Here is a 55,623-nt window from a genome sequence, read left to right on the forward strand (position 1 = left end):
ACGGCTCGCTGATGCCGGGCATGGCGACGAAGACGGAGCTGGCGGCCCTCGGGGCCGCCAAGGGCGAGAAGGCGGAGATCCTCTACCTCCAGCTGATGACCGACCACCACAAGGGCGGCGTCACGATGGCCCGTGGCTGCGCCGAGTTGTGCGAGGTCGACACCGAACGGGCCCTGGCCGAGGGCATGGTGACGGCGCAGCAGTCCGAACTGGGCCTGATGGCCGACCTCTTGAAGGCACGGGGCGCGAAGCCGCGCGCCTGACCACCGGGCGGGCCACACCTGCCCCCGCGAGCGCCGGGCGGGTCGCGTACGCGACCTGTCCGGCGCTTCCGTTTCCGCGCACGGTCCATGCGGCCGACGACATCGCTCACGCATCCGCGTTTCATGCACCCCTACCGCCTATTTCACCCGTACGGGTGACAGCGGTCGCGTACACCGGACGGCCCCATGACGATGGGGGCGCTCGGGGCGTACGGATTGAAGGAGGCAGGAACGCCATGACCACCGCCAAAGACATCATGCATCCCGGCGCCGACTGGATCCCCTCGCACGAGACCCTGGACCGGGCCGCGCAGCTCATGCGTGACCTGGACGTGGGCGCGCTCCCCATCGCCGACACCGGGGAACGGCTGGCCGGCATCCTGACGGACCGCGACATCGTCGTCGGCTGTGTGGCACAGGGCCACGACCCGGCGAAGGTCACCGCGGCCGAGATGGCCCACGGCACACCGCGGTGGATCGACGCGGCCGCGGACGTGGACGACGTGCTCATGGAGATGCAGGACCACCAGATCCGCCGGCTGCCGGTGATCGAGAACAAACGCCTGGTCGGCATGATCAGCGAGGCGGACCTGGCACAGCACCTGTCCGACGCGCAGATCGCGACGTGGATGGAACGGGTGTACGCCACCGGCTGACGGCCCTACGGACGCCCGTGGGCCCGGTACGGGTGTGCGGGCCGCGCCGCGGGGCGGCCCGCACACGCTTCCCCACGGCCCCGCCACCCATCGCGTCAGAAAGACGATTAGACTGTGCCCGTGCCTCAACTACGTCTCGCTCTGAATCAGATCGACTCGACCGTCGGCGATCTCGCCGCGAACGCCGAGGCGATCGTGCACTGGACCCGGCACTCCGCCGAACAGGGCGCGCATCTCGTCGCGTTCCCGGAGATGGTGCTGACCGGCTACCCCGTCGAGGACCTGGCCCTGCGGTCGTCCTTCGTCGAGGCGTCCCGCGACGCCCTGCGCGCGCTCGCCGGGCGGCTCGCCGACGAGGGCCTCGGGGAGCTGCCCGTCGTCGTGGGCTATCTCGACCGGTCCGAGCGGGACCGGCAGCGGATCGGACGGCCGGCCGGATCGCCACAGAACGCCGCGGCGGTGCTGCACCGGGGCGGCGTGGCGCTGACGTTCGCCAAGCACCACCTGCCCAACTACGGCGTCTTCGACGAGTTCCGCCACTTCGTGCCGGGCGACACCATGCCCGTCGTCCGGGTGCGCGGCGTCGATGTCGCGCTCGCGATCTGCGAGGACCTCTGGCAGGACGGCGGCCGGGTCCCGGCCACCCGTTCCGTGGGCGCCGGGCTGCTGCTGTCGATCAACGCCTCGCCGTACGAGCAGGCCAAGGACGACACCCGGCTGGAGCTCGTACGCAAGCGCGCTCAGGAGGCCGGCTGTGTCACCGCCTATCTGGCGATGATCGGCGGCCAGGACGAGCTGGTCTTCGACGGCGACTCGATCGTCGTCGACAGGGACGGCGAAGTGATCGCGCGCGCACCGCAGTTCGCCGAGGGCTGTGTGGTGCTGGACCTCGATCTGCCGGCCGCCGCCACCGAACCGCCGGGCGGCACCGTGGACGACGGTCTGCGGGTCGACCACGTCGTCCTGTCCGAGGAGCCCGTCCCCGCCTACGAGGCGGAGCTGGGCGGCGGCCACGCCGACCGGCTGGACGACGACGAGGAGGTCTACTCCGCCCTGGTGGTGGGCCTGCGCGCGTACGCCGCCAAGAACGGCTTCAGGTCCGTCCTGATCGGCCTCTCCGGCGGCATCGACTCGGCGCTCGTCGCCGCGATCGCCTGCGACGCGCTCGGCGCCGGGAACGTCCACGGCGTCTCGATGCCGTCCAAGTACTCGTCGGACCACTCACGGGGCGACGCGGCGGAACTCGCCCGCCGTACGGGGCTGAACTTCCGCACCGTCCCCATCGAGCCGATGTTCGACGCGTACATGGACTCGCTCTCCCTGACCGGGCTCGCGGAGGAGAACCTCCAGTCGCGGCTGCGCGGCACGATGCTGATGGCGCTCTCCAACCAGGAGGGCCAGATCGTGCTCGCGCCGGGCAACAAGTCCGAGCTGGCGGTGGGGTATTCGACGCTGTACGGCGACTCCGTCGGCGCGTACGGCCCGATCAAGGACGTCTACAAGACGACGGTCTTCCGGCTCGCCCGCTGGCGCAACCGCGCCGCCGAGGAACGCGGTCAGGCCCCGCCCATCCCGGAGAACTCGATCTCCAAGCCGCCGAGCGCCGAACTGCGCCCCGGCCAGGTCGACACGGACTCGCTGCCGGACTACGACGTGCTGGACCGGATACTGGCGATGTACGTCGACCGCGACCAGGGCAAGGACGCGATCGTCGCGGCGGGCTTCGATCCGGCGGTGGTGGCGAAGACGCTGCGCATGGTGGACACGGCGGAGTACAAGCGGCGGCAGTACCCGCCGGGCACCAAGATCTCCGCGAAGGGCTTCGGCAAGGACCGGCGGCTGCCGATCACCAACCGCTGGCGGGAATCGCCGACCGCCTGAGCCCCGGCCCGCTGGAACACCGGCCGCCGAACACCCCTCCCGCCGAACGGGGTCGCCTACTGCGAGAGTTCGATACGGGCGGCGATCGGCAGATGGTCGCTGCCCGTGCGGGGCAGCGTCCACGACGACTTCGGCTCGACGCCCTTGACCATGATCTGGTCGATCCGTGCCATCGGGAAGGCGGCGGGCCAGCTGAAGCCGTAGCCGTCGCCGGCGGCGCCCTGGGTGGAACGCATCTGCGACGTCACGGCGTTCAGGGAACGGTCGTTCATCGTGCCGTTGAGGTCGCCGAGCAGGACGATCCGGTCCATGCGCTCGTCGGCGATCGCCTCACCGAGGGCGTCGGCGCTGTCGTCCCGCTGGTTGGCGGTGAAGCCGGCGTGCAGTTTGACGCGTACGGACGGCAGGTGCGCCACGTAGACGGCGATCGCGCCCTGGGGTGTCATCACCGTGGACCGCATCGCGCGCGTCCAGCCCATCCGGATGTCGACGGGGCGGCTGCCGCTCAGCGGGTACTTGCTCCAGAGCCCCACCGTGCCCTGCACCGAGCGGTACTTGTACGTCGCGCCCAGCGCCTTCTCGTACGTGGGAACCGCCGACGCCTTCAGCTCCTCCAGCGCCACGACGTCCGCGCCGGACTCCACGATCTCCCGCGCGGTTCCCTCGGGGTCGGGGTTCTCGGCGTTGACGTTGTGCGTGGCGACCGTCAGATCGCCGCCGGTGCCCGACTTTCCGATGAGCAGTCCGCCGAAGAGGTTGACCCAGACGACGGTCGGCAGCAGCAGCGCGATCAGCGCGGTGGCGGAGCGCCGTACCAGCGCGGCCACGAGAAGCACGGGTACGAGAAGTCCCAGCCACGGCAGGAAGGTCTCCATGAGACTGCCCAAGTTGCCGATGCGGTTGGGGACCTGGGCGTGCAGGATCATCAGCAGCGCCGTCAGGACGGCGAGCACCGCGACGACGACGCCCCGCCGCCAGATGCCCCGGTCGCCGCGCCAGCGGTCGGCGAGGGTCCGGATCCGGCTCTTGGGAGGGTCGTTGTCGTCGGCGCCGTCCACCCGGGACTCAGCCGTGTACTCCTGCGTCATTCCGCCGCCCTCACTGCCTTGCCGTTCACGCCCGCCACCGACCCTAGGCGATGACGCGCGCATTCCCCGCCGTCCCCGACGGCCGTACGGGCAGAAGGACGACCGTCGTGGGGCGTCGGGTTCCGGACACGGGCGGTTACCGGGCGGCTGTGACACATGACGCACGACGGGCGAGGCCGCGCGGCGGGCGGTCAGCTCCCCGTGTCACCGGCCGTCCCACCGGCGCTCTCCCCGGCCCCGGCCCCGGCTCCGGCCCCGTGCTTGCCCTGGGCCTTGTTCCCGGCTCCGTCCCTGGGGCGGAGCCCTTCGAGCAGCGCCCGGAGGATGCGTTCGGCGAGGTCGTCGTCCAGCGGGGCGTCCTTGCGGTGAATGGTGCGCACCAGCATGGGGCCGACGATGAGTTCGTCGATCAGCTCCACGTCGATGTCGTCCCGGAGTTCACCCGCGGCGACGGCGCGGCGCACCGCCGCCGTCATGGCGGCGCGCCGCGGCGCGATCACGGTGTGGTGATACGCGTCCCACAGCTTCGGATGGCTCTTCATCTGTGCGAAGACGTTGTACAGCAGGGCGGAGCTGCGCTGCGCGAGACCGCGTCTGCGCAGGGATTCCAGACCGACGAGGATGTCCGCGAGGCCGGAGGTCCCCGACAGGGCGGGCTCGGGCGGCTCGATGGCGCGCAGGACGTCGACGAAGAGCTCTTCCTTGTCGCTCCAGCGCCGGTAGATGGTGGCCTTGCCGACGCCCGCCGTCCGCGCGATGCGCTCGATGGAGAGCCCCGCCAGCGGCTCCCCCTCTTCGAGAAGCTTCACCACGGCCTGCAGGATGGCGCGTTCGGCCGCCTCACTGCGCGGCCGGCCTCGCCGGGGCTCCTGCCCCTGGTCCCGCTCCTGCCCTCGCAACGGCCCACCTTTCGCCCTGCCCCGCCACCCGCACGCCGCGCACGGTCCGCCCGATTCTCGCCGACGCCGGCGTGCCCGGTCGAACGCCCGACACCGGCCGATGCCCCGGCCGGAAAGGTCGACCCTCTCGCGCGGCACTTGAGCGGCGCTTGATTCCGACCACCGGACGGTGCCCCGACCGGGGCCCTGGGGCGTATCCGCAGAGTCCCGCCCGGCCCGCGGGCGGACGGCGCCGCTTTCCGGACAGAACCTAGTCGTGGACGGCCGGCGCCGCCTCGACCGGGCGCTCCGACCGCTCCTGCGGTGTGGACCGCTCCGGGGCCGTACGGCCCGGCATGAAGAGCGCGACCACGACGGTGCCGATCAGCGCGACAGCGGCCGAGCCGAGGGCCGTGACGTGCATGGCGCTCAGGAAGGCGTCGTTCGCGGAGGAGACCAACGGGGCGCCGGCGGGGCCGAGTTTCTCGGCGACGGCCAGGGTCGCCTCGATCGACTCCCCCGCCGTGTCACGCGCCGCGGCCGGGACGGCGCCGAGGTGCCCCTCGATCTCGCCGCGGTAGGTGGTGGAGAGCAGCGAGCCGAGTACGGCGATGCCGAGCGCGCCGCCGACCTGCCGGAAGGTGTTGTTGACGGCCGATCCCGAGCCGGCCTTCTCGCGCGGCAGGGCCTGCATGACGGCGACCGTCACCGGCGGCATGATGTGGGCCATTCCGGTGCCCTGGACGAAGAAGACCAGGCACAGCACCCAGACGGGCGTGGTGGCGTCGAAGAGGGAGAACGCCGCGAGACCGGCCGCGACGAGCAGCATGCCGCCGGTGCAGACCGCGCGGGCGCCGAACCGGTCCACGACGAGCCGGGCGCGCGGCGCGAAGACCATCTGCGCCACGGCGAGCGGCACGATCAGCAGGCCCGAGTCGAGCGCGCTGTATCCGCGCACGCTCTGGAGGTAGAAGGCCGAGAAGAAGGTCACACCCATCAGCGCGAAGAAGACCAGCGCGATCGCGGCGACGGCGGCGGAGAAGGCCGGCTTCTTGAAGTAGGACATATCCATCGACGGGTGGTCGCTGCGCTTCTCGTGCACGACGAACGCGGCCAGGACGGCCAGACCGCCGGTGATCGAGGCCAGCACCGTGGCGTCGGTGAAGTCGGCGAGTTCGCCCGCGCGGATGATCCCGTACACGAGCAGGACGAGGCCGACGATCGACAGCAGTACGCCGACCGGGTCGACACGGCCGGGGTCGGGGTCCTTGGAGTCCGGCACCAGCAGCGCCATCGCGATCAGCGCGATGATCACCACCGGGACGTTGACCAGGAAGATCGAGCCCCACCAGAAGTGTTCGAGCAGTACGCCGCCGGTGATCGGCCCTATGGCGATGGCCAGTCCGACGCTGCCCGCCCAGATGCCGATGGCCTTGGGCTGCTCCTCGCGCTCGAAGACGTTCATCAGGACGGCGAGGGTGGCCGGCATCACGAACGCGGCACCGAAGCCCATCACGGCGCGGTACGTGATGAGTTCACCGGGCGATCCGGACATCGCGGCGAGCGCGGAGCCGATGCCGAAGACGACGATGCCGAAGAGCAGCACCCTCTTGCGGCCGAAGCGGTCGCCGAGCAGACCGGAGGTGAAGAGCAGACCCGCGAAGACGAGGGTGTAGGAGTTTATGGCCCACTCCAGCTCGCTCTGGGTGGCGCCGATCCCGACCGGCTCGGGGCTCGCGATCGTCTTGACCGCGACGTTCAGGATCGAGTTGTCGAGCACCACGATGAGCAGGCTGAACATGAGGACGCCGAGGATGGCCCAGCGTCGCCGGTGGACGGCTTCGGGGACCCGGCGCTCCGTGACGCGGACGCCGGGCGGCGCGGAGGACGGTGGCGGTGGTGCGGACGAGGGTGAGGGTGTGGGCATGACGACGAGCGTAAGCCCATTTCAATACGATACCGTCTCGTATTGTAAATTCTTTACCCGGGGACCGGTGAGAACGGAGTAGCCCCACTTCCCGTCGGTGGCACCCGGATGCCACCATGGACACGGTCCGGGGACACCGTCAGGGTGCCTCGAGATGACGAAGGAGTCGTAAGCCATGACGTCCGAGGCTGCGCAGAACCCCTCACGTGATCCCAAGTCGCTGTACGGCGGCACGGGCACCCGCCGCGTCACCGTCCATGACGTCGCCGCCGCCAAGCGGCGCGGCGAGAAGTGGCCCATGCTCACCGCGTACGACGCGATGACCGCGTCCGTGTTCGACGAGGCCGGTATCCCGGTCATGCTCGTCGGCGACTCGATGGGCAATGTCCACCTCGGCTACGAGACGACCGTACCCGTCACCCTCGACGAGATGACGATGCTCTCCGCGGCCGTCGTGCGGGGCACCAGGCGCGCCCTCGTCGTCGGCGACCTCCCCTTCGGCTCGTACCAGGAAGGGCCCGTACAGGCCCTGCGCAGCGCCACACGCCTGGTCAAGGACGCCGGGGTGGGCGCGGTCAAGCTGGAGGGCGGCGAGCGCTCGCTGCCGCAGACGGAGCTGCTCGTCCAGGCCGGCATACCGGTGATGTCGCACCTCGGTCTGACGCCGCAGTCCGTGAACACGCTGGGCTACCGGGTCCAGGGCCGCGGCGACGAGGCCGCGCACCGCCTCCTGCACGACGCCAAGGCGGCGCAGGCGGCCGGCGCGTTCGCGGTGGTGCTGGAGCTGGTGCCCGCCGAGGTCGCCGCCGAGGTCACCCGGTCGCTGGAGATCCCGACCATCGGCATCGGCGCCGGTCCCGACACCGACGCGCAGGTGCTCGTGTACACGGACATGGTGGGTCTGACGGGCGGCAAGGTGCCGCGCTTCACCAAGCAGTACGCGAACCTCCGCCGGACGCTCGGCGACGCCGCCAAGGCGTTCGCGGACGAGGTCGTCGGAGGAACGTTCCCGCAGGAAGAGCACACCTTCCACTAGCACCACCACAGCAGCCACTGCCGCAAGAGAAGACAGCCCGCCGACATCCCCCATCGGCGGGCTGTCGGCGTTCCAGGCATCCGGCGGACGGCTGTCGGCTGGCTGTCGGGCGGATGTCGGTCGCCTGTCGGTGGCGGCTGGCACGATCGACGGCATGACGCGAATCGACACAATCCCTGCCGACGGCAACTCGGCCGTCACGGTGCGGGGCCTGTCAAGCACTACGGTGCGACCAAGCGCTGGACGGGGTCGACCTGGACGTGCGCGAAGGCACGGTCCTCGGAGTCCTCGGGCCCAACGGCGCCGGCAAGACCACCCTCGTACGCTGCCTGTCCACCCTGATCCTGCCCGACGCCGGCACGGCCGTCGTGGCCGGTTACGACGTGGTGAGGCAGCCGCGGCAGCTCCGCCGCACCATCGGCCCCACCGGGCAGTACGCCTCGGTGGACGAGAAGCTCTCCGGCCGGGAGAACCTGTACATGATCGGGCGGCTGCTCGATCTGTCCCGTACGACGGCCCGCGGGCGGGCGGACGAGCTGCTGGAGCGGTTCTCGCTCACCGAGGCGGCGCGAAAGCCGGTGCTCCAGTACTCCGGCGGCATGCGCAGGCGGCTGGATTTCGCCGCCTCGATGATCGGGCAGCCCGCGGTGCTCTATCCGGACGAGCCGACGACGGGCCTCGACCCCCGCACCCGTAACGAGGTGTGGGCGGAGGTCCAGCGGATGGTCTCCGAGGGAGTGACCGTCCTGCTCACCACGCAGTACATGGAGGAGGCCGAGCAGCTCGCGAGCGAGCTGACGGTCATCGACCGCGGCCGGGTCGTCGCGGGCGGCAAGGTCGACGAGCTGAAGGCGCGGGTCGGCGGCCGGACCCTGGAGATCCGCCCCACCGACCCCGCCCGGCTGCCGGAGATGGCACGGGCGCTGAGTGAGACCGGCCTGGACGGTGTCGCGGGGTCGCAGATCAACGACGGCATGCTGTTCGTGCCCATCCTCGCCGATGTGCAACTGACCGCCGTGATCGGCCTGCTGGCCGGGCGCGGGTTCGACATCGCGCACATCGGCACCCATCTGCCCAGTCTGGACGAGGTGTTCCTGGCGATCACGGGCGAGAAGACGAGCGAACAGGCCGACGACGTGCGCGACGCCGCCCGCGACGACGCGCGGACGAAGGAGGTCGCGGCATGAGTACGGTGACGACGACGGAAGTGACGGACACCGCGCCGTCCCCCCGCCCCGAACCGCCCCTCCGGGCGGTCTCCGACGAGGGCCGGATCGGCCTGCGGGCCAATCTGCGGCCCATCGGCGCCCTCGCGCGCCGCAATGTCCTCCAGATCAAGCAGGACCCGGAGTCGATGTTCGACGTCCTGCTGATGCCGATCGTCTTCACGCTGCTGTTCGTGTTCGTCTTCGGCGGGGCCGTCGCGGGCAAGGGCAACCAGTCCGAGTACGTCAGCTATCTGGTGCCCGGTCTGATGGCGATGATGGGGCTCAACGTCTCGATGGCGGTGGGCAGCGGGATCAACGAGGACTTCCAGAAGGGGGTCATGGACCGGTTCCGGACGATGCCGATCGCCCGGTCGTCCGTCCTCATCGCGAAGATCGTGGTCGAGGTCGGCCGGATGATGGTCGCCTTCGCGATCCTGCTGATCGTGGGCTTCGTGCTCGGTATGGAGATCGAGAAGACGGACAGGGTGGCCAGCGCGGTCCGCTCGACGGGGTCGAGCAGGTCCCACGACCAGTCCACGACGGCGCGCAGCGTCTGCTGTCTGGGCAGTACGGTGCGGCTGCCGCCGGTCAGCAGCCGGAAGCGGTCGTCCAGGCGGTCGGCGATCTGCCGGGGGGTGAGCATCCGCAGCCGGGCGGCGGCCAGTTCGATGGCGAGCGGCAGCCCGTCGAGCCGGCGGCAGATCTCGTCGGCCGCGACGGGGTCCTCGTCCGTACGGAAGCCGGGCCGGGCGGCGGCGCCGCGGTCGGCGAGCAGCCGCAGCGCCAGTACGGTCAGCAGCGCGCGCAGCCTGGAGCCGCCGACGGCGTACGGGGTGCCGTCGGCGCGCAGGGCCCGCGTGGGGCCGAGAAGCCGGTAGCGCACCCCACCATTGTCCGGCACGGCCATCCGGTCGGCCGCCCGCTCCCCCGAGTCCGCCGTCCTCATGCGCCGCCCCGGCCCTCCCGCCGTCTGCCCGTACGCCGCCCCGCGCCGCCGGAACCGACCCCCGCGGGCGAGACGTACTCGCCGTGTCGCCTGTACGGTCGGGCACGCCCCGCGCCGCCGACCGCATCCCGCCCGCACCCTCAGGAGCCGCGAATGACCACCGCCCCCTCCCGTCGCGACCGGCGGATCAGTCCCGTCTTCCTCGGGATCGCCGCCGTCATGGCGGCCACGGGGTGGGCGGTGTGGACCGACTTCGCGGCGGACGCCCGTATCGCCGTCTTCCTCTTCGTCACCTCGGCGTGGGTGGTCTCCCTGTGTCTGCACGAGTACGCGCACGCGCGCACCGCCCTGCACAGCGGCGACATCTCCATCGGAGCCAAGGGCTATCTGACGCTCAACCCCCTCAAGTACACCCACGCGTTGCTGAGCATCGTGCTCCCCGTGATCTTCGTCATCATGGGCGGCATCGGTCTGCCGGGCGGCGCCGTCTTCATCGAGCGCAGCCGCATCCGGGGCCGGTGGCGGCACAGTCTGATCTCGGCGGCGGGCCCTTTGACGAACGTCCTCTTCGCGGTCGTCTGCACGGCCCCGTTCTGGCTGGGCATGCTCGACGGCGTACCGATGATCTTCCGTTTCGCGCTCGCGTTCCTCGCGCTGCTCCAGGTGACGGCGGCGATCCTCAACTTCCTGCCGGTGCCGGGACTTGACGGCTACGGCGTGATCGAGCCGTGGCTGTCGCGCAAGTTCCGCGCGCAGGTGGAGCCGTTCGCGCCGTTCGGACTGCTCGCGGTCTTCGGCGTCCTGTTCATCCCCGAGGTGAACATCGCGTTCTTCAACGGGATCGACGCGATCCTGAGCGGCCTCGGCATCTCCGATCTGGAGACGTACTGCGGCCAGAACTTCTACCGCTTCTGGAAGACGCGCGACGAGCTGTGCCAGTCGTTCGTCAGCTAGCACCGGCCCGGCCGGACGCCTTCGCCCTGCGCCGGTAGTACCACGTCATGTTCGACGACAGTCCGGCCAGCAGCACCCACACGACGCCGAGCCAGATCTCCCCCCGTACGAAGGCCACCACGGCCGCCGTGGTGGCCAGGAGGCAGACGACGAGGGCGTAGAGAGCGAGGCGGGGCATGGGGTCGGCTCCTGTCGGGGGCGTGACGGACGTGCGTACGGCGCCCGTCCAGTGTCCCCCACCCCCATGCCCGCCCGCGCCCAGGTCCGTCCCCGGGGGACACGGTGCGCCGGGGACCGTCAGACGTCGGTCACGCGCAGACCCGCGTGCGCCTTGTAGCGGCGGTTGACCGAGATCAGGTTCGCCACCAGCGACTCCACCTGGTGCGCGTTGCGCAGCCGCCCCGCGAACACCCCGCGCATTCCGGGGATACGGGCCGCCAGCGCCTGCACGATGTCGGTGTCGGCCCGTACCTCGCCGAGCACCATCACATCGGTGTCGATCTGCTCGACGGCGGGGTCCTGGAGCAGTACGGCGGACAGGTGGTGGAAGGCGGCGGTGACGCGTGAGTCGGGCAGCAGGGCGGCGGCCTGTTCGGCGGCGCTGCCCTCCTCCGGCTTCAGCGCGTAGGCGCCCTTCTTGTCGAAGCCGAGCGGGTTGACGCAGTCGACGACGAGCTTGCCCGCGAGCTCGTCCTTGAGCGATTGCAGCGTCTTGGCGTGGCCCTCCCAGGGCACCGCGATGATGACGATGTCGCTGCGGCGCGCGCATCCGGCGTTGTCGGCGCCCTCGACACCGAGGCCGAGTTCGGCCGCCGCCGCCTCGGCACGCTCGGCGGCGCGGGAGCCGATGATCACTTTCTGCCCGGCGCGTGCCAGCCGGTAGGCGAGCCCGCGTCCCTGGTCGCCGGTGCCGCCGAGAACTCCGACGGTCAGGTCCGAGACGTCGGGAAGCTCCCACGGGTCCTTGGCGGGGGGCTTCGGCGTGCTGCCGCTGTCGGTAGAGGTCATGGCCTCGACATTACTTGCCGGTCCGAGAGGCTTCCGGCACGGCCCTCGTCGCCCCCGCACGGCCGGAGTGCCCCGTTCGGGTGACGCGGCGCCGACCCCCGGCGCGGGGCGCGGTGCTCCGGCAGGATCCGGGCCCATGGATGCCGTACGCGTCGCCCTGCTCCGTGAAGTCCTGGCCGGTACGCGGTGGCCGGCGGCGACCCGCCGGTTCGCCGCCTCACTGCGGTCGTCCGTCGTGCCGCACGGGGGCGGGCTGCTGCTCGTCGGGACACGGGCGTACGAGCCGTGGCATCTGGCCGCGCATCTGGTGGACGAGGCGGCGTGGTCCGGCCGTCCGGAGCTGGCACCGCTGCTCGTACGCCACCGGGTGCGTCCCGCCGACCCCGCCCATCTGGCCGTCGGGCTGGGCAGGCTGGAAGGCGCGGGACGGGGCGAGACGCTGCTGCTGGTGGCGCCGGAGCGGCCGGACGGCGGGCTGCTGGAGCGGGTGCACGACGCGCGGAGGGCGGGGGCGACCGTCCTGTCACTGGGGACCGGGGATCCGGAGGTGGTGGGGCTGGCGCACGACGCGCTCACGATCACCCCGGCGGTCCGGGAGGAGGGGGCGGAGGGTGACTCGGGAGAGCCGTGCGATGAGGAGACGGACGAAGGGGAGGCGGACGGGGCGGCGTCGGGGGTCGACCTCGACATGGTCCAGCACCTGGTGAGCGCGGCGGCCGGCGAGAACAGCCTCCCGGCGACGCGCGGCAGGCTCGGCTTCCGCGACCGGCTGTCGCGGCTCGCCGACCAGTTGACCTCGCCGCCGCCGGGCCGCTGGTGACACCGGGACACGGGGCCGGGTAAAGGAGTTGCCCGGGCCGACCGTCACGACGCAGCATGGCCTCTCGTGACCAAGAAGCTGTCGTCGATCCTGCCGGACCTCACTCCGCTGCGCACACTGCGCGAGTTCCGGCTCCTGTGGATCCAGGGCCTGGTGACGTACTTCGGCAGCTCCATGGCCATGATCGCGCTGCCGCTCCAGATCAAGGACCTCACGGACTCGCCTCTCGCGGTCGGCGCGATGGGCGCCGTCGAGCTGGTGCCGCTGATCGTCTTCGGGCTGTACGGCGGGGCGCTCGCCGACGCGGTCGACCGCCGCAAGCTGATCCTGCTCTCCGAGGCGGGCCTCGGTCTGCTCGCGGTGATCCTGCTGATCAACGCGCTGCTGCCGCGGCCGGCGCTCTGGCCGCTGTACGTCGTGGCGGCGGGCGTCTCCGCGCTGGCGGGCATCCAGCGGCCCGCGCTGGACTCCCTGATCGCAAGGATCGTGCCGCACGCCCAGCTGACCGCGGCGGCGGCACTCAACGCGCTGCGCTGGCAGACCGCGGCGGTCGCCGGGCCTGCGGCGGCCGGTGTCGTGGTCGCGTTCTCCGGGACGGCGACGGCGTACGCGCTGACCGTGGCCGGGTTCGTCGCCTCCGTACTGATGTGTCTGCGGCTGCGTCCGGCGCCGCCTTCCAAGGAGGCGACGAAGCCGTCACTGCGCGGGATCGCGGAAGGCGCGCGGTACGCGTCGGGCAAGCCGGTGCTGCTGGGCACGTACGCGATCGATCTGAGCGCCATGTTCTTCGCCTTCCCGCTCGCGATCTTCCCGTTCCTCGCGGAGGACCTCGACGCGGAGTGGGCGCTCGGCCTGATGTACGGGGCGATCCCGCTCGGCTCCGTGCTGATCAGCCTGACCAGCGGCTGGGCCTCGAAGGTACGGCGGCACGGGCTGATGGTCGTGGGCGGCGCGGCCGGCTGGGGCCTGGCGATGACGCTGGCGGGCTGGATGCCGAACATCTGGCTGGTCCTGTCCTGCCTGATGCTTGCGGGCGCGGGCGACATGCTCAGCGGACTGGGGCGCTCGACGATCTGGAACCAGACGATCCCCGAGGAGCTGCGCGGCAGGCTGGCGGGCCTGGAGGTGCTCTCGTACAGCGTGGGTCCGCAGCTCGGCCAGGTCCGCGCGGGCACGGTGGCCGGCTGGACGGGCACCCGCCCGGCGATCTGGAGCGGCGGGGTGGCGTGTGTGGTGGCGGTGGGGCTGCTGGCGGCGGTGCTGCCGAAGCTGATGACGTACGACTCGGAGACGGACGAGGACGCGCTGCGCCGGAAGGCACAGCAGCAGGAGGCGGCGCACGCGGACGCCGATGCGACCGCCGATACGGACGCCGCGGCCCAGGACCGGGCGCCCTCGCCCGGGGTGGCGCTCTGAGGCGGTGCCGGCTCCGGGCTCGGGCACCCGGCGGGGCCGCCGACCGGGGCCGGCGGTCCCGTCCTCGAACGACGGACGGGCCGGAAGTGGCCGGCCGGTCCGGCCCGTTCGTCAGGTCGGGGGACGGTCCTTCGGGTTGTCGTGCCAGCGGGGATCCGTCTCCCAGTCGAGGTTGCGTTCGGCCGCGGTCTCCATCGCGCGTTCCGCCTCCTGTCTGGAGGCGTACGGGCCGAAGCGGTCCTTGGCGGGGCAGTCCGGGCCCTCCTCGACCTTCTTGTGCTGGAGGCAGTAGTACCACTCGCCCGGCTTGCCCGCCGTGCGCTTCTTGAACAGGGCCATCGTCGGCTCCTTCCTCTGAGGTCTGTGGGTCAGGCTGCCCCACCGGCGGCTTTTGAACGCTGGTTAGACTCGCCGGTATGTCTGGCCAGTCGCTGCTCGTGCCCGGGGAACTCTCCCCCGTCCGTTCCGTACCCGGAAGAATCCCGCGTCCCGAGTACGTCGGGAAACCTCTGCCGACCCCGTACACCGGCCCGGAGGTGCAGACCGACGAGACCGTCGAGCTGATGCGGATCGCCGGCCGGATCGCCGCGCGGGCGATGGAGGAGGCCGCGAAACACATCGCGCCCGGCGTCACGACCGACGCGCTCGACAAGGTCGCGCACGAGTACATGGTGGACCACGGGGCCTACCCCTCCACCCTCGGCTACCGCCAGTTCCCCAAGTCGCTCTGCACCTCGGTCAACGAGGTCATCTGCCACGGAATCCCGGACTCCACCGTCCTGCGCGACGGTGACATCGTGAACCTCGACGTCACCGCCTTCATCAACGGCGTGCACGGCGACAACAACGCCACCTACCTCTGCGGCGACGTCGACGAGGAGTCGACGCTCCTGGTCGAGCGGACCCGTGAGTCACTGAACCGGGCCATCAAGGCCGTCCGGCCCGGCCGGCAGGTCAATGTCATCGGCCGCGTCATCGAGTCGTACGCCAAGCGCTTCGGCTACGGCGTGGTCCGGGACTTCACCGGGCACGGCATCAACTCGTCCTTCCACTCCGGGCTGATCATCCCGCATTACGACAGCCCGCACGCGACGACGGTCATGCGGCCCGGCATGACCTTCACCATCGAGCCCATGCTCACGCTCGGCACCCATGAGTACGACATGTGGGACGACGGCTGGACCGTGGTGACGAAGGACCGCAGGCGGACCGCCCAGTTCGAGCACACACTCGTGGTGACGGACACCGGCGCGGAGATCCTCACCCTGCCCTGACCTCGTCCCGGCCCGGCTCCCTGACCACCATCGACCCGCTCCGACCTCGGACGCGGCCTCTCGCGGGGGCCATCGCCCACCAGGTGTCCCCCGCGCGATCAAGGGGTAGCTTTCTTACCGACAGGACGTCGGGAACCAGTTGACTTAGGTAAGCCTAAGTAAGAGGATCGGCGAAGGCAAGCGCCCGTGCTGCCCCGCCGGATCTCGGTCTGGTTTTCCGTCCCCCTCGGCCCCGGAGGCCCGCCTTGGACGCAACCGCCACCGCCACCCCGTTCTCCACGCAGATCCGTGTCGCCTCGCACGAGAAGCACAGCGAGGTGAACACCTCGACCTTCATGAGCGACCTGCTGGGCCGGCGCTTCGGCGTGGAGGCGTACGCGCGCTACACCGAACAGCTCTGGTTCGTGTACCGGGCGCTGGAGGAAGCCGCTCCGACGGTCGAAGGAGACCCGGTCGCCGGCCCCTTCGTCCGGCCCGAGCTGATGCGTACCGACGCCCTGGAGCGCGATCTGACGCATCTGCGCGGTGCCGGCTGGCGGGAGGGCCTTGAGCCGCTGCCCGCCACCGCCGCGTACGCCGCCAGGGTCACCGAGTGCGCCCGCGCCTGGCCCGGCGGCTATGTGGCCCACCACTACACCCGCTATCTCGGGGATCTCTCCGGCGGCCAGGTCGTCCGCGACATCGCGGAGAAGACCTGGGGCTTCGAGCGCAAGGGCGACGGCGTCCGCTTCTACGTCTTCGATCAGATCGCCAACCCGGCGGCGTTCAAGCGCGCCTACCGTGAGCTGCTGGACGCTCTGCCCGTGGACGACCTGGAGAAGCAGCGCATCATCGAGGAGTGCAACCGGGCGTTCGACCTCAACGGGGCCGTGTTCCACGAGCTGGAGGGCGAGTTCCCCCTCAGCGCGTGAGCCCGCCGACGCGGTGGACCGCGCTCAGCGGCGCGGGAGCAGGCGGACGCGTCCACCGATCTCGATCGACCCGTCAGGGCCGGGGGCAGTGAGGATCTGCGACCCCCGGCCCTGAGTGATGTTCAGCGCGCGGCCCAGCTCGGCGGTGAGGAGCAGGGCCGCCGCGCCCGTCGCCTCGTCCTCCACGATGCCGTCGTCGCGGCGCGGGAAGCCGCGCGCCCGTACGCGGCCGGCCGACTCGTCCTCCCACGACCACGCGTAGAGCCAGCCCTCGCCCGGCGGCGGGGCGGGGAGCGCGTCGACCTCGGCGACCGTCCCGTAACGGCGCAGGGTGCGTGGCGGGGACCATTCCGGGCGCGCCGTGATCCAGGTGAACTCGCCGTCCTGGCGCACCCACACCTCGCCGACGGGCGGGTTGACCGTCTCCAGGTCGAGCAGCCAGGCGGCCCCGACGAGCGGGTGCCCGGCGAACGGCAGCCGCAGGCCCGGCGTGTAGATGTCCACATGGCCGCGCTCGGGATCGTCCACGAAGACGGTCTCGCTGAAGCCGAGTTCGGCCGCGAGCGCCTGCCGGGACGCCTCGTCGGGGTAGTCGCGGCCCTCCCGTACGACGCCGAGCGCGTTGCCGTACCGGCCGTCGCCCGCGCAGAAGACGCGCAGTACTTCGATGTCGCCGCCGCTGTCCGCGCCGCGGCCGGCGAAGTCAGTCACCGGATTCCTCCGGCGCGCACGCCGTGCTGATCGAGAACCAGGACAGCACTGGCACCTCCAGGCCTTGCCGTACGGAACCGGGCTGGTCCCGGCCCGGCTGGTGCTGATCGTAGAAGACCTGCCGGATCAAGCGGGAATCGGAGCATCACGTGCGCTGCGCCGTGCCGACGACCCGACAGGGCCGCACCGCGTCGGTCGCGCGGTACGGCCCTGCCCTGCCCCGTGGCCGGGGCCGGTGACTCGGCCCGGCTGTCAGATCTCGCCCGTGGCCGGGTTACGGCGCCGGGCGATGAAGACCGCCGCCCCGCCCGCGACGGCGAGCGCGCCCGCCGCGCCCATCAGGGCGCCGGCCGGGACCTCGGACCCGGTGCTCGCGAGGTTGCCGGTGCCACCCGCGGAACCGCCGACGGAGCCGCCGCCCGCCGTGCCGCCGGTGGTGCCCGAGCCGCCGGTCGTACCGCCGGTGCTGTCGCCCGTGCCGCCCGCACTGCCGGTGCCGCCCGAACCGCCGGGGAGCTGACCGTCCTCGGTGAGGGAGACGGCCGCGGTGAGCGCGTCGAGCGTCTCGCCCTCCTCGTACATGCCGCCGAACGCCTTGGTGCCGTCAGCGGTGAGCGAGGCGGGCACGGCGTCGAGTGCGACGACGCCGTCCTTGGCCTTCAGCTCACCGGCGGGCAGGTCGAGCGTGGCGATGGTCAGGTCCTCGAAGGTGGAGACCTCGTGGGTCGCCCGGTCCTTGGTGCTGACGTCCGCGACGAGGGTGCCCTTGCCGTTCTTGACCTCGGCCTCGAGACCGCTGAGCTCGAGGTCGAGGACGTACGAGCCCTTCTCCTCGTGACCGAGGAAGCGGACCGATCCCTCGAACTCGGCGGACAGCGTCTGCGCTTGAGCGTCGAAGGAGCCGGTGGCCCTGGGGAAGCGGTACGCCTCGCCCGACCGGGTCGCGCCGGCGGCGAGTTCGACCTTGCCGTTGGCGATGGGGCCCGTCACATAGGTACGGAAGCTCTTCTTGACGCCCCAGTCGAGATTGCCGTCCACGATGGGTCCGTCCACGACGGCAGGCGTCGAGGGCTCGTCGGTGGGGTCCGTCGGATCGGTCGGGTCCGTGGGATCCGTCGGGTCGGTGGGATCGGTCGGGTCCGTGGGATCCGTCGGGTCGGTGGGATCGGTCGGATCCGTCGGGTCCGTGGGGTCGGTGGGGTCCGTGGGGGCCTTCACCGCCGTCACCGAGAGCGTCGCCGGGTCCAGCTCGACGCCCGCGGCGTAGAAGCCCGCGAACGCCTCGGAGCCCTCGGCGGTCAGCTCGGCGGGAATGTCCGTGAAGGCCATCGCGCCGTTCTCGCCCTGCCCCGGCCGAACTGTCGTCAGGTCGAGATCGGCGATCGAGACGTCCTCGCGCGTCTCGGACTCGCCCCCGGTCACGCTGGTGACGTCGGCGGTGATCTCCCCGTCCACACGGGTGGTGTTGACCTTCACATCGCTCAACTTGATGTCGAGGACGCCGTGGTGACCCTCGAAGTGCACGCTTCCCTTGAAGGCGGTCGCGGTGGCATGCGTGCCGGTGTCGTAGGTGCCCTTGCCGTCCGTGAAGGTGAAAACGCCGTTTCCGGCGGCCTGGGTGGCACCGTCGGCGGCCGTGATCTTCCCGGCGGCGATGGGCGAGAGCAGGTACTTGCGGAAGGACTCCTTGAAGCCCCACTCCAGGGTGCCGTCCTTCAGTTCGAGTTGCGGCGCGGCGGGCGCTCCGGGGGCGGCCGGGGCGGCGCTGCCGGCCGCGAACGCCGGGACGGCGAGCGCGGTCGCGCCGATGGCCACGACGGTGGCGACCGCTGCGGCAAGGGCTATGGGACGACGGGTGGCTGGCATGTTCGGGGGTCTCCTCGATGAATGGAATGCGCGAAAGGAGCGGGGGGTGGGGAGGGGGGAAGGAAAGTCAGGAGGGTCCCTCGGCACCGGAACCGGGCCCGGAGTCCGGCTCGGAGCCGGAGGCGGGGGCGGGGCCGGGGTCCGCCGACGCCGTCGAGCCACGGCGCCGGACGCCGAGGTACACCGCGAGCGCGGCGGCCAGCAGCAGACCGGCGCCGATGCCCGTGTACGTAAGGGCGTTGGAGGACGAGGAGGCCGGGGCGGAGGCGGCTTCGTCCGCCTCCGCCGGCTCGGTGGGTCCGTCGGCCGCGTCGGTCTTCGGAGCGGCGGAGGCCTCGACGTCACTGCCCAGATCGGGCAGCGCGGGCAGCTTCGCCTTCTTGTCGACGGCGACGGCGAGCGAGACGGGATCCATCACCGTGCCCGCCTTGTACATGGACCCGAACGCCTTGGCACCGGCCTCGGTGAGCGTCGCGGGGGCCTCGGTGAGTGCGGCGAGACCGTTCTTCGGGGTGAAGTCCCCGGCGGCGAAGATGACCAGGGAGACGGCCCGGCGCGGCGCCCCGTCCCCGCTCGTGACGTCGGCGGCCAGGGTGCCCTTCCCGTCCCTCACCTGGACACTGATCCCGCTGAGCCGCAGGTCCAGTTGGTTGCCGGTGAAGCGGACGCTGCCCGCGAAGCCGGCGTCGAGCGTCCCCTTCTTCGCGTCGTACGTGCCCTTGCCCTTCGGGAAGCGGAACAGCGCCCCGCCGTCCTGCGCACCGTCGCCGAGCGTCCAACGGCCCTCGGCGATGGAGCCGGTGACGTACTCACGGAAGGTCCGGCGCACTCCCCAGTCGACGGCCGCGTCCCGGAGAGCGCCCTCGGCCCGCTCGTTCCCGGTCTCGCCGTCGCTCTTGTCCTTGTCGGCCGGCTTCTCGGCGGGCCTCTTCGCCGGGTCCTTCGCGGCGGCCACGTCGACGGAGAGGCTGACCGGGTCGAGCGCAGTGCCCGCCGTGTAGTAACCGGCGAAGGCGGTGGCGCCCTGCGCGGTGAGCGTCGAGGGGACGTTGCTGAGCGCGACCGGGCTGCCGCCTCCCCGCATGTCGATCCCGCCGAGGTCGAGCGTGGCGAGCGGGACCTGCGAGGACGTGGTGACCTTGCCGCTCCCCTTGGCCTTGCTTGTCATATCGGCGTGCAGAGTGCCGCGGCCACCGGAGATCCGGACCGTGGGACGGCTGATGGTGAGGTCCAGCTCGTGCGATCCGTCGGGCTTGGTGTGACCGACGAAGCGGACGCCGCCGCTGAAGCCGGCGCGCAAGCCGCCGCTGTCGGGGTCGTACGTCCCCGAGGCGGAGTGGAACCGGAACTGGCTGCCGCCGACGGTGGCCGCTCCCCCCTTCAGGCTCCAACTGCCGCCCGCTATGGGGCCGGTGACATAGCTCTGGAAAGAGGACTTGATCCCCCAGTCGAGCCTGCCGCCCTGCACGGTGCGGTCCGCCGCCTGCGCCGTGGCCGCCGGGATCAGGGCTCCGAGGAGCCCGGCGAGCAGCGCGACGGCGAGAGCGCGCACCGGTCTGGACGACAGCATCAGAAGATCACTCCCACGTCGGAGACGGAGGTGGACAGGGGGAAAAGGGACGGACGGAGGCGGCCACGGGCACGCCGACGAAGCCCGGTTGATGAAGTCACCCCCGGACCTGGCTAGCAAGGTAAGGCTAACCTAAGCTATCTCCAGCCCGGCCGGAACCCTTCCGTCCAGGCACTTCGACGGACTCCACTCGGGACTCCACGGACGACGGGACGGTGCACTCCGTGCGCACTCAACGCCTGGCGGGCGCACTCATCTCGGTGCTGGCCCTCGCCCTGACCGCCACCGGCTGCGGCGGAAACGACAGCGGCGCCGGTGGCACCGGCGGTGGCGGGGGTGCCGGCGGGACGGCGAAGGGCGCCGGTACGACGGCGACCGCCGACCGCGTCGAACCGCTGGCCACCGTCCCCGAGCCGGAACTCCCGGTCACCGTGGACTCCGCCGACGGCACGAAGGTCACCGTCACCTCCACAAACCGGCTCGTGCCCCTCACCGGATCGCTCAGCGAGATCGTCTTCACCCTCGGCCTCGGAAAGCACGTCGTGGCCCGCGACATCACCGCCACCTTCGAACAGGCCGAGAAGCTGCCGGTGGTGACCCGCGCCCACGACGTCTCCGCCGAGAGCGTCCTGTCCCTCAGGCCGACACTCGTCATCGCCGAGACCACCACCGGACCGGCCGAGGCCGTCGAACAGATACGGGACGCCGGGATCCCGCTGCTCGTCGTCGAGCCGGCGAAGGGCCTGGACGACGTCGGCACGCGCATCGGGACCGTCGCGCGGGCGCTGGGCGTCGACGCGGCGGGCGACGAGCTGAGCGCGCGCACGGCCGAGCGGATCGCCGCCGTACAGAAGCGGATCCCGGCGCCCGGCGACGGCGAGAAGCCGCGTGTCGCCTTCCTCTATCTGCGTGGCTCGGCCTCCGTCTATCTGCTCGGTGGCCGTGATTCCGGGGCGAGTTCACTGCTGGAGGCGGCCGGCGCCGTCGACGCGGGCAAGGAGTCCGGCCCGGACAAGGACTTCACCGCGATCACCAGCGAGGCGCTGGCGAAGGCGGCGCCCGACGCGATCCTGCTGATGAGCAAGGGACTCGAGTCCGTGGGCGGTCCCGACGGCCTGGTGAAGATCCCGGGCGTGGCCGAGACACCCGCCGGTCTCGACCGCCGGTTCGTCTCCGTCGACGACGGCGTGCTGCTCAACTACGGGCCCCGTACGGACCAGGCGCTCGCCTCCCTGGTCGAACAGCTCTACCCGGACGGCGAGTGACGTGACGACGACACCAACGCCCGTACCCCCACCCACGCCCACGCCCGCACCCACCGTCGTCCCCGCACGGCCGGACCTCACCCCGGCCGGTCCCGCCCCGAAGAGGCGGCCTCAACAGCGCGGCAGGACCTGGTTGTTGACCGTCGTACTCCTCGGCGTACTGCTCCTGCTCTGCCTGCTCTCCGCCGGGCTCGGCGCGTACGACATCCCGCTCGGCGACGTCCTCGCCTCCGTCCAGCACCGGATCGGCCTCGGCGGCGCCGCGCTCGAACGGGTCCCCGAGAGCGTGCTGTGGAACGTCCGGCTGCCGCGCGTCGTCCTCGCGCTGCTCGTCGGCGCCTCGCTGGGCTGCGCGGGCGCCCTGATGCAGGGCGTGTTCGGCAATCCGCTCGCCGAACCGGGAGTCATCGGCATCTCGGCGGGCACGGCGGTCGGCGCCGTCGCGTCGATCGCGCTCGGCCTGAGCTTCCTCGGCAACTGGACCGTCACCGTCTGCGCGTTCGTCTCCGGACTGCTGACCGTGCTGCTGGTGTACGCGATGTCCCGCTCCGGCGGCCGTACGGAGGTGGTCACGCTCATCCTCACCGGCATCGCGGTGAACGCCTTCGCGGGCGCGCTCATCGGGCTGTCCATCTTCTTCGCCGACAACGCGCAGATCACCCAGATCACCTTCTGGCAGCTCGGCTCGCTGGCACAGGCGACCTGGCCCAAGGTGCTCGCCGTCCTGCCGTGCGCACTGCTCGGCCTCGCCGTCGCGCCCCTCTACGCGAGGAAGTTGGACCTCCTCGCGCTGGGCGAGCGGCCGGCCAGACATCTCGGCGTGGATGTCGAACGGCTCCGCGTCGTCCTGGTCCTGGTCGTCGCGCTGCTGACGGCCGCCGCCGTGGCGGTGGCGGGGATCATCACGTTCGTCGGGCTGCTTGTCCCGCACCTGCTGCGGATGGCGAACGGCCCCGGCCACCGCTTCCTGGTACCGGGCAGCGCGCTCGGAGGCGCGCTGGTCCTGGTCGCGGGCGACCTCGCGGCCCGTACGGTCGCGGCTCCGGCCGAACTGCCGCTCGGTGTCCTCACGGCGCTCTTCGGCAGTCCGTTCTTCTTCTGGCTGCTGCGCAGGACGCGGCGCAGGCAAGGGGGTTGGGCATGAGGGCCGGCACAGTCGTGAAGGCCACGGCGCACCGCGTGCTCCTCGGCGGATTCGCCCCACGGGGCAGGGAGTTGCCCGTCCCCGTCGCCCACGGGGACGTCGTCGCCGAGGCACGGGGCCTGCGCGTCCGGTTCGGGCAGCGCGACGTCCTCGGCGGCGCCGACGGCGGTGTCGACCTCTCCGTACGCGCCGGTGAGGTCCTCGCGCTCGTCGGGCCCAACGGGGCGGGCAAGTCGACGCTCCTGGCCGCGCTCGCGGCCGACCAGGGCGCCGACAGCGGCGGCGTACGGATCGCCGGCCGCCCCGCCGCCGACTGGTCCGCGCCCGAACTCGCCCTGCGCCGGGCCGTGTTGCCACAGGCCGCCACGCTCAGCTTCCCGTTCCCCGTGGAGGAGGTCGTACGGATGGGCCGCGCGCCCTGGGCGGGTACGGCGTCCGAGGACGACGACGACACAGCCGTGGCCGAGGCGATGGCGGCGACCGAGGTCGGCGCATTCGCGCGCCGCCCCTTCTCCGCGCTCTCCGGCGGCGAACGCGCCCGCGTCGCGCTCGCCCGCGTCCTCGCCCAGCGCGCCCCGCTGCTCCTCCTCGACGAGCCGACCGCCGCACTCGACCTGCGTCACCAGGAGTTGGTGCTGCGTATCTGCCGCTCACGCGCCGCGGCCGGTGACGCCGTCGTCGTCGTGCTGCACGATCTCGGGCTGGCCGCCGCGCACGCCGACAGGGCCGCCGTCCTGCACGAGGGACGGGTCGTCGCGGACGGACCGCCGGCCGATGTGTTCGGTGACGAACTGCTCAGCCGGGTCTACCGACAGCCCGTCGAGGTCTTCCCGCACCCGCGCACCGGGACCCCGCTCGTGATTCCCGAGCGGACCGGTAGGGTTCGGACGGACAGTGGGGGTCACGGAGCAGAAGGCGACCGATGAGAAGGCCGATTCGGGCAGCGGCGGGGCTGGCGGCGGCGACGGTGATGTCGCTGCTCGCGAGTGGGTGTATGACGGTCCACGGTGAACTGGCGGTGCTTCCGGGCGCGAAGAAGTCCGAAGCGGCCCAGGCGCTGGCGGATTTCACCGAGGCGTACAACAAGGCGGACAAGGCGTACGACCCGGGGCTGGACGCCGGACGGGTCACCGGTGCGCTGGGGGCCATCAACCAGGCCGGGCTCAAGGCCAGAAGCATCACGAACCCGCAGGGCAACGACCGGCACCAGCCGCTGGAGTTGACGGACGCCAGGTTCCTCGTCCCGAAGAAGGCGGGCTGGCCCCGCTGGTTCGTCGCCGACACCGACAGCAACCGCGACAAGGACGACGGTCCGGGCGACAACCGCTGGGTGCTGGTCTTCGTGCGCAACGGCGCCGACCAGTTGTGGGAGGTCGCCTATCTCGCGATTCTCACTCCGGACGAGATCCCCGAGTTCAAGACCGACAAGGACGGTCACGTCGAACCGGTCCCGGCGGACGGCGCGTCACCGGCGGTGGCTCCCGGGGACACGAGCACCGAGTACGCCTCGTATCTCAAGAGCGGCGAGCCCGCACACTTCGCGCCCGGACCGCACACCGACGAGTGGCGGAACATACGTGAGAAGAACGCGAAGCTGCCCGGTCTCACCATCCAGTACATCGATCAGCCCCTGGACACCGGGGACTTCGCGCCTCTGGCGCTCGCCACAGAGGACGGCGGCGCGCTGGTCTTCTTCGCGATCAGGTACTTCGACCGGCAGACGGCGGCGCGCGGCTACACCCCGAAGGTGTCCCCCGACGTGAAGGCGCTGATGACCGGCGAGGTGAAGGACACCCTCACCAAGGAGTGGGTGTCGAGCCAGGCGGCGCTGGTGAAGCCGGACGGAGCCGGCAGTGACCAGGTGAACGTGGTGAGCAGACTGCAAGGGGTGATCGGGGCCGAAGGCTCCTGACACCCCTCGCGGGGACGCCGGCCCGTACCCCCTCGCGGGGACGCCGGCCGGTGCGCCGAGCCGTGCCGGTGGTCAGCGGCCGAGCGGCCAGGCCACCGGGTGCGGGTCCAGCTCGTGGTTCTCACCCGCGTACCGCGCGCACGCGTCCGTCAGCGTCTCCAGCAGCGTCAGCGGGTCGGGCAGCGGATGCTCGGGGCCGCGCAGCCAGGTCATCGACAGCTCGCCGGGCAGTCTGGCCGGCGGTACGAGGACGTAACTGCCCCGGCAGTGCCAGCGGAAGCCCGGATGCTCGTCCATCGTCTCGGGGTGGCAGTCCAGTTCACAGGGCCACCACTCGTCCTCCTCCTCGGGCGTGCCGCGGGTGGCGGTGAAGAAGAGCATCCGGTCGCCGCCGGAGTCGGCCACCGGGCCGACGTCGATGCCCGCGCCGAGCAGCCGCTCCAGCGCCCTGCTGCCCGCCTCCAGCGGAACGTCCAGGACGTCGTGGACCAGGCCGGTCGCCGTGATGAAGTTGGCCTCGGGCTGGTTCCTGGCCCAGCGCTCGATCTGCGCCTCGTCGGTCGTGGACTGCGTCTGCCAGGCGAACGAGACGGGATGCCTGGCGGGGGTGGGACAGCCGATGCGTTCGCACGAACATCGGTAGCCGATGGGGTGCGCGGCGGGCGAGACGGGCATACCGGCGGCGGCCACGGCGAGGAGCAGTGCCTCGCGGGCGTCGGCGTCAGTGGCGGTCGACCGGCCGTCGTCGTGCTTTCTGGCGAGTCGGCGCAGCCACTGGGAAACCTTGCCCTCAGTGCCGCGGTAGCGGCCGAAATCGTCGCCCATCTATCCCCTCACCTCATGCGCCGGCCCTCATCGACACTTCCATGTTCGCACCATCCTGCGCTTCGGGGGGCCGCACTCCTCAACCGGGGTGGGGAGGCGGATGCCGATCACCGGGCGTCATCACGCGCTATTTCAAGAAATCGCCCACCGATACGGGCGATGAGGACCCGTGGCGTTGGACACATTCGTCGCGTCCGATCCAGGTATGGGCCAAGTGGGAGCCGGGTCCGGGCCGGCCCCTGATCCCGGTGCGGCACTCAGTGCCGCGGAGCCAGCCCGTTCAGCGTGTAGTCGACCAGCGAGTCAGCGTAGTCGTGCGTGAGGGGCAGCGTCCGCAGCAGCCACCGGTGCAGGATCGGGCCCGTCAGCAGCTCCATCGCGGTGCGCGGGTCGATGTCGTCCCGTACGGTCCCCGCCGCCTGGGCGGCCCGCAGCCTCCGTACGTAGAGCGCGGCCTGCGGCTCCAGCAGTTTCTCCGCGTACTCGGCGCCGATCTTCGCGTCGACGATCCCCTCGGCGGCCAGCGCGCGGGTGGGGGCCTCGAACGCCGGATCGTTCAGTTCGTCGACCGTGGCGCGCAGCACCGCCTTGAGGTCCGCCGCCAGATCGCCGGTGTCCGGGATCTCGTACGCCTTCTCGGCGCCGCCGGCGGCTTCGGCGGCCTGTTCGCCGAGGTCGAGGAAGGCTTCGAGGAGTACGGCGGCCTTCGACGGCCACCAGCGGTAGATCGTCTGTTTGCCGACGCCCGCGCGGGCGGCGATGCCCTCGATCGTCGTCTTCGCGTAGCCGGCCTCACCGACCAGCGACAGGGCGGCGGCGTAGATGGCGCGTCGCGACTTCTCACTGCGGCGGGTGGAATCCGGTGCCTTGCTCTCAGCCATCGCACCAGCGTACCAGCGGGGCGAGACGCATCGTCTCGTTCACGGACTCCGACGCGGACTCCGACGCGGACTCCGAGGGGCAGCCGAAGGATCACCCCACGCCGCCGGTCCGCCTCCGCTGCGTGAACCACCCGATCGGATCACTGCGCGAACGGCCCGCACGGCGGACCATGGGTCGACGCACACACCCCGTGCGCCCCGTCCGTCCGTGAGGAGCCCTAGTTGCCTCGTGACGCCTCGCCCCGCCGCTATCTGATGTGCCCACCGGCGCATTTCAGAGTGACGTACTCGATCAACCCGTGGATGGATCCGTCGAAACCCGTGGATCTGCCGCTGGCTCTCGCGCAGTGGGAGGTGCTCCGCGACCGCTACCGCGCTCTCGGTCACACCGTCTCCCTGCTCGAACCCCGACCCGGCCTGCCCGACATGGTGTTCGCCGCCAACGGCGCCACGGTCATCGACGGCCGCGTGCTCGGCGCGCGGTTCGCCCACCCCGAGCGCACGCGGGAGGCCGAGGCGCACCTGGCCTGGTTCCGCGCGCGCGGCTTCACCGACATCCATGAGCCGGCGCACATCAACGAGGGTGAGGGCGACTTCGCCGTCACCGCCTCGTACATCCTGGCGGGGCGGGGCTTCCGGTCCAGTCCCCTCTCGCACGACGAGGCACAGGAGTTCTTCGGCCGGCCGGTGATCGGTCTCGATCTGGTCGACCCGCGCTACTACCACCTGGACACCGCGCTCTGTGTCCTGGACGACGCGGCCGACGAGGTCATGTACTACCCCGGCGCGTTCTCGCCCGGCAGCCGGGCGGTGCTCGCCCGGCTGTTCCCGGACGCGATCATCGCCGAGGACGCGGACGCGGCGGCCCTCGGGCTCAACGCCGTGAGCGACGGCCGCCATGTGCTGCTGCCGCAGGCCGCGGCCGGACTCTTCGCCCCGCTCAGGGACCGGGGCTACGAGCCGATCGCCATGGATCTGGGCGAACTGCTCAAGGGCGGCGGCAGCGTGAAGTGCTGCACGCAGGAGCTACGGCAGGAGCAGGAGCTGGACGTACGGCGGGAGTTGCTGCTCTCAGCCTGATTCCGGCGAATGATCGGACTGATCCGGCGCGTTGTCGCGCCGCGCGTCGTGGGGTGGCCAGGCGTCGCCCCACGACGCGTCCCGCGCGGACCGGTAGAGCGGACCGTGCCGCTTGCTCACCGTCTCGCGCCGCAGCCCGTCCGTCTCCGTACAGAGGTCGAGCAGCATCTGCCCCTTGCGGGTCTGCGGCTTGCGGGTCACCCGCGCCCGCACCGGCTCCGCGTCGAAGCGCACGGCCGCCACGTAGCTGAACTTCTCGTCCTCGTACGCCAGCGAGCCGCCCTTCACCTGCCGGTGCAGCGACGACCGGCTGACACGCGCCGCGAAGTGGCACCAGTCCGTGCCGGGTTCGATGGGGCAGGCCCCGCTGTGCGGGCAGGGCGCGGCGACGCGCAGGCCCGCCCCGATCAGCACGTCGCGGGCCTCGATGACGCGCTGGTAGCCGTCGGGGGTCCCCGGCTCCACGATCACGACGGCCTCTGAGGCGCGCGCCGCCTCCGCGACGAGGGCTGCCCGATCGCCGTCGGTGAGCTCGTTGAGGACGTAACTGACGGTGACGAGGTCGCACTCGGGGAGCTTCAGTCCCGTACCGATCCTGGTACGGCGCCACTCGACGTCCCGCAGCGCGGGCACCCCCGACCCGATGGCCAGCTCACGGCCGAGGGCGAGTGCGGGCTCGGCCCAGTCCAGCACGGTGGTGGTACGCCCTCCTCCCCCGTCGCCGTCGCCATCGACGTCGCCGTGATCCGGCCAGGTCGCCCCGGCCGCCCAGACCGCCGCCCCCGTACCACCGCCGACATCCACATGGCCGGCCGGCGCCCACCCGGGCGCGGCGGCGGCGAGCGCTTCGAGCGCGGACCGTACGGCCTCGAAGGTGGCGGGCATCCGGTACGCGGCGTACGCGGCCACGTCGGAGCGGTCACGCAGAAGCGGTGTGCCGGTCGGGGTCACTCCCCGGTAATTGGCGATCAGCCGCTCGACGGCCCGGGCGGCCTGGCTCGGCGGCAGTCCGTCGAGCAGTCCGGCCAGCGCGGCACGCAGGGCTTCGGCGGTGGGGAGGGAGGCGTTCACCGCCGAAATTGTAGGCGCCCGGGCAGTTGCCTGAATACGACTGTCCAACACTCTGCGGGCACCTGACGGGCACGGAATCGGGGCTGAACGGGCTGCGGCGGGCACCCGCCCAGTTGCTACGCTGACGGCCGTTGCCGCTCCATCGCCACACCGTGCTCGCGGGGGGACCAAGTTGTCGTTTTACCGTGCTCGCGGTCTGACGCCTATGTCCTTGATGACCAAGCGGCAGAAGATCGTGCGCGTCTCGCTCATCGCCGGGGTGCTGATCCTGGTGATGCTGCTCGTACTGGCGAGCTGCGGTGGGAGCAAGGACGAGGCCAAGCCCGAGAAGCCCGTCGTCAACACCGGTCCGGACACCCAGCTGAACGTGCCTGACGGCTACAACACCCGGCGCGGCTGGGAGATTTCGGATGTGTCGCCGCAGTACGCGGTGGCGTCCGCGACCGGCCTCGTCGCGTATCTGGCCAAGGTCGACGAGAGCCGGTACCAGCTGCGTACCCAGAACGCCTCGACCGGCAAGGCCGGTTGGTCGGGCGAGGCGTGGCGGCCCCTGGCGCCGGTGGACCGGTATCCCCGGCTGCTCTCGCTGACCAAGGGTGACAAGCAGTACTTCGTGACCTGGTCGTACGGGCGGCTCGGCGAGTACGCGCTGGCATCGGCCGACTCCCTGATCTCCCTCGACGTGTACGACGCGGCCACCGGTGAGCAGCGGCGCGTCGAGGTCCCCTGGGCGGACGCGCCGACCGTCACCGGCGCCGGCCCGGGGATCCTGATCAGTGACGGCAAGGCCATCAGCGCGGTCATCGACCCGTCGACGGGCGAGGTGTCCAGGACGGCACCCGGCTCGCTCGGCTATCCGAAGGGCTGCCCGAACTGCAAGAAGCTGACCGAGGTGCGCGGGGTGACCTCGAAGGGCCTGCTGGTGAGCGGGGCGAAGGAGTTCTGGGTACGGGGCGGCTGGTTCAGCCGGAAGGTCGCGCCGAAGGGCACCGAGCCGACGTCCGGGATCCCCGCGTCCATGTCGCACGGCCACGTTCTGGCCAAGTGGCATAAGAAGAAGGGCGCGAAGGACGCCGCCACGCACGACATGTGGGTGGTGCACACCCTGGACACCGGCAAGGCCGTGGCGGAGGTCCGGTGCCGTAAGCCCGCGATCAACTCCGGCGCCGACCCGCAGCTCGTCTCCTCCCCCGACGGGCGCTATCTCATCGCCGGCAGGCTCGCCTTCGACCTGGACGAGAAGAAGGGGTACTGCTTCGAGGAGGCTGACGGCACCAGGCCGCTGACGCTGACCTCGGTCTCGGACACGGGTGTGGCGTACGGGGCGACGAAGGCCCGCAACGTGACGGACGCCCTCTCCGGCGGCGGCAATCCCGTCGAGGTGGATCTCGCCACCGGCGAGCCCGAACCGCTGGCGCTCAACGTGCGCCTGCCGGCCGGGGACGCGAGCGGGATGGGACTGTTCCGCTGGACGGACGGCAAGGACCGCCCCCATCTGATCGCCTACTCGCTGCACGAGGAGAGCTGACCGCTCGCTCCCGCTCCGAGGCACCCGAAGGACAGGGGGCTCAGCGGCTCAGGGTCCGGTCAGCTCCGCGGTCGCCACCCGGTGCTGGGACTGCCAGGGGCGGCACAGCGCCAGGAAGCAGACCAGCGATCCGGCTCCGCACACCACCTGCACGACGGCCATCGGCACCGCCGTCGCCTCGCCCGCGATTCCGACGAGCGGCGAGGCGACGGCGCCGATCAGGAACGACGCCGTGCCGATGAGGGCCGACGCCGCCCCGGCGGCGTGCGGGGTCCGCATCAGTGCCTGGGCGTTGGTGTTGGGCATCGCGAGCCCCATGGCCGACATCAGGACGAACAGCCCGGCCGCGACGGGGAACAGGCCGGGCTCGCCGAACACCCCGCTCGTCATCAGCAGCAGCGCCAGCCCGGCGAGCGTGATGACGACCAGCCCGAAGGCCAGCACCTTGTCCATGCTGACCCGGCCGACCAGCAGCCGGCCGTTGATCTGACCGACGGTGATCAGACCGATGGAGTTGACGCCGAACAGCAGGCTGTACGTCTGCGGGGACGCCCCGTAGATCTCCTGCACCACGAACGGCGAGGCCGCGATGTACGCGAACAGGGCCGCGAAGGCGAGCCCGCCCGCCAGCATGTAACCGGTGAACACCCGGTCGGCGAGCAGCCCGCGCATCGTGCCGAGCGCTTCGCCGACGCCGCCGCTGTGCCGCTTCTCACTCGGCAGCGTCTCGTGCAGCCACTTCACGACGACGAGGGTCAGCGCGATACCGACGACCGTCAGGACGACGAAGATGCCGCGCCAGTCGGTGACCTGGAGCACCTGGCCGCCGATCACCGGGGCGATGACCGGCGCGACGCCGGAGATCAGCATCAGGGTGGAGAAGAACCGGGCCATCTCGACGCCGTCGTAGAGATCGCGCACCACGGCGCGGGCGATCACGATGCCCGCCGCGCCCGCCAGTCCCTGGAGAAGGCGGAAGCCGATGAGCAGTTCGACGGTGGGGGCCAGCGCGCAGATGGCGGTGGCGAAGACATAGACGACCATGCCGAGCAGCAGGGGCTTGCGGCGTCCCCACTTGTCGCTCATCGGTCCCACGACGAGCTGGCCGAGGGCCATACCGGTCAGACAGGCGGTGAGGGTGAGCTGCGCGGTGGCGGCCGAGGAGCCGAGGGCGCGGGTGACGGCGGGGAGCGCCGGGAGGTACATGTCCATCGACAGCGGCGGCAGGGCGGTGAGTCCGCCGAGGACGAGCGTGACGACGATGCCGGCGCGGCGCGCGGCGGGGATACCGACGGCGGTGTCGGTCTTCTTCAGGGTGGAAGCGGTGGCTATGTGCCCTTCGCATAGGTCTGTGGTTCGGCCGCCGTCCGGCATTCGCATCTCCATGTAGTTGAAACCCTCCCTATGCTCTCAGCTCGGGCCGAGTGGTCGTGACCTTTTTTTTGTGTAAGGAGCATTTATGACGGCGGAACGTGACGGAGACGGCAGGGCGGACGAGGCCGGCCGAGAGCGCACGGTGCGATGGGGCATCCTGGCGACGGGCGGCATCGCGGCGAGGTTCGCCGAGGACGTGGGGAGCCTGCCGGGCGCCGAAACGGTCGCCGTGGCCTCGCGCGGCGAGGCGTCGGCGAAGGCGTTCGCCGACCGGTTCGAGATCCCGCGGGCGTACGGCGACTGGGCCGGGCTGGTCGCCGACCCGGACGTGGACGTGGTGTACGTCGCGACGCCGCACTCCGCGCACCGCGCCGCGGCGGGGCTGGCCCTGGAGGCGGGAAAGGCGGTGCTCTGCGAGAAGGCGTTCACGCTCAACTCGCGCGAGGCACGGGAGCTGGTGGCGCTCGCCCGTGAGCGGGACCTCTTTTTGATGGAAGCCATGTGGATGTACTGCAGTCCGGTCGTCCGGCGGATGACGGAGCTGATAGCGGACGGCGCCATTGGCGAAGTCCGCACGATCCAGGCGGACTTCGGACTCCAGGGCCCCTTCGGTCCGGAGCACCGGCTGCGTGATCCCGCGCTCGGCGGCGGCGCGCTGCTGGACCTCGGGGTCTACCCGGTGTCGTTCGCGCAGCTGATCCTGGGCGAGCCCGACCGTGTACAGGCCGACGCGCTCCTCTCGCCCGAAGGGGTGGATCTCAACACGGGGATGCTGCTGGGCTGGGAGTCCGGCGCGACGGCGCTGCTGAGCTGTTCCGTGACGGCCGCGACTGCGTCGACGGCGACGGTGACCGGCACGGCGGGCCGGATCGAGCTGCCGAGCGGCTTCTTCGCACCGGAGGCCTTTGTGCTTCGCCGGGACGGGCGGGATCCCGAACAGCACACCGTGGAGAGCCCGTTGGGAGGCATGCAGCACGAGGCGGCCGAGGTGATGAGGTGTCTGCGGGCCGGCGAGACCCAGTCGCCACTGGTGCCGCTGGAGGGAAGTCTGGCGGTGATGCGGACGCTCGACGCGGTACGTGAGCGCGTCGGCGTCCGCTACCCGGTGGACGAGGTGTCCTGACGACTCGTCACTCACCACCATCTGACCCGCCGTCAACCGAGCGCGTGTCAGACGGGCTTGAGGCCGGGGTCACCGGCCTCCGTCACGAAGGACCCGGCCGTCGACAGGGGCGCGCCGGGGGTCGTGACGGCGGAGACCGTCTTGAAGTCGGCGCGCGCCTCCTGCCGGCCGAGCGTGACGGTCACATAGCCGCGACGCCCGTTGTAGAACTTCATGTGCGGGTTGGCGGTGGTGAGGTTGTCCCAGTTGGACGGCTTGTCCGCACCGTCCTTGCCGCTGGCGATGGAGGTGGCGACGATCTCGGTGCCGACGGTGCGGGAGTCGGGATCGTTGAAGTCGGCCTTGAGGTCGAAGCCGTAGCCGACGTGCACGTCGCCGGTCAGCACCATCAGATTGTCGAGACCGGCCGCCTCCGCGCCGTCCAGAATCCGCTTGCGGGAGGCGGGGTAGCCGTCCCAGCCGTCCATCGACAGCTTGAAGTCCGGCCGGGGCACGTCGCGGCGCTGCGCGAACGTCACCTGCTGCGGCACCACGTTCCACCTCGCGCGGGACTGCTTCCAGCCGTTCAGCAGCCACCGCTCCTGTGTCTCGCCGGTCATGGTGCGTGCCGGGTCCTCGGACTCCGGTCCCGGGACCTGCCAGCCGTCCCCGTACGCCTGGTTGGAGCGGTACTGGCGGGTGTCGAGGATGTCGAACTGGGCGAGGCGCCCGAAGTGCAGCCGGCGGTAGAGCTGCATGTCGGGTCCGTCGGGCTGCTGGGGGGTGCGCAGGGGCTGGTTCTCCCAGTAGGCGCGGTAGGCGGCGGCCCTGCGGAGCAGGAACTCCTCCGGCGGTACGTCGTTCTCCGGTGTCTCGTCCGCGTAGTTGTTCTCCGTCTCGTGGTCGTCCCACGTGACGATGAAGGGGTGCGCGGCGTGCGCGGCCATCAGGTCCGGGTCGGACTTGTAGAGGCCGTAACGCAGCCGGTAGTCCTCCAGCGTGACGGTCTCGCGGTTGTAGTGCGCGGGCAGCCGCCGGTCGGTGTAGTTGCGGGCGCCGCCGACCGCTGTCACGGCGTACTCGTACAGGTAGTCGCCGAGGTGGACGACGACGTCGAGGTCCTCGGCGGCCAGGTGCCTGTACGCGGTGAAGTAGCCGTCGTGGTAGGCCTGGCAGGAGACGGCGGCGAGCTTGAGTTCCCCGACGTTCGCGGAGCGCGCGGGGGCGGTGCGGGTGCGGCCGACCGGGCTGATCCACTTCCCGGCGCGGAAGCGGTAGAAGTAGAAGCGGTCCGCGTCGAGGCCGGGGACCTCGACATGGACGCTGTGGTCGAACTCGGGGTGGGCGGTGGCGGTGCCACGTCTGACGATCCGGGTGAACCGCTCGTCGTGCGAGACCTCCCAGCGTACGGAGACCCTGCTCCGGGGCAGGCCGCTGTCGGACTGGTACGGGCTGGGCGCGAGGCGGGTCCAGAGCAGTACGGACGCGGGCTGCGGGTCGCCGGAGCCGACGCCGAGTGTGAAGGGGTCGCTCTTGATTGTCGCGGCGTCCAGCTCGGCGGCGCTCGCGGTGCCCGCCGTGGGCAGGTTGACGGCGAAGGCCAGCGCGGCGGCGGCGCCGGTGACGGTGAGGAACCTGCGGCGGCCGAGGTGGGCCGCGGCGGCCCGCAACTCGGGCGAGTGAGCGGCGGCGGTCCGGCCGGCGGGCGTGCCTGTGCGTGCGGGTGTCATGTGATGTGCCCCTCCCCTGATGGCTGTTGTCAGAGGAAGTGCAGCCGTACGCGACGTCCGATCGTTGTCGGGTACACAACATCGGAGTGTCCGCCTGATGAGTTCCCCGTGCGCGCTCCTCCTCCCGTACGCTGCGGGCCCATGAGTGCTGAGCGGAAGATCGCCGTGGTGACGGGAGCGGGTTCGGGCATCGGACGGGGCGTCTCGCTCGCCCTCGCCGGGGCCGGCTGGTCGGTGGTGCTCGCGGGGCGGAAGGCGGAGCGCCTGGCGGAGACGGCGGCGCTGGCGCCCGGCGCGGACCTGGTCCGGGTGCCGACCGACGTGGCGCGGCCCGAGGACGTGGACGCGCTCTTCGGGACGGTGCGCGAGAGGTACGGCAGGATCGACTTCCTCTTCAACAACGCGGGCACGTTCGGCCCCGGCGGCGTACCGCTGGAGGATCTGCCCTACTCCGCCTGGCGCAAGGTCGTCGACACCAATCTGACGGGCTCGTTCCTGTGCGCGCAGGCGGCGTTCCGGCTGATGAAGGACCAGGAACCGCAGGGCGGCCGGATCATCAACAACGGGTCGATCTCGGCGCACGCGCCACGCCCGGACTCGGTGGCGTACACGGCGACCAAGCACGCGCTGACCGGCCTCACCAAGTCGCTGTCCCTGGACGGCCGTCCGTACCGCATCGCCTGCGGCCAGATCGACATCGGCAACGCGGCGACGGACATGACGCAGCGCATGCGGCGGGGTGTGCCGCAGGCGAACGGCGAGCTGGCGGTGGAGCCGGTGATGGACGCGGCCGATGTCGCGACGACGGTCCTGCACATGGCGGAGCTGCCGCTGGAGGCGAACATCCAGTTCGCGACGGTACTGGCGACGACGATGCCGTTCATCGGGCGGGGGTAGGACCCCCCGCGCCGACGTCGGGAATGCCTCCGCGCCCCCGGTGGTTGGCACGCGCATGAGCGAACCCACACTGACCGGCGAAGTCCTGCGCTACACCGCCTTCTCGAGCGACCCCGCCGGCGGCAACCCGGCCGGCGTCGTGCTCGACGCCGCCGGGCTCACGGACGACGCGATGCTCGCGATAGCCGCCGACCTCGGGTACAGCGAGTCCGCTTTCCTGACGGCGGCCCCCGACGGCGCCGGTGAGCCGGGGCGGGCCTTCACGATCAGATACTTCAGCCCGAAGGCCGAGGTCCCGTTCTGCGGGCACGCCACCGTCGCCACCGCGGTCGCGCTGGCGGAGCGGATCGGCGCGGGCGATCTGGTCTTCGGGACGCGCGCCGGGACCGTGCCCGTGACGGTCACCGCGGGCGCGGACGGCGGCGCGCCGCGCGCCACGCTCACCAGCGTCGAGCCGCACGTCGAGGACGTCGACGACGCCGACCTCGCCGAGGCGCTGGCCGCGCTCGGCTGGCCGGCCGGCGATCTCGACCCGGCCCTGCCCTCGCGCATCGCGTACGGCGGCGCCCGCCACCTCGTCGTCGGCGCGGCGACCCGCGCCCGGCTGGCGGACCTGGACTACGACTTCGCCCGCCTCGAAGCGCTGATGCACCGGCTGGACCTGACCACGGTCCAGCTGGTGTGGCGCGAGTCGGCGGACGTCTTCCACGTACGCGACCCGTTCCCGGTGGGCGGTGTGGTCGAGGACCCGGCGACGGGAGCCGCGGCGGCGGCGTTCGGGGCGTACGCGCGCGAACTCGGCCTCGTACCCGAGGCGTCGGTGCTCACCCTCCACCAGGGCGTGGACATGGGCCGGCCGGGAGTGCTGACGGTGGAGCTGCGGGCGGGCGACGCCCGCGTCCGGGTGACGGGCACGGGCGCCCCCATCCCCGCGGGGCCCGCCCAGGGGGTGTCCTGACCCCTGAACGGGCCCCGCGATGCCGTCCCGCGATGATGCCGTCCGGGATCAGGACGACGCTTCGCCCGGCGCCGCCAACAGCTCGGCGATCTCCCGGAGTTGCGCCGCGCTCAGCGCGCCGAACTCCCGGGCGCCCGCGTTCTCCTCGACCTGTGCGACCGACCGGAAGCCCGGAATCGGCACGGTCAGCTCGCTGCGCGCCCACAGCCACGCGAGCGCACCCTGCGCGAGGGTGCGCCCGTCGCTGGTGAGTGCGGACCGGACGGCGTCGACCCGCGCCACCCACTCGGGCAGCGCCCCGCCGCCCTCCCCGAACCACCGCAGCCACGACGGCGGTACGGCCCTTATGTCGCCCTTGGCGCCCCGGCTGCCCGCACCGGTCTTGTCGGTGAGCAGCCCCATCGCGAGCGGACCGCGGTTGATGCTGAGGAGCCCGTGCCGCGCGCACAGGTCGAGCATCTCGGGGGTGTCCTCGAGCACGTTGCACTGGTGCTGCACGGCCGCGCAGTGCGGCCCTTCGGCGAAGACGGCGGCACGCGCCGGGTCGTCGGTGCTCCAGGCGTACGCGCGGATCAGCCCCTCGGCCACGAACTCCTCGCAGAGATCGCGGAGTTCGGCGCCCTCCGCGAGTGAAGCGGCGCCGACGTGGAACTGGTACAGGTCGATGTGGTCCGTACCGAGCCGGCGCAGCGACGCGGTCAGCGCCTTCCTGGCGTAGTCGGGGGTGGTGACCGGGCCGGTGGCCGTACGGGTCGCCTCGTCGAAGGAGCTGCCCCACTTGGTGGCGATGACCACCTCGTCCCGCCGCCCGGCGATCGCCCGGCCGAGTATCCGCTCGCTGTGCCCGGCGCCGTACGCGTCCGCCGTGTCGAAGAATCTCACGCCCAGTTCGAGCGCCCGCCTGATCGCGGCGACGGACTCGTCGTCGTCCACCCTGCCCCAGCCGAGCGGCTTGCCGTCGCGGTCCTGCCACTCGCCTCCGATGGCCCAGCAGCCGAAGCCGAGCGAACCGATCTCCGGGCCGCCGTGTCCCAACGTCCTTGTCTTCATGGGCGGAACGGTAGACGCTGGAGTGCGCTCGAAGGCAAGAGTGGCGGCCGGCGTCGGCGACCCGCGCGTACCAGCTCCCGGCCCCGTGCCCGTACACGTCTCACTCCTCCGGCTCGCGCTGCTCCCCGCACGGCCCATCCCGCCCGCCTATGCTCACGGCATGGAGCAGAGCGAGGTCCTGAAGCGCGTGATCGGCATCCTGACGCAGGCCGGTGACTGGCAGCGTCGGCTTGAGGAGGACACCGGTCAGGAGCAGGACATGGACGCCGAGATGGGCGTCGTGACCGAACTGCTCAACGAGACGATGCCCCGCGTCGAGGTCCCGGCCGACGCGACCCCCGAGGAACTCAGCGCCCTGCTCGGCCGGGAGGTCGGCGGCGCCGTGGAACAGCTCGTGGGGGCGTTCACCCTCGCCTTCGTGACGCTGGCCCGCGTCCACGACGCCGGCGGCCCGGAGGTCTCGTCGGCGGACATCCTCCAGGACCTGGCACTGCGCGCCGAGGAACTCTGACCGCCCGTCCCGTCAGCGCCCCCGGTTGCGGGGGTGGTCACGGGCCATACGCTCGTTCCCGAATTTGTACGCCCCGGTCCACCGGGCCATCACCAACTGGGCGTCACCCGCCTCGACCTGCGCGACGAACTTGTCGGCGCGCCCACCCCTCAGCGTGCTCGCCACCCGTCCCCGGTGCGTGATGACGACGGTGCCGTCGGTGTGCCGCTCGTAACTGAATCCGGTGGGTCGGGGCATGCCCCCATCCTCGCCCCTGCCGCGCTCACGGGCTCCCCCGGGGCGAGGCCGGCCGGGGCGGCAGACGAGTCGGGCTGTACGCCGGGTTCTGTCGCCCGGTCGCCTCGCGGCGGCCGGGGAGACGGCCATCCATCTAGGACCGACGTTGCCGTCGGCCTCCTGCGGTCTACCCGCGGACTCGGGCGGGCAGCCCTCGGACGTCCGCGCAGGACCGTCTCGCGACGGCCCCTCTTGACCTTGCTCCAAGTGGGGTTTACCTAGCCGCCTGAGTCACCTCAGGCGCTGGTGGTCTCTTACACCACCGTTTCACCCTTACCCGGCACCTGGGCGCCGGGCGGTCTGTTTTCTGTGGCACTGTCCCGCGGGTCACCCCGGGTGGGCGTTACCCACCACCTTGCCCTGTGGAGTCCGGACGTTCCTCGGGAAGATCCGAGGATCTTCACGCGGCCGTCCGCCCGGCTCGTCTGCCGTGATCGTCATGATACCCGCCCCGGCGGTCACCCGGGTGCCCGGCCGATCCGCCTTGACCTTGTCGCAGCGTCAGGGTTTCTACTGGGGTCATGCGAATCGGAGAGATCGCCGCGCTCGTGGGGGTCACCTCGCGGGCGGTGCGGCACTACCACCATCTGGGGCTGCTGCCCGAGCCCGAGCGGCGGTCCAACGGCTACCGCGTCTACACCGTACGGGACGCCGTCCTCCTCGCCCGGATCCGCAGGCTCTCGGAGCTGGGGCTCAGCCTGGACGAGGTGCGGGACGTGCTCGCCGACGACGCGGGGCGGGAGCTGGCCGAGGTGCTCGGTGAGCTGGACGCCGATCTGGCGCGGCAGGAGGAGGAGATCCGGACCAGGCGGCGCAGGCTCGCCGAGCTGATGGCGGGGACGCCGCCTCCCGAGGGTCCGGTGTCGCCCGCGCTGGCGCGGCTGCTGGGGGCCATGCCGGAGACCACCTCGGCGATGGCGGCCAAGGACCGCGAGCTCCTCACGCTGCTCGACACGGTCGGCGGCGACGAGATCGTCTACGACGCACTGCTCCCCCTGACGCACGACCCGGACGTCCTCGCGCTCTACGAACGTCTCGACGACCTCGCCGACGCGGCGGTCGGCGACCCCCGTGTCGGGCCGCTCGCCGAGGCGCTCGCGGCCGTCATCCCGGCGGAGGTGCTGGCGAAGTTGGCGCGGGCGGACGGTCCCGCGCTGGAGGGGTTCGGCGACGCGTTCCTCGCCGATTTCGCCCCCGCCCAGGCCCAGGTGGCACAGCAGGTGATGGAAGAACTGGCGAAGAGGATGGGCGGGGAGAGGGAGAAATGAACAAGGTCCTGTGGGTGATGGTGCCGGCCGAGATCACGCTGGTCGTGTGTCTGCTGGCGGGCGTGGACGTCCCGGCGCCGGTCATCTGGACCGCCGAGGCCGTCGTGCTCACGCTCGTGGCGGTCGAGGCCGTGCTGGTGCGGCGGCACTACAAGGCGGCACGTCTCGCCGGGGCCGAGCGCCGGGCGGCTCTCGCGCGGGCCGTGGAGGCCGCCGTACCGGCCACCGCACTCAGGCTGCTCGTCAACGAGGCGCGGGGCGTCACCAGCCTCGTACGGTGGGTGGCCCGGCGCCGGCACGGCGTGCGCGAGGGGGATCTCGCCGCCGCGTACACCGGCCCGCAGACGGCGATGATGTACGGATTGCTCTTCGTCTCCGTCATCGAGACGGTGGCGCTGGCGATGCTCATCCCCTGGCCGTTGGTGCACATGATCCTGCTGGTGCTGGACGTGTACGGCGTGCTGATGGTGCTCGCCCTGCACGCGGCCTGCGTCACCCGACCGCACGTCGTGGGCGCCGACGGGTCGCTCCGGGTGCGCTGGGGCGCGCTGTTCGACATGCGGATCGGGAGCGGTCAGATCACCTCGGCGCGTGTCGAACGCCGTTACCCGGACGGCTCGTTGATCAGGATCGACGAGCCGGGCGGGACGCTCGACCTGATCGTGGGCGGGCAGACGACGGTACGGGTGGAGCTGAGCGAGCCGGTCGGGTTCGTACGGCCGATGGGGGCACGCGGCACGGCGACGGTGGTCCGCTTCCACGCGGACGACCCGGCGGCGCTGGTGGCCCGGCTCACACAGCTCAGGACGGCGCCCGCCGAGGCACAGGACGGGGTCGCGGACCGGGCCACGGGCGGGGACGGGATCGTGCGCCGCGTCGCTTAACCTGGCGGACCGGGGGCCGCCCCCCGGTCGTCGCGTCCTTGAGGAGAACCGCCGTGCTCGTGCTGCTGCCACCGTCGGAAGGCAAGGCCGCTTCCGGCCGCGGGGCTCCGCTGAAGCCGGAATCGCTGTCACTGCCGGGGCTGGCCGACGCACGGGCCGCCGTGCTGGACGAGCTGGTCGAGCTGTGCGCCGCCGACGAGGAGAAGGCCGCGGCGGTCCTGGGGCTGAGCGAGGGTCTGCGCGGCGAGGTCGCGAAGAACGTGGAGCTGCGGACCGCGGGGACGCGGCAGGCCGGGGACATCTACACCGGCGTCCTGTACGACGCGCTCGGCCTGGCCACGCTGGACACCGCCGCGCGGCGGCGGGCCGGGAGGTCGCTGCTGGTCTTCTCCGGGCTGTGGGGCGCGGTGCGGATCGGCGACCGGATTCCGTCCTACCGCTGCTCGATGGGCGTGAAGCTGCCGGGCGTCGGGGCGCTGAGCACCCACTGGCGGAAGGCGATGGCGCCGGTGCTGCCGGAGGTGGCCGGTGACGGGCTCGTACTGGACCTGCGCTCGTCGTCGTACGCGCCGGCCTGGAAGCCGGTGGGCGACGTCGCGTCCCGTACGGCGACGGTGCGCGTCCTGCACGCGCAGTTCGTGGACGGCGTCGAGAAGCGCTCGGTGGTCAGCCACTTCAACAAGGCCACCAAGGGGCGGCTGGTACGGGACCTGCTGATGTCCGGCGCGAAGCCGCGCAGGACCGGGCAACTGGTGGAGACGTTGCGCGAGTTGGGGTACGTGGTGGAGGTCGCGGCGCCCGGCGGGGCGGGGCGGCCGTGGTCGCTCGACGTGGTGGTGACGGAGATCCACTGAAGGCCGCGCCGGGCGAGCGTTGCGCAGGACGCAACGCTCATTGCGAGGGACGTGGGCGGCGCGGCAGGATGGTGGCATGACCTCCGTGCTGGACCTCGCCCCCGTTGTCCCTGTCGTCGTCGTGGACGATGTCGCCGACGCCGTACCGCTGGCGCGCGCCCTCGTGGCCGGCGGGCTGCCCGCGATCGAGGTGACGCTGCGCACGCCGGTCGCGCTGGAGGCGATCCGGGCGATCGCCGCGGAGGTGCCAGACGCGGTGGTCGGCGCCGGGACGGTCATCTCGGCGCGGTCGGTGACGGACTCCGTGGCCGCCGGGGCGCGCTTCCTGGTCAGCCCCGGGTGGACGGACACACTGCTGGAGGCGATGCGGGCGTCCGGGGTGCCGTTCCTGCCGGGGGTGTCGACGACGTCGGAGGTCGTGGCGCTGCTGGAGCGGGGCGTGAGCGAGATGAAGTTCTTCCCGGCGGAGGCGGCCGGCGGTACGGCGTATCTGAAGGCGCTGTCGGGGCCGTTGCCGCAGGCGCGGTTCTGCCCGACGGGCGGGATCTCCCCGGCGTCGGCCGGGTCGTATCTGGCGCTGGGCAACGTGGGCTGCGTGGGCGGCTCCTGGATGCTGCCGGCGGACGCGATCGCGACGAAGGACTGGGACCGGGTGGAGAAGCTGGCCCGCGAGGCGTCGGCCCTGCGCTGACGGCGGCGCGGTGTGACGCACCGGCAGGAGCGGTGTCACCCACCGGCCGGAGCGGGTCCCGCACCGACCGGCGTACGGAACTGCCCGGCGTACTCGGTCAGTTGCCCGCCCGCGCGCACCGCTCCCCCGGCCCCTCGAATCCGCTCAGCGCAGATGCGACGTGTCGTTCAGCAGACGCAGCGACGCGTTGCCGTCGGCGTAGTAGGCGACCGCCGAGAGCGACGCCGCCGACAGCTCCATCCGGAACAGGGACTCCGGCGGTGCCCCCAGCGCCAGTCTGACCAGGGTCTTCACCGGTGTCACATGGGTGACGACCAGCACGGTGCGGCCCGCGTGCCGCGCCAGCAGGGCGTCACGTGTGGCGGCGACCCGTGTCGCGACCGCGTTGAAGCTCTCGCCGCCGCCCGTCGGTGCCACGCCGGGTGACGCCAGCCAGGCGCTCAGATCGTCCGGGTACCGCTCCCTGACCTCGGTGAACGTCAGCCCTTCCCAGTCCCCGAAGTCCGTCTCGCGCAGCCCGTCCTGGACATCGACGTCCAGTCCGAGCCGGGTGGCGACGGCGTCCGCGGTCCGGCGGCAGCGCAGCAGCGGGGAGGAGACGATCGCCTGGATCGTGCCGCGCGCGGCCAGGGCGGTCGCGACGGCGTCGGCCTGCCTGCGGCCGACGGCCGACAGCTCCGGGTCGCCGCCGCCGCTGCCCGAGAAGCGCTTCTCGGGGGTGAGGGCGGTCTCGCCGTGCCGCAGCAGGACGAAGGTGGCGGGTGTGCCGAGGTCGGCGGCGCCCCAGCCGGCGGACGGCGCGGCCTGTTCGGGGACGACGGGCATCAGTTCGTACGCGGCGGCCAGCGCCGCGCGCGCCTTCGCCGCGCCGGCCGCCGCGTCACCGGGCGGCCCCTGGGCCGCGGGAGCGGCCGAACGCGCGGCCCCGCGTCCCGACTTCGCGTCGAGCTCCGCCGTGGAGCCCGAGGGCTCCCACCGCTTGCCCTTCTTGCCCGCGTCCATCGCCTCGTTGGCGAGCCGGTCGGCGTGCTTGTTCTTCTCGCGCGGGATCCACTCGTAGCGGACCTGCCCCGTGGGAAGGATCCGCCCGGCCTCGGCGGCCAGCGGCTTCATGTCCGGGTGCTTGATCTTCCAGCGCCCCGACATCTGCTCCACGACGAGCTTGGAGTCCATCCGGACGTGTACGTCGGCCCCCGGGTCGAGCGCCTTCGCGGCCTTCAGCCCGGCGATCAGACCCTTGTACTCGGCGACGTTGTTCGTGGCGACGCCGATGTACTCGGCGGCCTCGGCGAGCGTCTCACCGGTCACCCCGTCGATGACGACGGCGCCGTAACCCGCCGGACCCGGGTTGCCCCGCGACCCGCCGTCCGCCTCGACGACGAATTTCGGCATCTACAGACCCGATTCGGCGGTACGGACGAGGATGCGGCGGCAGTTCTCGCACCGCAGGACGGTGCTGGGGCTCGCCGCCTTGACCTCGTTGACCTCGGTGATGTTGAGCTCCAGCCGGCAGCCCTCGCAGCGGCGCTGGTAGAGACGGGCCGCGCCGACGCCGCCCTGCTGCACGCGCAGCTTCTCGTACAGCTTGAGGAGGTCGGCGGGGATCGTCGCCGAGACGGATCCGCGCTCCCTGGTCGCCGTCGACTCCTCCCCGTCGAGCTTCTCCGCGGCGGCGTCGCGGCGCGCGACCGCGTCGTCCGTCTTGGCCTGGACGGAGGAGACGCGTTCGGTCAGTTCCGCCGCACGCTCCTGCGCGGCCTCACGGCGCTCCATGACCTCGAGGACGACGTCCTCCAGGTCACCCTGGCGCTTGGCGAGCGAGACGATCTCGCGCTGGAGGCTCTCCAGGTCCTTGGGCGAGGTGACGGCGCCCGAGTCGAGGCGCTGCTGGTCGCGTACGGCGCGCTGGCGCACCTGGTCGACGTCCTGCTCCGCCTTGGTCTGTTCGCGAGCGGTGTCGCTCTCCTCGGTCTGCGAGGCGACCAGCAGGTCGCGCAGCTGGGTGAGGTCCTTGGTCAGCGACTCGATCTCGGCGTGCTCGGGCAGCGAGTCGCGCCGGTGGGCGATCTGCTGGAGTCGCAGATCGAGGGCCTGGACGTCGAGGAGTCGGATCTGGTCGGCGGGTTCGGCGTTCAGTTGGGGGCTCCTGAGGAGTGGTGGGAGGACCAGGGGTCGGTGACCGTCTTCGAGACGTGGACCCGCAGGTCCCAGCCGTGACGGTCGGAGATCTCGTCGAGCTGGGTGGCCGCGAGTTCGCACCAGGGCCACTCGGTGGCCCAGTGCGCCGCGTCGACCAGCGCCAGCGGTGAGTGCTGTGTGGCCTCGGAGACCGGGTGGTGTCGCAGGTCGGCCGTGAGGAAGACGTCCACACCCGCCGCCCGTACGTGGTCGAAGAGGCTGTCGCCGGATCCGCCGCTCACGGCGACGGTGCTGACGACGGAGTCGGGGTCGCCGGCCACGCGGATGCCCTGCGCGGTGGCGGGCAGCCGGTGCGCGGCGCGTGCGGCGAAGTCGCGCAGGGTCGCCGGGCGGTCGAGTTCGCAGACCCGGCCCAGGCCCCGCCGGCCGGCCGGGTCGGTCGGGTCGGGTACGAGGGGGCGTACGACGCGCAGGTCGAGCGCGCCGGCGAGGGCGTCGGAGACTCCCGGATCGGCGCTGTCGGCGTTGGTGTGCGCGACGTGCAGCGCGATGTCGTGCTTGATCAGGGTGTGCACGACGCGGCCCTTGAAGGTGCCGGCGGCGACCGTCGTCGTCCCGCGCAGATAGAGCGGGTGATGGGTGAGGATCAGATCGGCGCCGAGCCGCAGGGCCTCGTCCACGACGTCCTGGACGGGGTCGACGGCGATCAGGACGCGGCTCACCGGGGCGTCGGGGTCGCCGCAGACGGTGCCGACGGCGTCCCACTGTTCGGCCCGCTCGGGCGGCCAGAGGGCGTCGAACTGGGCGAGGACTTCGGACAGGCGGGGCACGGGGCAAAGGCTACCTGCCACCCCTGGTGCTCCGACCATGGGCGGCGGGCTCCCGGTCGCCCGGCGCCCGCTCGCGGGGCGGCTTCCGGTCCGTCCGGCGGTTGAGGACGCCGCCTGCCGGATCCACCCACCCCGCCCCGTCCGGTGCTCCGGGACGAACGGGTCCACCGGACGGCGCCCGGTGGACCCTCCGGTGTCACTTCGCCAGGTACCCGCGCAGATCGTCCAGCACCAGCTCCGCCGCCGTGACGCCGAGCCCCAGGTACCAGGTCTCGTCCGGTACGTCCTCGGCCTGTCCCGACTCGACGGCCTCCAGGTTCTTCCAGAGGGGGTTCGAGCGCGCGGTGTCCCGCTTGGTGGCCTTGGGGTCGCCGTACACACCGGTGAAGATCCAGTCGGCGTCCGCCTCGTCGATCTTCTCGGGGCTGACCTCGACGGCGAGATCGTTGATCTGCTGGTTCGCGGGCCGCGGCAGACCGGCGTCGTCGAGGATGGTGCCGATGAAGGACGCCTTGGCGTAGAGGCGGATCCTGCCCGGCATGTACCGCACCATCGAGATGGTCGGCTTGTCGGCACCGATGTCCGCGGACAGGGCCTTCACCTTGGTGTCGTACGCGCCGAGCGCCTTCTCGGCCGCCGCGCTCCGGTCGAGCGCCGCCGCGTTGAGCCGGAAGTTCTCCTTCCAGGTGAAGCCCGGGCGGATGGAGAACACGGTGGGGGCGATCTTCGACAGCTCGTCGTACTTGTCGGCGGCGCGCAGCTGGCTGCCGAGGATGAGGTCGGGCTCGAGGGCGGCGATCGCCTCCAGGTTGAGGCCGTTGATGGTGCCGACGCTCGTCGGGCTGCCCGCACCCTTCTTCAGGTACTCGGGTATGCCCTCGTCGCCCTCGGTGGGCGCGTAACCGACCGGCGCGACACCGAGCGAGACGACGTTGTCGAACTCGCCGACGTCCAGCACGACGACGCGCTCCGGCCGCGCCTGGAGGACGGTCTCGCCCATGGCGTGGGTGACGGTACGGGGGAACTCGCCCGGCTCGGCGTCGGTGCCGTAGCCCGCCGTCTTCGCCGCCGCCTCCGCGAAGTCCTCGCCTCCCTGTGCGACGGCCTTCTTGTCCGCTCCGGCGGGGGAGGACTTCTCGTCCGATCCTCCGTCGCTTCCGCAGGCCGCGAGGGAGAGGGCGGCGGCGAGGGCCACCAGCGCGGCCGTGCCGCGACGTCTAACGGACATCAGCGCTCCAAGAGTCTTACTTAGGGATGCCTTACTTTAGGCACGCCCGTCCCGGTCGGCACAACCACCCCCTTCCCCTCAGCCGAACCCTGGACCAGCCACCCTTACGTGTGAAGCGGGCGGGCCGGTGTTGTTCGGCAGCGAGTGCGAACCTAGCGTCGTCGCCGGAGGTGACGGATCGATGACAGCCTGTGTCATTGAGAGCGTGGATAACGTCGCGCCGGACGGGGCCGTCCGGCGCGCTGGACTCGCGATCGCGTCGGACGGTTCGTACGCGGCGCGGCTGACCCTCGGTACGGACGGCGGAGCAGGCTCCCCTTCCCCGGAAGCACGGGAGCGGGAGGGGACTCAGGAGCGAAGAGACGGCGCGGGCGCCGCGTGGTTCCCGGAGCGGTGGACGCTCGACGGACCGGAGCCGTACGCCGTACCGCTCCCCCTCGACCAGCCCGAGGAGCCCGACGCCGATGTGCTGCCGCTGGCCGACGGCCGGGTGCTGATCCACCGGCGGGTGGCGGGCCGGCAGGGGTTCTCGCTGCTCTACCCGACCGGGCCGGGGACGGGTGAGCTGCCGCTCGGCGCGGTCGGGTGCCCGGAGCTGACGCTGCTGCCGCCGTCGCCCGACGGCACGAGCGCCTACGCGCTGGCGCCCGGCGCACACGGCACGACCGTCTGGCTGGTGGCGGGCGGTGCCTTCGGCCCGGAACCGGTCGCGACCGTGCGCGGACGCTGCACGGGCGGCGTCTGGCTCGACCGTACGGGGCGGCTGCTCTCCGTCGACCGTGAACTGGACGGTGTGGTCAAGGCGGTCGCCGTCGATCTCCAACGCGGCGGCGAGGTGAGCCCGCTGCTCCAGATCGCGGAGGGCAGCAACGACCGGCTGCTGCTGGCCGACGCCGACAGCGGTCTGCTGCTGATCCGCTCGGACGCGCCGGGCCAGGACCTCCTCGGCTGGGGCGTGCTGGGCAGCGCTCGGCCGGTGCGCTTCCCGGAGTGCCTGCGGCCGGCCGGCCGCGTCGTCACACCGTTCGCCGCCCAGCCGGGGCAGACGCTGATGCCGGAGAGCTGCGCGGTCGCGCTGCGGATCGACGGGCCGGCCGGTACATGGGTGGGGACCTGGCGGCCGTCGGACCGACGGCTCCACCAACAGTCCGCCCCCGAGGGCTGGTTGGCCGGGGCGGGGCTGTGGTCGCGGGACGGGGTGCTCCAACTGCCGTACGCGACCGGCACGATGCCGTGCGGCCTGGCACGGCTGGAGGTACCCGGCGACGTTCCCCGGGCCGAGCCGACGGACACTTGGCACGGCGCCCCGCCGGATATGCGGCCGGAATCGGCCACAGAACCCGCACAAGCGGAAGCCGCAGGTGGGAATGGGTCCGCGCCCCGGCCAACTCGTCTCGTCCACAAGCCGGTTCCGTTGCAGCAGGCACCCCTCACCGGGCGTACGGCCGCCGGATAGGGCTGGTTAGTGTTTTGCCGCGGGTCCGGTCGGTCGGTACGGGGACGGACGGCCCCGTGTGCCAGCAGTGGCAGCAGCGATGCAGCGATTTAACGGGGTGACTTCCCACATGTCTGAAAGCCGAACAGACACGGCCCAGGACCGTCCGCACCAGGCGGCCGGCGACCGGGACGGAACGGGCCACGGAAAACACCGGGCCGGGCCCCCGCGACCGACGACTCGCAGTCGTCGGCCCACGGGCGCCACCGCCGTCCCGGGGAGGGCGTCGAGACGGTCTGAGTGCCGTTCTCCCTCACCGGGCGGACCCGGACGGACTTCGGGTCCGCCCGGGTCCGCCCGGGTCCGCCCGGGTCCGCCCGGGTCCGCCCGGTGTCCGGGGCGAAACCCGCGCAAGGCAGCACCGCCGGGCGAACACCGTGTGAGGGCGGGACATTTGTCCCGGCCGAGTCCGTACATGCGCATCTGCCGGGGCCCGCCCGCTTTCCGTAGCCTCGTCGGCATGAGACGACCAACGGCCGCGGCGACGGCACCGGCACCGGCAACGGCGACGCCCGAGACGCACCGCGCAACCGCAACCGCACCCGCCCCGTCCGCCGTGCGCGTCGAGGGAGCCGTCAAGTCCTTCGGCGCCGTACGCGCGGTGGACGGCGTCGATCTGGACATCGCACGCGGCGAGACCATCGCCCTCCTCGGACGCAACGGCGCGGGCAAGTCCACCACCATCAGCCTGCTGCTCGGCCTCGACGAGCCCGACGCCGGCCGCGTCCGGCTCTTCGGTGAGACCCCCGAGCGCGCGGTGACCTCGGGGCGGGTCGGCGCCATGCTCCAGGAGGGCAGGCCGGTCCGCCGTACGACGGTGCGCGAACTCGTGTCGTTCGTCGCGAGCACCTACCCGCGCCCGCTGCCCCTGGCCGACGCCCTGGACCTCGCCGGGCTCACCGAACTCGCCGGGCGCCGCGTCGACAAGCTCTCCGGCGGCCAGTGGCAGCGCGTCCGCTTCGCGATCGCCCTCGCCGGCAGCCCCGAGCTGGTCGTCCTCGACGAGCCGACGGCGGCCCTGGACGTGGAGGCCAGACGCGCGTTCTGGACGTCGATGCGCGCCTACGCCCGCCGGGGCAACACCGTCCTGTTCTCCACGCACTACATGGAGGAGGCCGACGACAACGCCGACCGGATCGTGGTCATCGACCACGGCCGCATCGTCGCCGACGGCAGCGGCGGGAGCATCAAGCGCGCGGTCGGCGGCCATCTCGTCGCCTTCGACCTCGCGGGGCGCGGCACGGAGGGGCTCGGCACGCTGCCGGGTGTCGTCTCGGTGGAGATACGGGGCGACCGGGCCCGGCTGCGTACGGACGACTCCGACGCGACCGTGGTGGCGCTGGCCGGCCTCGGCCGGATCAAGGGCCTGGAGGTCGCCCACGCCACGCTGGAGGACGCCTTCCTCACGCTCACCGGTACCGGGAAGACGAAGGAGACGGTGTGATGTTCGCCTACGTCCGGCTCGAAGTACGACGCACCCTGCGCGACCCGGGATTCGTGATCTTCGGCGCCGGGATGCCCGTGCTGATGTATCTGCTGTTCACCAACCTCGGCCCCGCCGACGACGGCGCCGACGGCTGGAAGACGACCGCGATGGTCGGCATGGCCGCCTACGGTGCGCTCGGCGCCGCCGTCGGCGTCGGTACGGGCATCGCCGAGGACCGCTCGCTCGGCTGGCTGCGCCAGTTGCGCATCACCCCCATGCGGCCCCGTCAGGTCGTACTCGGCCGCGCGGTCACCAGCTCGGTGACCGTCCTGCCCGCGATCCTGGCGGTCCTCACGGCCGGCGCCTTGTCCAACGGGGTACGGCTCCACGCGTGGCAGTGGGCCGTGCTGGTCCTGCTGCTGTGGGTGGGCACGCTGCCGTTCACGCTGTTCGGGATCGGCAACGGCTACCGGCTCTCCGCGCAGACCGCGGGAGTGGTCAACGTGGGCGCCCTGATGGGTCTGGCCGTGCTCGGCGGGCTCTGGTTCCCGATCGAGGCGTTCCCGGGCTGGCTGCGGAGCGTCGCCGAGTACTCGCCCGCCCACGGATTCGCCGAACTCGGCTGGGCCACGACCGCCGGCCACGCCCCCGGCATCACGGCGGTCGCGGTACTCCTCGGCTGGCTGGCGGTCTTCGGTTCGTACGCTGTCATGTCCTACCGCAAGTCCGCGAGGACGGCATGACCGACGTGGCGACGGAGACCCGGCGCGAGCAGGTGAGGACACAACGGCGGGAGCCGAAGGCCCGGCGCGGGCTCAGGCCGGGGTCGACCGCGGGCTTCGCCATGCTGCCGTGGCTCCTGCTGGGCCTCGGTTCCTTCTCCAACCTCACCCGGGGCGAGACCCCCAACCCCTGGTTCAACGCCATCGGGCTGCTGGTCTTCAACTCCCTCTACATCAACGTGGTTTTCCGTGCCTTCCACCCGTCGGCACGGCACAGCGGGGGCACCTGGTTCGCGCTGGCCGGGATGGCCGTGACGACGTTCGGCCTCGGCGGTGCCTACGGCGGCAGCTGGCTGCTGTTCTTCCCGCTGTTCGGGCTCGCCTGCGGCATCGTGCTGCGCGGCCGGTACCTCGCCCTGGTCGGCGCGCCGCTGGCGGTCACGGTCGCGGCCGTCGCGGCCTTCCACGACGGCTGGGGCGCGGTCACCATCGCGTACGGCACGGTCATCTCGATGCTGGTCACCGCGGCGATCCTGGCCCTGTCCGAGACGGTGGTGGAGCTGCGCTCGACCCGGCAGGAGCTGGCGCGTGCGGCGGTCGAGGAGGAGCGGCTGCGCTTCTCGCGCGATCTGCACGACCTGCTCGGCCACACCCTGTCCGTGATCGTGGTGAAGTCCGAGGCCGCTCGCAGGCTCGCGCCGCGCGACATGGCCGCCGCACTGGCGCAGATCAGCGACATCGAGTCCGTCGGCCGGCAGGCGCTGACCGAGATCCGCGAGGCCGTCACCGGCTACCGCGACGCCGGCCTGACGACCGAACTGGACCGGGCGCGCTCCGCGCTGACGGCCGCCGGGATCGAGCCGGTCGTAAGGCGGTCGGGACCGCCGCCGGGACCTCGTACGGAGGCGCTGCTCGGCTGGGTCGTACGGGAGGCCGTCACCAACGCCGTACGGCACAGCGGGGCGACCCGCTGCGAGATCACGGTGGACGGCGCGCCGGAACAGGTCCGGCTGGTGATCGCGGACAACGGTCGCGGCGTACGCTCTGGACCTGCCGACGACATGGGCGCGGACACGGGTACGGGAACCGGTTACCAAGGTACGGGCCTGACGGGTCTCACCGAGCGGCTGGCCGTGGCGGGCGGTTCGCTCGAAGCGGGTCCGGGTGGTCCGGCGGGGCGCGGCTTCCGGGTGACCGCCGTACTCCCGGTCGACCCCACGGCGGACGCGCGGCCCACGGGAACGGATTCACCGACGAAATCGGAGCGACCGGAATGATCAGAGTCCTTCTCGCCGAGGACCAGGGCATGATGCGCGGCGCCCTCGCGCTGCTCCTCGGTATGGAGAGGGACATGGAGGTGGTCGCCCAGGTGTCCACCGGGGACGCCATCGTCCCCACCGCCCTCACGGCACGCCCCGACGTCGCGCTGCTCGACATCGAACTCCCCGGCCGCAGCGGTCTCGACGCCGCCACCGAACTGCGCGAGGAGGTCCCCGACTGCCGGGTGCTGATCCTCACCACCTTCGGCAGGCCCGGCTATCTGCGCCGGGCCATGGAGGCGGGGGCCGCGGGTTTCCTGGTCAAGGACGGGCCGGTGGAGGAGCTGGCCGAGGCGATCCGGCGGGTGCTCGGCGGGGAGAGCGTGGTCGATCCGGTGCTGGCCGCGGCCGCACTGAGCGCGGGTCCGAGTCCGCTGACCGCCCGTGAGCGCGACGCGCTGAACGCCTCCGTGGACGGGGCGACCGTCGCGGACATCGCGGCGAAGCTGAATCTGTCCGAGTCGACCGTGCGGAACTACCTCTCGTCGGCGATCGGCAAGACCCGCACCCGTAACCGCATGGAGGCCGTGCGGGCCGCCCGGCAGCAGGGCTGGCTCTGAGGGACCGGCGCACGCGGCGCGGGTCACGTGCCCCCCGTCATGCCGGTCGTCATGTGTCCGACTGGCGCGGCAGCCAGAAGAACATCAGCACGGCCGCCACGAACAGCAGCCCCGCCCCGGTCCTGAACGCCAGCGCGTACCCCTCGGTGAGCGCCACCGGCCCCGTCCCGTGGGACGTACGGGCCGCCGCGACCGTGGAGAGGACCGCGAGGCCGATGGCCCCGCCCATGGTCCGCGAGGTGTTCACGAGGCCGGAGACGAGACCGGCCTCGCCGGGTGCCGCGCTCGCCGTCGCGAGGGCGGCCAGCGGTGTCATGGCCAGTCCGGCGCCGGCCATCATCAGGATGCCGGGTCCCAGGATCGTCCTCAGGAAGGTGCCGTCGGCGGTCATCATCGACTGCCAGCCGAATCCGGCGGACCCGACGAGCGCGCCGAGGACCGCGACGTGGCGGGCCCCGACGCGCCGCATCAGCAGGGGCGCCAGCTTGGAGCCGAGTACGACGCTCAGCGAACTCGGTATGAGCGCGAGGCCCGCTTCGAGGGGCGTGTAGCCGAGGACGTTCTGGGCGTAGACCGTCATGAAGAACCACATGCCGAACGACGCCGAACCGGTGACCACCATCCCCGCGTTGGCCGCCGAGACCGCCCGGACCCGGAAGAGTCTCAGTGGCATCAGCGGCTGTTCCGTGCGCGCCTCCACCACCAGGAAGGCCGCGAGCAGCAGCAGCCCGCCGAGGAGCGGCACGAGCGTGGCCGCGGCCGTCCAGCCCGCCCGCTCGGTCTGCACGATGCCGTACGCGACGACGGCGAGACCGCCGGTGACCAGGACGGCGCCGGGCAGGTCCAGCCGGCGCCGCGCCTCCTTCGCCCGGCTCTCCGTCAGCCACAGCACGGCGGCGGCCAGGACCAGCGCCCCGGCGGGCACGTTGATCAGCAGCACCCAGCGCCAGGACAGCGCATCGGTCAGGACACCGCCGACGAGCCCGCCCGCCGCGCCCCCGCCCGCGCCGACCGCGGCCCACGTGGCTATGGCCCTCGTCCGCGCCGGTCCGGCGGGGACGGCGGCGGTCAGGATGGTGAGCGTCGCGGGGGCCAGCACGGCGGCGCCGAGACCCTGCACACCACGGGCGGCGAGCAGTTGCCAGCCCTCCTGCGCGAGACCGCCTGCCAGGGACGCGGCGGTGAAGACACCGAGCCCGGCGAGGAACATCCGTTTGCGGCCGAAGATGTCGGCGGCCCGGCCGCCGAGGAGCATGAAACCGGCGAACGCGATCGAGTAGGCGTTGAGGACCCACTGGAGACCGATGGTGCTGAGGCCGAGGTCGGTGCGCATCGACGGCAGGGCGACGTTGACCACCGAGACGTCGAGGACGACGAGGAACTGCCCGGCGCACGCGGCGGCGATGACGGCCCAGGTACGGGTCGACCGCGCGGCGGGACTCTCGGAGCCGGACGCGCGACCGGGCCCGGAGCCGGGCCCGCCTTCGGGCTCGCGGCCGTTATCGGTTTCGGGGACTGCCGGGACTTGGGCCATGGCCGTCATGGTCGCAGCCCCTCCCCTGCCCCGTACATCGGGATATCGATGTACGCGACACCGGGCCCGCGGCCTAAGTCCGGTCGTCCCCGCGGAATACCCGGGCCCCCGGAAGCGTTGAGCTTCCGTCCACCCGGCCGCCCCGCCCACTCTTCCCCTGCCCGGAGGCTTCACCTATGCCGCAAGCGACGCCCGACCAGTACGCCGGACCCGGCCCCGTCCCCGGGGCCGTTGCGCGCAAGCGGGGCACCGGCGGCGTCGTACCGGTACTCGCGTTCGCCGGCATCACCGTCGCCGTCATGCAGACCCTGCTCGTCCCGATCATCAAGGACCTGCCGTCGCTGCTCCGTACGTCGCCCGACAACGCGACATGGGTCATCACGGCGACGCTCCTCGCGGGTGCGGTGTCCACCCCGATCATGGGGCGGCTCGGCGATCTGTACGGCAAGCGCCGGATGCTGCTCGCGAGCCTCGCGGTCATGGTCGTCGGCTCGCTGATCTGCGCGTTCACCGACGATCTGACGGTGATGATCGCCGGCCGCGCCCTCCAGGGCTTCGCGATGGGCGCGATCCCCCTGGGCATCGGGATCATGCGTGACGAGCTGCCCCGGGAGAAGCTCGGCTCGGCGATGGCCCTGATGAGCTCGTCGATCGGGGTCGGCGGCGGGCTCGCCCTGCCCGGCGCCGCGCTGGTCGCGCAGCACGCCGACTGGCACACCCTGTTCTTCGGCGCCGCCGGGCTCGGCGTGCTGTCGATGGTGCTGACGGTCCTGGTGGTGCCGGAGAGTTCGGTACGGGCGGGCGGCCGGTTCGACTGGTTCGGCGCGCTCGGGCTCTCCGTGGGCCTCGTCGCCCTGCTGCTGCCGATCACCAAGGGCAGCGCCTGGGGCTGGACGTCGTCCACGACGCTCGGTCTGTTCGGCGTGGCCGTCGTGGTCCTCGGACTGTGGGGTTCCATGGAGCTGCGTCTGCGGGCCCCGCTGGTCGACCTCCGTACGAGCGCGCGCCGCGAGGTGCTGCTGACCAACCTCGTGTCGGTGATGGTCGGCGTCGCGTTCTACGCGGTGTCGCTGATCCTCCCGCAGCTTCTTCAGCTCCCCACGTCGACGGGTTACGGCCTCGGCCAGTCCATGGTCGTCGCGGGCCTGTGCGTCGCGCCGCTGGGTCTGACGATGATGTTCGTGGCCCCGGTCTACGCCCGGATATCCGCGCGGCGGGGCCCCAAGGTCTCGCTGATGATCGGCATGGCGGTCATCGCGGTCGGTTACGGCGCGGGGCTGGTCATGATGAGCGCCGCCTGGCAGACCGTCGTCATCTCGGTGGTCCTCGGCGCGGGTATCGGGCTGGCGTACTCCTCGCTGCCCGCCCTGATCGTGGGGGCCGTCGACCCGAAGGAGACGGGCGCCGCCAACGGGCTCAACACACTGGCCCGTTCGATCGGTACGTCGGTCTCCAGCGCCGTCATCGGCATGGTGCTCGCACGTACGGCGATCGGTACGGGCCCCACGGCGGTCCCCAGCCTGCACGGCTTCCGCATCTCGTTCGTGATCGCCACGGCCGCCGTGCTCGGCGGTCTGGCGCTGGCGGCGTTCCTGCCTGCCCACCGCACCTCGCCCCGGACGGAGTTGCTGGCCAGCAGCGAGGACGACGCCCCCGCGCCGCCCGGCGTCCGGGGCTTCCGCGGCCGGGTGCTGGACGCCGACGGCGTTCCCGTCCCGCGGGCGAACGTCACGCTCATCGACCCCCGCGGCCGGCAGGCCGGTCTCACCACGGCGGACGACGAGGGCCGGTACGCGCTCGCGGCGCCCTGCGCCGGTGAGTACGTCCTGGCGGGCTCGGCCACGGGCTACGCGCCGTACGCCCACCCGGCGGCCTGCCTCGGCGGGGCGCTGTCGGTGGACGTCGACCTGGTGCTGGCGCCCAGGGCGGCGCTCCGGTCTCAGGGCGTGTCCGGAATGTAGCGCCGTCCGCCCGCGGGGCGGGGCCCGCGGCGGCAGGCGCGGTGCATCGCAAGGCGGAGGACCGGTGTGGTGGATGGACCGGCCGTACTCGGCAGACTCCGACAACGCAGGGGGCACCTCCCGTGCCCCCTCGGGGGCTACACCGTGCCGGGCGCCACGGGCCGGGCGGGACATTCCGGACACGACCTAGGGCGTGTCCGTGTGCGGGGCGGCGTACGGCACCATGGGCGACCGCACCGCACACCCGCTCAGGAGGAACCGATGACCGCCGGGACCGCCCCGCACGAACCGAACCCGGCCGCCGCCCCCACCCCCTCCCCCGAGGTGCTGGACGCCTTCGAGCGCGCCAAGGGCTTCATGCCGACCGGTGAGGGCCTGGCTTTGTACACCGCCGCCGTCGAAGCCGCCGCCCTGGGGCTGCCGTTGCTCGAGGTCGGCACCTACTGCGGCCGGTCCACCATCCTGCTCGCCGACGCGGCCCGCGCCGCCGGTGTCACGGCGCTGACCGTCGACCACCACCGCGGCAGCGAGGAGCAGCAGCCCGGCTGGGAGTACCACGACCCGTCGGTCGTCGACCCCGAGGTCGGCCGTATGGACACGCTGCCGTCCTTCCGCCGTACGCTCCACGCGGCCGGCCTGGAGGACCATGTCGTGGCGGTCGTCGGCCGCTCCCCGCAGGTGGCCGCCGTCTGGGG

Annotated in this window: 52 protein-coding genes, 1 other RNA gene and 1 pseudogene (2 of these 54 cut by a window edge); 32 read left to right on the forward strand and 22 right to left on the reverse strand. The window is 72.0% G+C overall.

What is annotated here, in order from left to right:
- From SSPS47_RS08565 to SSPS47_RS08575, 3 genes are all read left to right on the forward strand, one after another.
- Positions 1–263, forward strand: the 3' portion of a protein-coding gene (locus SSPS47_RS08565; protein ID WP_164249970.1) for a DUF305 domain-containing protein. It extends 415 nt beyond the left edge of the window; only the last 263 of its 678 coding nucleotides appear in the window; its start codon lies off the left edge, out of view; its stop codon occupies positions 261–263.
- Between the two features lie 236 nt (positions 264–499).
- A complete protein-coding gene (locus SSPS47_RS08570) occupies positions 500–919 on the forward strand; it encodes a CBS domain-containing protein (protein ID WP_147872756.1) in 420 nt (139 codons plus the stop codon).
- Between the two features lie 120 nt (positions 920–1,039).
- Complete coding sequence (locus SSPS47_RS08575) at positions 1,040–2,800, forward strand: NAD+ synthase (protein ID WP_164249972.1); 1,761 nt, start codon at positions 1,040–1,042, stop codon at positions 2,798–2,800.
- 56 nt (positions 2,801–2,856) lie between these two features.
- On the opposite strand, the gene SSPS47_RS08580 is transcribed toward SSPS47_RS08575, so the two are convergent.
- The 3 genes from SSPS47_RS08580 to SSPS47_RS08590 all read right to left on the reverse strand — a co-directional run bounded on the left by SSPS47_RS08580 (position 2,857) and on the right by SSPS47_RS08590 (position 6,693).
- Entirely contained in the window at positions 2,857–3,888 is a 1,032-nt protein-coding gene (locus tag SSPS47_RS08580; RefSeq protein ID WP_164249974.1) for an endonuclease/exonuclease/phosphatase family protein, read from the reverse strand.
- 191 nt (positions 3,889–4,079) lie between these two features.
- Positions 4,080–4,787 (reverse strand): TetR/AcrR family transcriptional regulator, encoded by a 708-nt coding sequence (locus SSPS47_RS08585; RefSeq protein ID WP_164249976.1) that lies wholly within the window; start codon positions 4,785–4,787, stop codon positions 4,080–4,082.
- 250 nt (positions 4,788–5,037) lie between these two features.
- Positions 5,038–6,693 carry an MFS transporter gene (locus SSPS47_RS08590; protein WP_164249978.1) on the reverse strand — a complete coding sequence of 552 codons (1,656 nt, stop codon included), beginning with the start codon at positions 6,691–6,693 and terminating at the stop codon, positions 5,038–5,040.
- A 175-nt stretch (positions 6,694–6,868) separates the two neighbouring features.
- Here SSPS47_RS08590 and panB point away from each other — a divergent pair, with 175 nt between their 5' ends.
- From panB to SSPS47_RS08615, 4 genes and pseudogenes are all read left to right on the forward strand, one after another.
- A complete protein-coding gene (gene panB / locus SSPS47_RS08595) occupies positions 6,869–7,729 on the forward strand; it encodes a 3-methyl-2-oxobutanoate hydroxymethyltransferase (RefSeq protein ID WP_164249980.1) in 861 nt (286 codons plus the stop codon).
- Positions 7,730–7,883: 154 nt separating this feature from the next.
- Positions 7,884–8,916: pseudogene (locus SSPS47_RS08600) on the forward strand (ATP-binding cassette domain-containing protein).
- Positions 8,913–9,815, forward strand: coding sequence for an ABC transporter permease (locus tag SSPS47_RS35255; RefSeq protein ID WP_239064812.1), 903 nt, complete (start codon positions 8,913–8,915; stop codon positions 9,813–9,815). The pseudogene SSPS47_RS08600 and the gene SSPS47_RS35255 overlap by 4 nt, the downstream one beginning before the upstream one ends.
- A gap of 221 nt (positions 9,816–10,036) precedes the next feature.
- Positions 10,037–10,837, forward strand: coding sequence for a site-2 protease family protein (locus tag SSPS47_RS08615; RefSeq protein ID WP_164249982.1), 801 nt, complete (start codon positions 10,037–10,039; stop codon positions 10,835–10,837).
- Here SSPS47_RS08615 and SSPS47_RS08620 read toward each other — a convergent pair.
- Complete coding sequence (locus SSPS47_RS08620; RefSeq protein WP_164249983.1) at positions 10,830–11,015, reverse strand: hypothetical protein; 186 nt, start codon at positions 11,013–11,015, stop codon at positions 10,830–10,832. The two genes, SSPS47_RS08615 and SSPS47_RS08620, sit on opposite strands and share 8 nt — an antisense overlap.
- 119 nt (positions 11,016–11,134) lie before the next feature.
- Positions 11,135–11,845 carry an NADPH-dependent F420 reductase gene (gene npdG / locus SSPS47_RS08625; RefSeq protein ID WP_164249985.1) on the reverse strand — a complete coding sequence of 237 codons (711 nt, stop codon included), beginning with the start codon at positions 11,843–11,845 and terminating at the stop codon, positions 11,135–11,137.
- Between the two features lie 136 nt (positions 11,846–11,981).
- Here npdG and SSPS47_RS08630 point away from each other — a divergent pair, with 136 nt between their 5' ends.
- On the forward strand, positions 11,982–12,665 hold the full coding sequence (locus SSPS47_RS08630; protein WP_164249987.1) for a hypothetical protein: 684 nt from the start codon (positions 11,982–11,984) through the stop codon (positions 12,663–12,665).
- A 66-nt stretch (positions 12,666–12,731) separates the two neighbouring features.
- Complete coding sequence (locus SSPS47_RS08635; RefSeq protein ID WP_164249989.1) at positions 12,732–14,081, forward strand: MFS transporter; 1,350 nt, start codon at positions 12,732–12,734, stop codon at positions 14,079–14,081.
- 111 nt (positions 14,082–14,192) lie between these two features.
- On the opposite strand, the gene SSPS47_RS08640 is transcribed toward SSPS47_RS08635, so the two are convergent.
- Complete coding sequence (locus tag SSPS47_RS08640; RefSeq protein ID WP_164249991.1) at positions 14,193–14,420, reverse strand: hypothetical protein; 228 nt, start codon at positions 14,418–14,420, stop codon at positions 14,193–14,195.
- A 77-nt stretch (positions 14,421–14,497) separates the two neighbouring features.
- Between SSPS47_RS08640 and map the strand changes: the two genes are divergently transcribed.
- Complete coding sequence (gene map / locus SSPS47_RS08645) at positions 14,498–15,355, forward strand: type I methionyl aminopeptidase (protein ID WP_164249993.1); 858 nt, start codon at positions 14,498–14,500, stop codon at positions 15,353–15,355.
- Between the two features lie 245 nt (positions 15,356–15,600).
- The gene (locus SSPS47_RS08650) at positions 15,601–16,266 is read left to right on the forward strand and encodes a biliverdin-producing heme oxygenase (RefSeq protein ID WP_164249995.1); all 666 of its coding nucleotides are present in this window, start codon (positions 15,601–15,603) and stop codon (positions 16,264–16,266) included.
- 24 nt (positions 16,267–16,290) lie between these two features.
- Here the strand turns inward: SSPS47_RS08650 and SSPS47_RS08655 are convergent, their stop codons facing one another.
- From SSPS47_RS08655 to SSPS47_RS08665, 3 genes are all read right to left on the reverse strand, one after another.
- On the reverse strand, positions 16,291–16,977 hold the full coding sequence (locus tag SSPS47_RS08655; protein ID WP_239064813.1) for a PhzF family phenazine biosynthesis protein: 687 nt from the start codon (positions 16,975–16,977) through the stop codon (positions 16,291–16,293).
- Positions 16,978–17,229: 252 nt separating this feature from the next.
- Positions 17,230–18,843, reverse strand: coding sequence for an HtaA domain-containing protein (locus tag SSPS47_RS08660; RefSeq protein WP_164249997.1), 1,614 nt, complete (start codon positions 18,841–18,843; stop codon positions 17,230–17,232).
- A gap of 67 nt (positions 18,844–18,910) precedes the next feature.
- Positions 18,911–20,413: an HtaA domain-containing protein gene (locus tag SSPS47_RS08665; protein ID WP_164249999.1), complete on the reverse strand. Its 1,503-nt coding sequence runs from the start codon at positions 20,411–20,413 to the stop codon at positions 18,911–18,913.
- Positions 20,414–20,637: 224 nt separating this feature from the next.
- Between SSPS47_RS08665 and SSPS47_RS08670 the strand changes: the two genes are divergently transcribed.
- From SSPS47_RS08670 to SSPS47_RS08685, 4 genes are read left to right on the forward strand one after another with little or no spacing between them, the layout of a single operon-like run.
- On the forward strand, positions 20,638–21,678 hold the full coding sequence (locus SSPS47_RS08670; RefSeq protein WP_239064814.1) for an ABC transporter substrate-binding protein: 1,041 nt from the start codon (positions 20,638–20,640) through the stop codon (positions 21,676–21,678).
- 1 nt (position 21,679) lies between these two features.
- Entirely contained in the window at positions 21,680–22,822 is a 1,143-nt protein-coding gene (locus SSPS47_RS08675) for an iron ABC transporter permease (protein WP_164250003.1), read from the forward strand.
- Complete coding sequence (locus tag SSPS47_RS08680; protein ID WP_164250005.1) at positions 22,819–23,748, forward strand: heme ABC transporter ATP-binding protein; 930 nt, start codon at positions 22,819–22,821, stop codon at positions 23,746–23,748. The genes SSPS47_RS08675 and SSPS47_RS08680 overlap by 4 nt, the downstream gene beginning before the upstream one ends.
- Entirely contained in the window at positions 23,745–24,734 is a 990-nt protein-coding gene (locus SSPS47_RS08685; protein WP_164250007.1) for a hypothetical protein, read from the forward strand. Before SSPS47_RS08680 ends, SSPS47_RS08685 begins: the two co-directional genes overlap by 4 nt.
- Positions 24,735–24,806: 72 nt before the next feature.
- Here SSPS47_RS08685 and SSPS47_RS08690 read toward each other — a convergent pair whose 3' ends face one another.
- Positions 24,807–25,559, reverse strand: coding sequence for a bifunctional DNA primase/polymerase (locus tag SSPS47_RS08690; RefSeq protein ID WP_164250008.1), 753 nt, complete (start codon positions 25,557–25,559; stop codon positions 24,807–24,809).
- Positions 25,560–25,816: 257 nt separating this feature from the next.
- On the reverse strand, positions 25,817–26,440 hold the full coding sequence (locus SSPS47_RS08695) for a TetR/AcrR family transcriptional regulator (protein WP_164250011.1): 624 nt from the start codon (positions 26,438–26,440) through the stop codon (positions 25,817–25,819).
- A 222-nt stretch (positions 26,441–26,662) separates the two neighbouring features.
- Here SSPS47_RS08695 and ddaH point away from each other — a divergent pair, with 222 nt between their 5' ends.
- On the forward strand, positions 26,663–27,520 hold the full coding sequence (ddaH, locus tag SSPS47_RS08700) for a dimethylargininase (protein ID WP_203557802.1): 858 nt from the start codon (positions 26,663–26,665) through the stop codon (positions 27,518–27,520).
- Here the strand turns inward: ddaH and SSPS47_RS08705 are convergent.
- Positions 27,512–28,591, reverse strand: a complete 1,080-nt coding sequence (locus SSPS47_RS08705; protein WP_164250013.1) for a small ribosomal subunit Rsm22 family protein — start codon at positions 28,589–28,591, stop codon at positions 27,512–27,514. The two genes, ddaH and SSPS47_RS08705, sit on opposite strands and share 9 nt — an antisense overlap.
- Positions 28,592–28,805: 214 nt before the next feature.
- On the opposite strand from SSPS47_RS08705, the gene SSPS47_RS08710 reads away from it, so the two are divergent.
- Positions 28,806–30,119 (forward strand): hypothetical protein, encoded by a 1,314-nt coding sequence (locus tag SSPS47_RS08710; protein ID WP_164250015.1) that lies wholly within the window; start codon positions 28,806–28,808, stop codon positions 30,117–30,119.
- A gap of 48 nt (positions 30,120–30,167) precedes the next feature.
- On the opposite strand, the gene SSPS47_RS08715 is transcribed toward SSPS47_RS08710, so the two are convergent.
- Positions 30,168–31,505, reverse strand: a complete 1,338-nt coding sequence (locus SSPS47_RS08715; protein WP_239064815.1) for a multidrug effflux MFS transporter — start codon at positions 31,503–31,505, stop codon at positions 30,168–30,170.
- 142 nt (positions 31,506–31,647) lie between these two features.
- Here SSPS47_RS08715 and SSPS47_RS08720 point away from each other — a divergent pair, with 142 nt between their 5' ends.
- Positions 31,648–32,616: a Gfo/Idh/MocA family oxidoreductase gene (locus SSPS47_RS08720; RefSeq protein ID WP_164254454.1), complete on the forward strand. Its 969-nt coding sequence runs from the start codon at positions 31,648–31,650 to the stop codon at positions 32,614–32,616.
- Positions 32,617–32,663: 47 nt separating this feature from the next.
- Here the strand turns inward: SSPS47_RS08720 and SSPS47_RS08725 are convergent, their stop codons facing one another.
- Positions 32,664–34,325, reverse strand: coding sequence for an alkaline phosphatase D family protein (locus SSPS47_RS08725; protein ID WP_164250016.1), 1,662 nt, complete (start codon positions 34,323–34,325; stop codon positions 32,664–32,666).
- Positions 34,326–34,466: 141 nt separating this feature from the next.
- Between SSPS47_RS08725 and SSPS47_RS08730 the strand changes: the two genes are divergently transcribed.
- The gene (locus SSPS47_RS08730) at positions 34,467–35,222 is read left to right on the forward strand and encodes an SDR family oxidoreductase (protein ID WP_164250018.1); all 756 of its coding nucleotides are present in this window, start codon (positions 34,467–34,469) and stop codon (positions 35,220–35,222) included.
- Positions 35,223–35,277: 55 nt separating this feature from the next.
- Positions 35,278–36,180, forward strand: coding sequence for a PhzF family phenazine biosynthesis isomerase (locus SSPS47_RS08735; RefSeq protein WP_164250020.1), 903 nt, complete (start codon positions 35,278–35,280; stop codon positions 36,178–36,180).
- 48 nt (positions 36,181–36,228) lie between these two features.
- On the opposite strand, the gene SSPS47_RS08740 is transcribed toward SSPS47_RS08735, so the two are convergent.
- A complete protein-coding gene (locus SSPS47_RS08740; RefSeq protein WP_164250022.1) occupies positions 36,229–37,230 on the reverse strand; it encodes an aldo/keto reductase in 1,002 nt (333 codons plus the stop codon).
- A 160-nt stretch (positions 37,231–37,390) separates the two neighbouring features.
- Here SSPS47_RS08740 and SSPS47_RS08745 point away from each other — a divergent pair, with 160 nt between their 5' ends.
- Complete coding sequence (locus SSPS47_RS08745; RefSeq protein WP_078077598.1) at positions 37,391–37,741, forward strand: hypothetical protein; 351 nt, start codon at positions 37,391–37,393, stop codon at positions 37,739–37,741.
- A gap of 12 nt (positions 37,742–37,753) precedes the next feature.
- Here SSPS47_RS08745 and SSPS47_RS08750 read toward each other — a convergent pair whose 3' ends face one another.
- Together SSPS47_RS08750 and rnpB are read right to left on the reverse strand one after the other, a co-directional pair.
- Positions 37,754–37,978, reverse strand: coding sequence for a hypothetical protein (locus SSPS47_RS08750; RefSeq protein ID WP_164250024.1), 225 nt, complete (start codon positions 37,976–37,978; stop codon positions 37,754–37,756).
- Positions 37,979–38,039: 61 nt separating this feature from the next.
- An RNA gene (gene rnpB / locus SSPS47_RS08755) (RNase P RNA component class A) lies at positions 38,040–38,441 on the reverse strand.
- Positions 38,442–38,538: 97 nt separating this feature from the next.
- Between rnpB and SSPS47_RS08760 the strand changes: the two genes are divergently transcribed.
- The 4 genes from SSPS47_RS08760 (at position 38,539) to eda (ending at position 41,714) form a co-directional block, all read left to right on the forward strand.
- Complete coding sequence (locus SSPS47_RS08760; protein WP_164250026.1) at positions 38,539–39,285, forward strand: MerR family transcriptional regulator; 747 nt, start codon at positions 38,539–38,541, stop codon at positions 39,283–39,285.
- Entirely contained in the window at positions 39,282–40,169 is an 888-nt protein-coding gene (locus SSPS47_RS08765) for a hypothetical protein (protein ID WP_239064816.1), read from the forward strand. Before SSPS47_RS08760 ends, SSPS47_RS08765 begins: the two co-directional genes overlap by 4 nt.
- Before the next feature lie 53 nt (positions 40,170–40,222).
- Positions 40,223–41,023, forward strand: coding sequence for a peroxide stress protein YaaA (gene yaaA / locus SSPS47_RS08770; RefSeq protein WP_164250028.1), 801 nt, complete (start codon positions 40,223–40,225; stop codon positions 41,021–41,023).
- 76 nt (positions 41,024–41,099) lie between these two features.
- A complete protein-coding gene (eda, locus tag SSPS47_RS08775) occupies positions 41,100–41,714 on the forward strand; it encodes a bifunctional 4-hydroxy-2-oxoglutarate aldolase/2-dehydro-3-deoxy-phosphogluconate aldolase (RefSeq protein ID WP_164250030.1) in 615 nt (204 codons plus the stop codon).
- Positions 41,715–41,858: 144 nt separating this feature from the next.
- Here the strand turns inward: eda and SSPS47_RS08780 are convergent, their stop codons facing one another.
- The 4 genes from SSPS47_RS08780 to SSPS47_RS08795 form a co-directional block, all read right to left on the reverse strand.
- Positions 41,859–43,106 carry a bifunctional RNase H/acid phosphatase gene (locus tag SSPS47_RS08780; protein WP_164250032.1) on the reverse strand — a complete coding sequence of 416 codons (1,248 nt, stop codon included), beginning with the start codon at positions 43,104–43,106 and terminating at the stop codon, positions 41,859–41,861.
- Positions 43,107–43,850, reverse strand: coding sequence for a C4-type zinc ribbon domain-containing protein (locus tag SSPS47_RS08785; RefSeq protein WP_203558046.1), 744 nt, complete (start codon positions 43,848–43,850; stop codon positions 43,107–43,109).
- Entirely contained in the window at positions 43,847–44,683 is an 837-nt protein-coding gene (locus tag SSPS47_RS08790; RefSeq protein WP_147873037.1) for a Nif3-like dinuclear metal center hexameric protein, read from the reverse strand. The genes SSPS47_RS08785 and SSPS47_RS08790 overlap by 4 nt, the downstream gene beginning before the upstream one ends.
- A gap of 196 nt (positions 44,684–44,879) precedes the next feature.
- Complete coding sequence (locus SSPS47_RS08795; protein ID WP_164250034.1) at positions 44,880–45,911, reverse strand: iron-siderophore ABC transporter substrate-binding protein; 1,032 nt, start codon at positions 45,909–45,911, stop codon at positions 44,880–44,882.
- 181 nt (positions 45,912–46,092) lie between these two features.
- Here SSPS47_RS08795 and SSPS47_RS08800 point away from each other — a divergent pair, with 181 nt between their 5' ends.
- The 5 genes from SSPS47_RS08800 (at position 46,093) to SSPS47_RS08820 (ending at position 51,433) form a co-directional block, all read left to right on the forward strand.
- Complete coding sequence (locus SSPS47_RS08800; protein WP_164250036.1) at positions 46,093–47,367, forward strand: hypothetical protein; 1,275 nt, start codon at positions 46,093–46,095, stop codon at positions 47,365–47,367.
- Between the two features lie 595 nt (positions 47,368–47,962).
- The gene (locus SSPS47_RS08805; protein ID WP_164254456.1) at positions 47,963–48,850 is read left to right on the forward strand and encodes an ABC transporter ATP-binding protein; all 888 of its coding nucleotides are present in this window, start codon (positions 47,963–47,965) and stop codon (positions 48,848–48,850) included.
- Positions 48,850–49,575: an ABC transporter permease gene (locus tag SSPS47_RS08810; RefSeq protein ID WP_147872859.1), complete on the forward strand. Its 726-nt coding sequence runs from the start codon at positions 48,850–48,852 to the stop codon at positions 49,573–49,575. The genes SSPS47_RS08805 and SSPS47_RS08810 overlap by 1 nt, the downstream gene beginning before the upstream one ends.
- Before the next feature lie 101 nt (positions 49,576–49,676).
- Positions 49,677–50,831 carry a sensor histidine kinase gene (locus SSPS47_RS08815; protein ID WP_239065233.1) on the forward strand — a complete coding sequence of 385 codons (1,155 nt, stop codon included), beginning with the start codon at positions 49,677–49,679 and terminating at the stop codon, positions 50,829–50,831.
- Complete coding sequence (locus SSPS47_RS08820) at positions 50,828–51,433, forward strand: response regulator transcription factor (protein ID WP_164250040.1); 606 nt, start codon at positions 50,828–50,830, stop codon at positions 51,431–51,433. The genes SSPS47_RS08815 and SSPS47_RS08820 overlap by 4 nt, the downstream gene beginning before the upstream one ends.
- Positions 51,434–51,482: 49 nt before the next feature.
- On the opposite strand, the gene SSPS47_RS08825 is transcribed toward SSPS47_RS08820, so the two are convergent.
- A complete protein-coding gene (locus SSPS47_RS08825) occupies positions 51,483–52,967 on the reverse strand; it encodes an MFS transporter (RefSeq protein WP_164250042.1) in 1,485 nt (494 codons plus the stop codon).
- 176 nt (positions 52,968–53,143) lie between these two features.
- Between SSPS47_RS08825 and SSPS47_RS08830 the strand changes: the two genes are divergently transcribed.
- Together SSPS47_RS08830 and SSPS47_RS08835 are read left to right on the forward strand one after the other, a co-directional pair.
- The gene (locus SSPS47_RS08830; protein ID WP_164250044.1) at positions 53,144–54,928 is read left to right on the forward strand and encodes an MFS transporter; all 1,785 of its coding nucleotides are present in this window, start codon (positions 53,144–53,146) and stop codon (positions 54,926–54,928) included.
- 261 nt (positions 54,929–55,189) lie between these two features.
- Positions 55,190–55,623: the 5' portion of a class I SAM-dependent methyltransferase gene (locus SSPS47_RS08835; RefSeq protein ID WP_164250046.1), read on the forward strand. Its footprint extends 250 nt past the window's final position; only the first 434 of its 684 coding nucleotides appear in the window; its start codon is at positions 55,190–55,192; its stop codon lies beyond the right edge, outside the window.

The organism is Streptomyces sp. S4.7, assembly GCF_010384365.1.
In the GTDB taxonomy this organism is placed as follows: Bacteria; Actinomycetota; Actinomycetes; order Streptomycetales; family Streptomycetaceae; genus Streptomyces.

What these genes read in the sequence shown, in the direction of transcription:
- SSPS47_RS08695 (WP_164250011.1), bottom strand. Translation starts at nt 26,440, where the DNA reads ATGGCTGAGAGCAAGGCACCGGATTCCACCCGCCGCAGTGAGAAGTCG.
- SSPS47_RS08740 (WP_164250022.1), bottom strand. Translation starts at nt 37,230, where the DNA reads ATGAAGACAAGGACGTTGGGACACGGCGGCCCGGAGATCGGTTCGCTC.
- SSPS47_RS08815 (WP_239065233.1), top strand. Translation starts at nt 49,677, where the DNA reads ATGCTGCCGTGGCTCCTGCTGGGCCTCGGTTCCTTCTCCAACCTCACC.
- SSPS47_RS08800 (WP_164250036.1), top strand. Translation starts at nt 46,093, where the DNA reads ATGACAGCCTGTGTCATTGAGAGCGTGGATAACGTCGCGCCGGACGGG.
- SSPS47_RS08810 (WP_147872859.1), top strand. Translation starts at nt 48,850, where the DNA reads ATGTTCGCCTACGTCCGGCTCGAAGTACGACGCACCCTGCGCGACCCG.
- SSPS47_RS08760 (WP_164250026.1), top strand. Translation starts at nt 38,539, where the DNA reads ATGCGAATCGGAGAGATCGCCGCGCTCGTGGGGGTCACCTCGCGGGCG.
- SSPS47_RS08680 (WP_164250005.1), top strand. Translation starts at nt 22,819, where the DNA reads ATGAGGGCCGGCACAGTCGTGAAGGCCACGGCGCACCGCGTGCTCCTC.
- SSPS47_RS08640 (WP_164249991.1), bottom strand. Translation starts at nt 14,420, where the DNA reads ATGGCCCTGTTCAAGAAGCGCACGGCGGGCAAGCCGGGCGAGTGGTAC.
- SSPS47_RS08730 (WP_164250018.1), top strand. Translation starts at nt 34,467, where the DNA reads ATGAGTGCTGAGCGGAAGATCGCCGTGGTGACGGGAGCGGGTTCGGGC.
- SSPS47_RS08735 (WP_164250020.1), top strand. Translation starts at nt 35,278, where the DNA reads ATGAGCGAACCCACACTGACCGGCGAAGTCCTGCGCTACACCGCCTTC.
- SSPS47_RS08745 (WP_078077598.1), top strand. Translation starts at nt 37,391, where the DNA reads ATGGAGCAGAGCGAGGTCCTGAAGCGCGTGATCGGCATCCTGACGCAG.
- eda (WP_164250030.1), top strand. Translation starts at nt 41,100, where the DNA reads ATGACCTCCGTGCTGGACCTCGCCCCCGTTGTCCCTGTCGTCGTCGTG.
- SSPS47_RS08750 (WP_164250024.1), bottom strand. Translation starts at nt 37,978, where the DNA reads ATGCCCCGACCCACCGGATTCAGTTACGAGCGGCACACCGACGGCACC.
- SSPS47_RS08615 (WP_164249982.1), top strand. Translation starts at nt 10,037, where the DNA reads ATGACCACCGCCCCCTCCCGTCGCGACCGGCGGATCAGTCCCGTCTTC.
- SSPS47_RS35255 (WP_239064812.1), top strand. Translation starts at nt 8,913, where the DNA reads ATGAGTACGGTGACGACGACGGAAGTGACGGACACCGCGCCGTCCCCC.
- SSPS47_RS08780 (WP_164250032.1), bottom strand. Translation starts at nt 43,106, where the DNA reads ATGCCGAAATTCGTCGTCGAGGCGGACGGCGGGTCGCGGGGCAACCCG.
- SSPS47_RS08590 (WP_164249978.1), bottom strand. Translation starts at nt 6,693, where the DNA reads ATGCCCACACCCTCACCCTCGTCCGCACCACCGCCACCGTCCTCCGCG.
- SSPS47_RS08690 (WP_164250008.1), bottom strand. Translation starts at nt 25,559, where the DNA reads ATGGGCGACGATTTCGGCCGCTACCGCGGCACTGAGGGCAAGGTTTCC.
- SSPS47_RS08620 (WP_164249983.1), bottom strand. Translation starts at nt 11,015, where the DNA reads ATGCCCCGCCTCGCTCTCTACGCCCTCGTCGTCTGCCTCCTGGCCACC.
- SSPS47_RS08630 (WP_164249987.1), top strand. Translation starts at nt 11,982, where the DNA reads ATGGATGCCGTACGCGTCGCCCTGCTCCGTGAAGTCCTGGCCGGTACG.
- SSPS47_RS08820 (WP_164250040.1), top strand. Translation starts at nt 50,828, where the DNA reads ATGATCAGAGTCCTTCTCGCCGAGGACCAGGGCATGATGCGCGGCGCC.
- SSPS47_RS08725 (WP_164250016.1), bottom strand. Translation starts at nt 34,325, where the DNA reads ATGACACCCGCACGCACAGGCACGCCCGCCGGCCGGACCGCCGCCGCT.
- SSPS47_RS08825 (WP_164250042.1), bottom strand. Translation starts at nt 52,967, where the DNA reads ATGGCCCAAGTCCCGGCAGTCCCCGAAACCGATAACGGCCGCGAGCCC.
- SSPS47_RS08795 (WP_164250034.1), bottom strand. Translation starts at nt 45,911, where the DNA reads ATGTCCGTTAGACGTCGCGGCACGGCCGCGCTGGTGGCCCTCGCCGCC.
- SSPS47_RS08580 (WP_164249974.1), bottom strand. Translation starts at nt 3,888, where the DNA reads ATGACGCAGGAGTACACGGCTGAGTCCCGGGTGGACGGCGCCGACGAC.
- SSPS47_RS08710 (WP_164250015.1), top strand. Translation starts at nt 28,806, where the DNA reads ATGACCAAGCGGCAGAAGATCGTGCGCGTCTCGCTCATCGCCGGGGTG.
- SSPS47_RS08685 (WP_164250007.1), top strand. Translation starts at nt 23,745, where the DNA reads ATGAGAAGGCCGATTCGGGCAGCGGCGGGGCTGGCGGCGGCGACGGTG.
- SSPS47_RS08570 (WP_147872756.1), top strand. Translation starts at nt 500, where the DNA reads ATGACCACCGCCAAAGACATCATGCATCCCGGCGCCGACTGGATCCCC.
- SSPS47_RS08830 (WP_164250044.1), top strand. Translation starts at nt 53,144, where the DNA reads ATGCCGCAAGCGACGCCCGACCAGTACGCCGGACCCGGCCCCGTCCCC.
- map (WP_164249993.1), top strand. Translation starts at nt 14,498, where the DNA reads ATGTCTGGCCAGTCGCTGCTCGTGCCCGGGGAACTCTCCCCCGTCCGT.
- panB (WP_164249980.1), top strand. Translation starts at nt 6,869, where the DNA reads ATGACGTCCGAGGCTGCGCAGAACCCCTCACGTGATCCCAAGTCGCTG.
- SSPS47_RS08660 (WP_164249997.1), bottom strand. Translation starts at nt 18,843, where the DNA reads ATGCCAGCCACCCGTCGTCCCATAGCCCTTGCCGCAGCGGTCGCCACC.
- SSPS47_RS08765 (WP_239064816.1), top strand. Translation starts at nt 39,282, where the DNA reads ATGAACAAGGTCCTGTGGGTGATGGTGCCGGCCGAGATCACGCTGGTC.
- npdG (WP_164249985.1), bottom strand. Translation starts at nt 11,845, where the DNA reads ATGACCTCTACCGACAGCGGCAGCACGCCGAAGCCCCCCGCCAAGGAC.
- SSPS47_RS08715 (WP_239064815.1), bottom strand. Translation starts at nt 31,505, where the DNA reads ATGGAGATGCGAATGCCGGACGGCGGCCGAACCACAGACCTATGCGAA.
- SSPS47_RS08665 (WP_164249999.1), bottom strand. Translation starts at nt 20,413, where the DNA reads ATGCTGTCGTCCAGACCGGTGCGCGCTCTCGCCGTCGCGCTGCTCGCC.